Annotated in this window: 40 protein-coding genes, 1 tRNA gene and 1 pseudogene; 17 read left to right on the forward strand and 25 right to left on the reverse strand. The window is 72.0% G+C overall.

Annotated elements, in window-relative coordinates; genetic code table 11:
* Positions 1–371 precede the first annotated feature (371 nt).
* The 4 genes and pseudogenes from AB0L29_RS33540 (at position 372) to AB0L29_RS33555 (ending at position 3,917) form a co-directional block, all read left to right on the forward strand.
* A complete protein-coding gene (locus tag AB0L29_RS33540) occupies positions 372–1,370 on the forward strand; it encodes an inorganic phosphate transporter (protein ID WP_365832803.1) in 999 nt (332 codons plus the stop codon).
* Between the two features lie 20 nt (positions 1,371–1,390).
* Entirely contained in the window at positions 1,391–2,032 is a 642-nt protein-coding gene (locus tag AB0L29_RS33545; protein ID WP_365832805.1) for a hypothetical protein, read from the forward strand.
* Positions 2,029–2,655 (forward strand): annotated as a pseudogene (locus AB0L29_RS33550) (hypothetical protein); the annotation flags it as partial. The gene AB0L29_RS33545 and the pseudogene AB0L29_RS33550, both read left to right, overlap by 4 nt.
* A 479-nt stretch (positions 2,656–3,134) precedes the next feature.
* Positions 3,135–3,917 carry a phosphodiesterase gene (locus AB0L29_RS33555; RefSeq protein ID WP_365832807.1) on the forward strand — a complete coding sequence of 261 codons (783 nt, stop codon included), beginning with the start codon at positions 3,135–3,137 and terminating at the stop codon, positions 3,915–3,917.
* Positions 3,918–4,054: 137 nt separating this feature from the next.
* Here AB0L29_RS33555 and AB0L29_RS33560 read toward each other — a convergent pair whose 3' ends face one another.
* From AB0L29_RS33560 to AB0L29_RS33585, 6 genes are all read right to left on the reverse strand, one after another.
* Positions 4,055–4,537, reverse strand: a complete 483-nt coding sequence (locus tag AB0L29_RS33560) for an SPW repeat protein (protein ID WP_365832877.1) — start codon at positions 4,535–4,537, stop codon at positions 4,055–4,057.
* 112 nt (positions 4,538–4,649) lie between these two features.
* Positions 4,650–5,582, reverse strand: a complete 933-nt coding sequence (locus AB0L29_RS33565; RefSeq protein WP_365832879.1) for a Rieske (2Fe-2S) protein — start codon at positions 5,580–5,582, stop codon at positions 4,650–4,652.
* Between the two features lie 92 nt (positions 5,583–5,674).
* Positions 5,675–6,850 (reverse strand): zinc-dependent alcohol dehydrogenase, encoded by a 1,176-nt coding sequence (locus AB0L29_RS33570; protein ID WP_365832809.1) that lies wholly within the window; start codon positions 6,848–6,850, stop codon positions 5,675–5,677.
* A complete protein-coding gene (locus tag AB0L29_RS33575; protein ID WP_365832811.1) occupies positions 6,847–7,335 on the reverse strand; it encodes a hypothetical protein in 489 nt (162 codons plus the stop codon). Before AB0L29_RS33575 ends, AB0L29_RS33570 begins: the two co-directional genes overlap by 4 nt.
* Positions 7,336–7,341: 6 nt before the next feature.
* Complete coding sequence (locus AB0L29_RS33580) at positions 7,342–7,800, reverse strand: DUF4383 domain-containing protein (RefSeq protein ID WP_365832813.1); 459 nt, start codon at positions 7,798–7,800, stop codon at positions 7,342–7,344.
* A gap of 295 nt (positions 7,801–8,095) precedes the next feature.
* Positions 8,096–8,485 carry a DUF5994 family protein gene (locus AB0L29_RS33585; RefSeq protein ID WP_365832815.1) on the reverse strand — a complete coding sequence of 130 codons (390 nt, stop codon included), beginning with the start codon at positions 8,483–8,485 and terminating at the stop codon, positions 8,096–8,098.
* A gap of 516 nt (positions 8,486–9,001) precedes the next feature.
* Between AB0L29_RS33585 and AB0L29_RS33590 the strand changes: the two genes are divergently transcribed.
* From AB0L29_RS33590 to AB0L29_RS33605, 4 genes are all read left to right on the forward strand, one after another.
* Positions 9,002–9,676 carry a hypothetical protein gene (locus AB0L29_RS33590; RefSeq protein ID WP_365832817.1) on the forward strand — a complete coding sequence of 225 codons (675 nt, stop codon included), beginning with the start codon at positions 9,002–9,004 and terminating at the stop codon, positions 9,674–9,676.
* Between the two features lie 236 nt (positions 9,677–9,912).
* A complete protein-coding gene (locus tag AB0L29_RS33595; protein ID WP_365832819.1) occupies positions 9,913–10,299 on the forward strand; it encodes a MerR family transcriptional regulator in 387 nt (128 codons plus the stop codon).
* A gap of 229 nt (positions 10,300–10,528) precedes the next feature.
* Positions 10,529–10,732 carry a cold-shock protein gene (locus AB0L29_RS33600; RefSeq protein WP_365832821.1) on the forward strand — a complete coding sequence of 68 codons (204 nt, stop codon included), beginning with the start codon at positions 10,529–10,531 and terminating at the stop codon, positions 10,730–10,732.
* A gap of 132 nt (positions 10,733–10,864) precedes the next feature.
* On the forward strand, positions 10,865–11,281 hold the full coding sequence (locus tag AB0L29_RS33605) for a CBS domain-containing protein (RefSeq protein WP_365832823.1): 417 nt from the start codon (positions 10,865–10,867) through the stop codon (positions 11,279–11,281).
* Positions 11,282–11,417: 136 nt separating this feature from the next.
* On the opposite strand, the gene AB0L29_RS33610 is transcribed toward AB0L29_RS33605, so the two are convergent.
* From AB0L29_RS33610 to AB0L29_RS33640, 7 genes are all read right to left on the reverse strand, one after another.
* Positions 11,418–11,744, reverse strand: a complete 327-nt coding sequence (locus tag AB0L29_RS33610) for an SCO5918 family protein (protein ID WP_365832825.1) — start codon at positions 11,742–11,744, stop codon at positions 11,418–11,420.
* A gap of 180 nt (positions 11,745–11,924) precedes the next feature.
* Entirely contained in the window at positions 11,925–13,424 is a 1,500-nt protein-coding gene (locus tag AB0L29_RS33615; RefSeq protein ID WP_365832827.1) for a DEAD/DEAH box helicase, read from the reverse strand.
* A 144-nt stretch (positions 13,425–13,568) separates the two neighbouring features.
* Positions 13,569–13,772, reverse strand: a complete 204-nt coding sequence (locus AB0L29_RS33620) for a cold-shock protein (protein ID WP_359325161.1) — start codon at positions 13,770–13,772, stop codon at positions 13,569–13,571.
* Between the two features lie 426 nt (positions 13,773–14,198).
* Positions 14,199–15,128, reverse strand: coding sequence for a TauD/TfdA family dioxygenase (locus AB0L29_RS33625; RefSeq protein ID WP_365832830.1), 930 nt, complete (start codon positions 15,126–15,128; stop codon positions 14,199–14,201).
* A gap of 91 nt (positions 15,129–15,219) precedes the next feature.
* A complete protein-coding gene (locus tag AB0L29_RS33630; protein ID WP_365832832.1) occupies positions 15,220–16,038 on the reverse strand; it encodes an ABC transporter ATP-binding protein in 819 nt (272 codons plus the stop codon).
* Positions 16,025–17,077, reverse strand: a complete 1,053-nt coding sequence (locus tag AB0L29_RS33635) for an ABC transporter substrate-binding protein (RefSeq protein WP_365832834.1) — start codon at positions 17,075–17,077, stop codon at positions 16,025–16,027. The genes AB0L29_RS33630 and AB0L29_RS33635 overlap by 14 nt, the downstream gene beginning before the upstream one ends.
* Positions 17,078–17,118: 41 nt before the next feature.
* Positions 17,119–17,979, reverse strand: coding sequence for an ABC transporter permease (locus AB0L29_RS33640; protein ID WP_365832836.1), 861 nt, complete (start codon positions 17,977–17,979; stop codon positions 17,119–17,121).
* A gap of 1,214 nt (positions 17,980–19,193) precedes the next feature.
* On the opposite strand from AB0L29_RS33640, the gene AB0L29_RS33645 reads away from it, so the two are divergent.
* The gene (locus AB0L29_RS33645; protein ID WP_365832838.1) at positions 19,194–21,872 is read left to right on the forward strand and encodes an ABC transporter substrate-binding protein; all 2,679 of its coding nucleotides are present in this window, start codon (positions 19,194–19,196) and stop codon (positions 21,870–21,872) included.
* A gap of 624 nt (positions 21,873–22,496) precedes the next feature.
* On the opposite strand, the gene AB0L29_RS33650 is transcribed toward AB0L29_RS33645, so the two are convergent.
* The 5 genes from AB0L29_RS33650 to AB0L29_RS33670 form a co-directional block, all read right to left on the reverse strand.
* A complete protein-coding gene (locus AB0L29_RS33650) occupies positions 22,497–22,718 on the reverse strand; it encodes a hypothetical protein (RefSeq protein WP_365832840.1) in 222 nt (73 codons plus the stop codon).
* Positions 22,719–23,059: 341 nt separating this feature from the next.
* On the reverse strand, positions 23,060–23,932 hold the full coding sequence (locus tag AB0L29_RS33655) for an alpha/beta hydrolase (RefSeq protein ID WP_365832842.1): 873 nt from the start codon (positions 23,930–23,932) through the stop codon (positions 23,060–23,062).
* A 138-nt stretch (positions 23,933–24,070) separates the two neighbouring features.
* The gene (locus tag AB0L29_RS33660) at positions 24,071–24,508 is read right to left on the reverse strand and encodes a DUF4259 domain-containing protein (RefSeq protein WP_365832844.1); all 438 of its coding nucleotides are present in this window, start codon (positions 24,506–24,508) and stop codon (positions 24,071–24,073) included.
* Positions 24,509–25,249: 741 nt separating this feature from the next.
* A complete protein-coding gene (locus AB0L29_RS33665) occupies positions 25,250–25,672 on the reverse strand; it encodes a PIN domain nuclease (RefSeq protein WP_365832846.1) in 423 nt (140 codons plus the stop codon).
* Positions 25,669–25,884, reverse strand: a complete 216-nt coding sequence (locus AB0L29_RS33670; protein WP_365832848.1) for a type II toxin-antitoxin system VapB family antitoxin — start codon at positions 25,882–25,884, stop codon at positions 25,669–25,671. Before AB0L29_RS33670 ends, AB0L29_RS33665 begins: the two co-directional genes overlap by 4 nt.
* Positions 25,885–26,232: 348 nt before the next feature.
* Here AB0L29_RS33670 and AB0L29_RS33675 point away from each other — a divergent pair, with 348 nt between their 5' ends.
* The 3 genes from AB0L29_RS33675 to AB0L29_RS33685 all read left to right on the forward strand — a co-directional run bounded on the left by AB0L29_RS33675 (position 26,233) and on the right by AB0L29_RS33685 (position 31,806).
* Complete coding sequence (locus AB0L29_RS33675; RefSeq protein ID WP_365832850.1) at positions 26,233–28,638, forward strand: hypothetical protein; 2,406 nt, start codon at positions 26,233–26,235, stop codon at positions 28,636–28,638.
* A gap of 532 nt (positions 28,639–29,170) precedes the next feature.
* Positions 29,171–29,647 (forward strand): hypothetical protein, encoded by a 477-nt coding sequence (locus AB0L29_RS33680; protein ID WP_365832852.1) that lies wholly within the window; start codon positions 29,171–29,173, stop codon positions 29,645–29,647.
* 368 nt (positions 29,648–30,015) lie between these two features.
* Positions 30,016–31,806 carry a DUF262 domain-containing protein gene (locus tag AB0L29_RS33685; protein WP_365832854.1) on the forward strand — a complete coding sequence of 597 codons (1,791 nt, stop codon included), beginning with the start codon at positions 30,016–30,018 and terminating at the stop codon, positions 31,804–31,806.
* A gap of 349 nt (positions 31,807–32,155) precedes the next feature.
* Here AB0L29_RS33685 and AB0L29_RS33690 read toward each other — a convergent pair whose 3' ends face one another.
* Together AB0L29_RS33690 and AB0L29_RS33695 are read right to left on the reverse strand one after the other, a co-directional pair.
* Positions 32,156–32,569, reverse strand: coding sequence for a hypothetical protein (locus tag AB0L29_RS33690; RefSeq protein ID WP_365832856.1), 414 nt, complete (start codon positions 32,567–32,569; stop codon positions 32,156–32,158).
* Positions 32,570–32,709: 140 nt separating this feature from the next.
* Entirely contained in the window at positions 32,710–33,147 is a 438-nt protein-coding gene (locus AB0L29_RS33695; protein WP_365832858.1) for an ATP-binding protein, read from the reverse strand.
* A 185-nt stretch (positions 33,148–33,332) separates the two neighbouring features.
* Between AB0L29_RS33695 and AB0L29_RS33700 the strand changes: the two genes are divergently transcribed.
* Both AB0L29_RS33700 and AB0L29_RS33705 read left to right on the forward strand, forming a co-directional pair.
* Positions 33,333–34,604 carry a helix-turn-helix transcriptional regulator gene (locus AB0L29_RS33700; protein ID WP_365832860.1) on the forward strand — a complete coding sequence of 424 codons (1,272 nt, stop codon included), beginning with the start codon at positions 33,333–33,335 and terminating at the stop codon, positions 34,602–34,604.
* A gap of 14 nt (positions 34,605–34,618) precedes the next feature.
* Positions 34,619–35,155 carry a flavoprotein gene (locus AB0L29_RS33705; RefSeq protein WP_365832881.1) on the forward strand — a complete coding sequence of 179 codons (537 nt, stop codon included), beginning with the start codon at positions 34,619–34,621 and terminating at the stop codon, positions 35,153–35,155.
* A gap of 105 nt (positions 35,156–35,260) precedes the next feature.
* Here AB0L29_RS33705 and AB0L29_RS33710 read toward each other — a convergent pair.
* Positions 35,261–35,334 (reverse strand) — tRNA-Gly (locus tag AB0L29_RS33710).
* Positions 35,335–35,616: 282 nt separating this feature from the next.
* Here AB0L29_RS33710 and AB0L29_RS33715 point away from each other — a divergent pair.
* The 3 genes from AB0L29_RS33715 (at position 35,617) to AB0L29_RS33725 (ending at position 37,013) form a co-directional block, all read left to right on the forward strand.
* Complete coding sequence (locus tag AB0L29_RS33715; RefSeq protein ID WP_365832862.1) at positions 35,617–35,778, forward strand: hypothetical protein; 162 nt, start codon at positions 35,617–35,619, stop codon at positions 35,776–35,778.
* 146 nt (positions 35,779–35,924) lie between these two features.
* Positions 35,925–36,500, forward strand: coding sequence for a dCTP deaminase (gene dcd / locus AB0L29_RS33720; protein WP_365832864.1), 576 nt, complete (start codon positions 35,925–35,927; stop codon positions 36,498–36,500).
* 15 nt (positions 36,501–36,515) lie between these two features.
* On the forward strand, positions 36,516–37,013 hold the full coding sequence (locus AB0L29_RS33725; RefSeq protein ID WP_365832866.1) for a phosphoribosyltransferase: 498 nt from the start codon (positions 36,516–36,518) through the stop codon (positions 37,011–37,013).
* Positions 37,014–37,125: 112 nt separating this feature from the next.
* Here AB0L29_RS33725 and AB0L29_RS33730 read toward each other — a convergent pair whose 3' ends face one another.
* The 4 genes from AB0L29_RS33730 to AB0L29_RS33745 form a co-directional block, all read right to left on the reverse strand.
* The gene (locus AB0L29_RS33730) at positions 37,126–38,091 is read right to left on the reverse strand and encodes a Yip1 family protein (RefSeq protein WP_365832868.1); all 966 of its coding nucleotides are present in this window, start codon (positions 38,089–38,091) and stop codon (positions 37,126–37,128) included.
* Positions 38,092–38,180: 89 nt separating this feature from the next.
* Positions 38,181–38,426, reverse strand: a complete 246-nt coding sequence (locus tag AB0L29_RS33735) for a hypothetical protein (RefSeq protein WP_365832870.1) — start codon at positions 38,424–38,426, stop codon at positions 38,181–38,183.
* 19 nt (positions 38,427–38,445) lie between these two features.
* Positions 38,446–39,870 carry a hypothetical protein gene (locus AB0L29_RS33740; protein ID WP_365832873.1) on the reverse strand — a complete coding sequence of 475 codons (1,425 nt, stop codon included), beginning with the start codon at positions 39,868–39,870 and terminating at the stop codon, positions 38,446–38,448.
* Positions 39,871–39,922: 52 nt separating this feature from the next.
* The gene (locus AB0L29_RS33745; protein ID WP_365832875.1) at positions 39,923–40,075 is read right to left on the reverse strand and encodes a hypothetical protein; all 153 of its coding nucleotides are present in this window, start codon (positions 40,073–40,075) and stop codon (positions 39,923–39,925) included.
* Between the last annotated feature and the right edge of the window lie 458 nt (positions 40,076–40,533).

The following is a 40,533-nucleotide window of genomic DNA, read 5'->3' on the forward strand; positions in this document are numbered from 1 at the left end:
CGCCGCACCCGGCCCGGGCGGGGCCCCCGGCCCCCCCCCTCCCCCACGCCCGGCCCACGGGGCGCCCACGGCCCTCACCCCCCCCCGCGGCCACCGGCCCCGCCGCGCGCGCGGCGGGGCCGGACGCCGTTCGCGCCGGGACGCGCGTGCCCCGCGCCGTGCGGGTGCGGGCCGCGCCGTGCGGGCGTGCCCCGCGCCGTGCGCGCGTGCCCCGCGCCGTGCGGGCGTGGGCCGTACGGGTGCGACCGGTGCGCGGGCGCGGCCCCGGCCGGTGGTCCGCGGGAGGACGCGGACGCAGGATGGAGGCAGGGCGAGGGGCGCCCGCGGCCGTCCGTGCCGTGACCGTGTGCGTGGCGAGAGGCGATCCGGCCATGGAGCTCACCCTGGTGGTGCTGATCATCGTCGTCGGGCTGGTGTTCGACTTCACCAACGGCTTCCACGACGCCGCGAACGCCATCGCCACCTCCATCTCCACCCGAGCCCTCACGCCCCGCATCGCGCTGGCCATGGCCGCCGTGACGAACTTCGCCGGCGCCTTCCTCGGGACCGAGGTCGCCAAGACCGTCGGCAGCGGCATCATCGGCGCCCCCGAGGACCTGTCGGGCCTGCTGCTGGTGATGTGCGCCCTCCTCGGCGCGATCGGCTGGAACGTCTTCACCTGGTGGCGCGGGCTGCCGACCTCCTCCTCCCACGCCCTGATCGGGGGACTGGTCGGCGCCGCCCTGGCCGCCTCCGCCACCGTGCACTGGTCCGGCATCGTGGACAAGGTCCTGCTGCCCATGCTGCTGTCCCCCCTCGTCGGGGTGGCCCTCGGCTACACGCTGCACGCGGCCGTCCTGTGGACGTTCCGCCACACCGCTCCCCGCCCCCTCACCCGCCGCTTCCGCCTCGCGCAGACCTTCTCCGCCGCCGCCATGGGCCTCGGCCACGGGCTGCAGGACGCGCAGAAGACCATGGGCGTGATCGTGCTGGCACTGGTCACGGCGGGCTGGCAGGAGGACTTCTCCGTACCCGTCTGGGTGGTCGCGGCCGTGGCCGCGGCGATGGCCGCCGGCACCTACAGCGGCGGCCGGCGCATCATCACCACCCTCGGCCGGCGCATCGTCCACCTGGACCCGCCGCGCGGCTTCGCCGCCGAGACCGCCGCCGCGGCCGTCCTCTACACCACCGCGTTCGTCCTCAAGGCCCCGATCTCCACCACCCAGACGATCACCGCGGCCATCCTGGGCGCCGGCGCGACCCGGCGGATCTCGGCCGTGCGCTGGCAGGTGGCCCGCTCCATCGGCACGGCCTGGGTCCTGACCTTCCCCGGGGCCGGACTGCCCGCCGCGGCCCTGTACCTCGTCCTGCACGCCGTCACCGGCCTGTGACCCCAGCCCGGAGGCCCACCATGCCCACCCCGCCCCTCCCCCGGCCGGACCGGCACCCGCGCGCCCGGATCCCCGACGGGCTTCCCGCGCCGGGCCGCTTCGCCCACCTGCACCCCGACGACGGCGCCTGTCTGATGGAGGCCGCCGCCCTGCTGGCCACCGGCCGCTTCACCGACAGTCCGCCCGGCACCCACCCGGTGCTCGCCGCGCTGGCCCGCGCGGTCAACGACGCCGTCGGCGAACCCACCCGGCTCGCCCTGTGGCCGCTGGCCGCGGACCTCGCCGAGGCCGGCCCCGCCGACCGCGCCTACGGGCCGCGCCTGGTCGGCACGGTCGTGGACGCCGCCAGCCGGGTGCGGCCCGGCTCCCGGCGCCTGAGGCGGCGCGGTGCGGCCTGCCACGCCCGGGCCCGGCGCCTGGCCCGGGCCCGCACCCCGGCGGCACCGGCCCGCCTCGCCGACCTGCTGTGGTGGCGCGGCCCCGGCCACCACCACCTCGAACACGCCCTCGGCGTCCTGCTCACCGCGCCCGACGCCGACCGGCGCCTGGCCCTGCTCCTGCGCCGGGCCGTGGCCGAGGCCCGCGCCACCGCGCCGCCCGGGCCGGCCCGGGCGGACACGCCCGCCCGACCGGCCCGGTCCGCACGGGGAGGACCACCATGACCCGGACGCGCGGCGCACCCGGACGGCGCACCCGGCTGCGCTTCGACGGCTGGATCGCGGGCCTGGGCACCTCCTCCGGGACGCGGATCGTGCTGGGCCACTGGCCGCGCTCGCCGTTCGGGCCGTTCAGCGACGTGATGATCGAACGGGCCGACGGGCACCGGCTGCTGCTCGCCCCCACCCGCCGGACGGCGGACTTCGTGAGCGGCACCTACACCTTCGACACGGTGCACGTCGTGCCCGTCGAGGTGAGGGCCGCCGACGACACCTGGACCGTCTCCGCCGGGTCCCTCGCCCTGCGCTTCACCACCGGCCGGCGCGGACTCCTCGGGCTGGCGCTGCGGGCCGTGCCGGGCGCGGTCGCCGCCCGCCCGGCGTGGAGCGCGCTGACGGACCCGCCCGCCCGGCTGCTGCCGGGCGGCGTACGCACCCGCGGCAGCGCCGGCGGCGGACGCCGCGAGTGGTACGGCGCGCGGGACCTGCGGCCGCTCGGGACGGTGTCGGCGGTCCACGAGGGCCGGGACCTCGGGGGCCTGAGGCCGGTCGAGCCCCCCGTGCGCTTCGGGTTCGGCTCGGTGCCCCGCGCACCCGCGCTCGTACGGGTCACCACCACGGTGGAGCTGGAGCGCCGGCCCCCGTTTCCCCGCCGGACCGCCCGGGTACCCGGCGACCTCCCAGGAAGCGAAGGGGACGGACGGCCCATGCGCAGGACGAGAGATGTCGGACGGGCGGACGCGGTCGCGGTGGCGCACGGCGCGTTCAACGTCGTGGGCGGCCTGTGGCCGCTGCTGCATCTGCGCAGCTTCGAGTGGGTCTTCGGGCCCAAGCGCGACGAATGGCTGCAGAGGACGACGGGGGGACTGCTGGTCTCGGCCGGTCTCGCCCAGCTCGCGGCGGTCGCGGACCCGCGGGGCCCGGCCCAGGCCCGCCGCATCGGACTGGGCACCGCCCTCACCCTGCTGGCCGTCGACCTCGTCTACGTGCCCAAGGGCCGGATCCGGCCGACGTACCTCCTGGACGCCGCGATGGAGGCGGGGTGGATCACCGCCTGGCTGCGCGCCTCCCGCGGACCGGGCACGGGCGGGGCGAGGAGGGGCGGCCGGTGAGCGGCCGGCCGGTCCGGGCTCCGGGGCCCGGCGCGCCGCCGGCCGGCGCGGACCGCCGGGCGGCGCCGCGGTCGTGGCCGGCCACCGCGGTGGAGGCGGGGTTCCGTCTGCTGGCCCGCGCGCGCGGCGCCCCCGCCCTGCATCCGCACGGCCTGACCTGCGCCGCCGACCTGGAGGTCGTGGGCGGTGCGGACGGGTTCTCCTGGGGCGCGCCGTGGCTGGACACCCCCGGCCGGTACGCGGCCACGGTACGTCTCTCCCGGGGGGCCGGCCTGCCCCCGCGGCTGCCCGACGCCCTGGGGCTCGCCGTGCGCGTGACGCAGGCGGACGGCCCCGGCCGGCCCCTCGACCTGCTCCTGACCACCAGCGGCCGGGGCCGGATCACCCGCCGTCTGCCCCTGCTGCGCGCCGACGCGCTGGGCGGCCCCTACTCCAGCCTGCTCTCCTACCGGGTCGGCGGCCGCCCCCACCTCCTGGCCGCCTTCCCCCGTCCAGCCCCGCGGGGACCGGTGCACGGCGACCCGGCGAGCCTGGCCGGCGCCCTGGCGGCCGGCCCGCTCGTCCTCGACCTGCGCGCCGCGCCGGCCGGCCGGCCGTGGCGGACGTTCGCCGTGCTGACGGTACGGACCGTGCTGCCCCTGCCGCAGGACGAGAGCCTGGACTTCGACATCTACGCCCACAACCTCCCCGGCCTCGTCCCCGGCGGCACCCTGGCCGCCACCCGCCGCGCCGCCTACCGCGGCTCCCGCACGGGCCGCGGCGGCGCACGGAAGACGTGAGCCGCTGACGGGCGGGAGACGTGAGCCGCCGGCGAGCGGGAGCGGGAGGGCGCCCGGCAGGCCGGGCACGACGGAGGGGCCGCGGTGAGACCGGCGGCCCCTCGGGGTGAGCGGGTGCGTACGGGAGACGAACCGGCTCAAGGAGCCGGCATGCCGCGTCCGCGGCCGGCCGACCGGTTCGACCGGTTCGGCTGGTCCGACCGGTCCGAGCGGGCCGACCGTGCGGCGGCGCTGGCCGCCAGCCCCAGCAGCAGGGCGACGATACCGACGATGACGTTGTTGACGATGCTCCTCGTGGTGCTGACGTCACCCGAGACCACCCACGGGGAGACGATCGTCCACGCGCCCAGCGCGCACGCGGCCCACGCCATGCTGTGGGTCCGCTCGTAGGCGCGCCCGAAACCCCCGCTCATCAGCAGGGCGTACGCGATGCCGACGATCAGGTTGGTGACGGCCAGCGTCGTGAGGTTGTTGAATCCCGCGATCCACGGCGACGCCGCCAGGTAGAGGCCCGTCAGGAAGGCCAGGGTTTCCACGGCCTGGGCCCGGGGGGTGGTCGCCACGCGCTCGGCCGCCTCGTGGCGGGAGCGCATCTCGAGGATGTCGGGGTGGGTTTCCATGGACGGCTGGGAAGAAGTTGCCATTCCTGTCACCTCCGAGGTGAAAGGTCCCCGTGTGCGCAGCACCGAGTACCCACCCCACAGAGCCGAACCACACCAGGACGCACCGGCCTCAGGACCGCACCTGGGCCGCACCGGCCCCCGCCCCGGCGGTCTCCCGCCCGTCCGCATCCGGCCGCCCCGCGTCCTCCCGGCGCAGCCGCACCTCGACGTGGCCGTCGACGATCCGGGTGTCGAAGGCGGGCTGGGGCGCGGTGGCGGGACCGCGTACGTTCCAGCCGTCGGAGAGCCGGAAGACGCTGCCGTGCCAGGGGCACCGGACGCAGCCGTCGGCGACGGTGCCCTCGGACAGCGGCCCCGCGAGGTGGCTGCACCGCTCGGCCAGCGCGTGGATCGTCCCGCCGGATTCGCGGACCACCAGGACGGGCACGTCGTCCACGCTGCGCCGCACCGGCGTGCCGGCCGGGAACTCCTCCACGCCGCCGACCCGGTGCCAGCCCGGTGAGACGACGTGCGGGACCTCTTCGGCGTGGTTGGCGCCGGACGCCTGGCGGTAGGCCATGTGACCGCCCAGCGCCCCGCCCAGGCCGACCGCCGTCAGTCCCAGGAAGCCGTACGCCCGGCCCGCCGTCTCGCGTCCCCGGACGCGGCAGGCGAGCGAGGCGGCGTACAGGCCGACGGCCGCCGCGTTGCTCATGGCGTGCACCAGCCCGACGCGCATCTGCTGGCGGTGCAGCTCCGCCCAGTCCACGGCGCCCGCCAGGGCCGCGGGCGCGGCGGCGGCCAGCCCGAGGCCGACCAGCAGCCGTGCCTCGCGGGAGCGGCCGGGCCGCAGGTCCAGTGCCGCGGCGGACAGCCAGCTCCCGATCGGCACCTGCACCAGCAGCGGGTGCACCGGGTGCCCGAGCCACCTGCCGTGCAGGGCGTCCCGGCCGCGTCCCAGCGGCAGGGCCCGTACCCCCGCCCGGAGCGTTTCGATCACGGAGTCGGCCCGCGGGGTCCGTTCCAGCCGGTCCAGCAGCCACAGGGCCCGGTTCTGCCGCATCCGTCGACGAGGCGTAGTGGTCATGCGCCTCCGGGTCCCCATCCGCCCGGAAGGCAAACGGGGACCCGGAGGGAGGGCGGCGGGGCCGTGGCTCAGCCGCCCGGCCGGATGACCGCGCGGACGCAGCCGTCCGTCTTCTCCTTGAACATCTCGTAGGCCCGCGGCGCGTCCTCCAGGGGCACGTGGTGGGTCGCCAGGTGGGAGGTGCTGATCTCCCCGGCCGCCAGCCGCTCCAGCAGCATCGGGATGTAGCGCTGGCCGTGCTGCTGGGCGCCCCGCAGGGTCAGGCCCTTGTTGACCACCGCGCCGAGCGGGAACTTGTCGACGGCGCCGCCGAAGACGCCGAGGACGAAGACCGTGCCGCCCTTGCGGCAGGCGTGGATGGCCTGCCGTACGGCGGTGGGACGGTCCGTCTGGAGCCGCAGCTGCTGTTTGACCTGGTCGTACAGGTGTACAGGGCTGTCGCTGTGGGCTTCCATGCCGACCGCCTCGATGCACACGTCCGGGCCCCGGCCGCCGGTGCGTTCGCGCAGTTCCGCCCCGACGTCGGTGGCCGTGTAGTCGATGACCTCGCTGCCGATGTGCTGCTCGGTCATCCGCAGCCGCTCGGGGATGCGGTCGATGGAGATCACGCGTTCCGCGCCCAGCAGGATCGCGGCCCGGGCCGCCATCTGCCCCACCGCCCCGCAGCCCCACACGGCGACCACGTCACCGGGCTTGACCCCCGCCAGGTCGGCGCCCATCCAGCCCGTCGGCACCGAGTCGGACACGAACAGGGCGCTGGTGTCGTCGACGCCCTCCGGGACGGGGAAGGCGCCGTAGTCGGCGAAGGGCACGCGCACGTACTCGGCGTGGCTGCCGCGCAGCCCGCCCATGGCGTGCGAGTAGCCGAAGATGCCGCCGGTGTCGTAGCCGAACAGGGCCTGTCCGATGCCGGGGTTGGTGTTGGTGTTGTCGCACAGCGACCACAGGTCGTGGGTGCAGTACCAGCAGCGCCCGCAGCCGACGAACGAGGACACCACCACCCGGTCGCCCGCCTTGTGCCGGCGCACCGCGGCACCGACCTCGACGACCTCGCCGAGGAACTCGTGGCCGATGACGTCCCCGGACCGCATGAAGGGGATGTAGCCGCCGATGAGGTGCAGGTCGGAGCCGCAGGTGGTGCCCGCGATCAGCCGGACGATCACGTCCTGGTCGTTGCGCAGGACGGGATCGGGGACCTGCTCGACGGAGAGCTTGTTGACGCCTTCCCAGCACAGGGCCTTCACAGCACTCCCTCCCCGCCGGCGCGTCGGCCGAGCAGACCGATGAGCTTCCCGCCCGGGGTCTCGCGCGTGGTGGGCGGTGTGTCGGGCAGCATGACCTCGCCCGTCTCCAGCAGCGACTTCGCCGCGCGCAGGGCCCGGCGCAGATCCTGGCGCGGATCGTCACCGGCGAGCCGCGCGGACGGGGAGTACGCGGAGTCCGGCAGCGGCCCCCTCAGCCGTACCGCCAGCTCGGTGCCCCGGTCGCCGGGCGCGGGCCGGATGCGCGTCTCGATCCGGTCGCCGTACTCCCGCAGGGGCGAGGGCAGTTTCTCCGGCTGCACCTCCTCCGGTCCGAGGTTGACCGTCACCGTCAGCCACCGGTCACCGGCGGACGGGTCGGTGAGGCGCGCCGTCGAGCGCCGCGCGGCGACGACGGCCGCGGCGGCGAGCCCCGCGGCCGCCGCGGCCAGCGCCTTCCCGGATGTCATCGACTTCGGGGACGCCACCGGCGGTCACATCCTCCGGCCGGCGGGAGCGTGGCGGCGGGTCAGCAGCGCGCCGAGCGCGATCATGCCGATGCCGAGGAAGAAGTGCAGCCAGTCGTCGGCCGTGTTCACCGGGATGAAGTTGGCGTCGGTGTCGTGGCCGACGAGCAGGCCGTACAGCCACAGCACCAGGTAGATGGCGCCGCCGCCCAGCAGGAACGCGCGGGCGCCGGAGGCGGTGCGTGCCAGGGCGAGGCCCGCGATGCCGAACAGCAGGTGGACGATGTTGTGCAGGATCGACACCTGGAAGATGCCGAGGAGCTCGGCCCGGGAGTCGTGCGAGGCGAACTTCATGGTGTCGTAGTTCGTGGTGATCCCCGGGATGAATCCCAGGATTCCCACCAGCAGGAAGACCAGCCCCACCAGCAGCGCCGCCTGCTGGACGGGGGTCCGAGCCGTGCTCGGGGTGGGCGTGTGCGTCGTCATGGCGGCCGGCCCTTTCCTTTGTGTGGATCCGGTGAACGTCTGTGGGCGGCGAGTACCCCGGTTCGGCGGTGCAATCGGGGAACTTGCGGTCCGCGTTCCGCCGGAAGCCCCTGCCCGTCGGCCAGTTCGACGGATTCCGCCCCGTGGGGTACCGTCCGCGACCACCCCGCCAGGCCCTTCCCGGGCACGCCGCACGCCGTACGCCGTACGCCGCACGCAGCACGCAGCACGCCGCACGGCGTGACGGCGTCCGCGGCCGTCACGCCGTGCGGCGGCTGTCACCGTGCCGCGGCTGTCACCGTGCCGCGGCCGCCATGAGCCTCTCGGCGGCCTCCTCGGTCGTCCGGGGCGGTACGACCAGCAGGTCCCAGCGGCCCAGTCCGGGAGTGAGCAGGACGACGGTGTCCGGCGCGTGGACCGCGGTGGTCCTGTGCAGCTGCACCACCTGGTCGCCGACGAGCATCCGGTCCGGTCCGACGGGCCACGTCGTGCCGTTCACCAGGACGCTGACGATCTGGCCCCAGGCGCGCGGCAGACCGGAGAGCAGCTGCGGGAGTTCCTCCAGGAGGTCGTAGGAGCGGGGCCACCAGGCCCCGTCGATGTGGCGCGGCACGTCGCTGGGCGGCGCCAGGCGCAGCCGGGCGAGGGGGCGGGAGGGCGGCGGGGGCCGCAGGGTGGTGGTCATGGGACACCTGCCGGTTGCTGGTGGGGGCGGGAGGGCGGTCCGGGCGCCGTGCACGGGCGGTGCGCCGCGCGGCGGGGGCGGGTCCGCGGCCGCCCGCGTCGTCCGGCCCGTCACGGGCGGGTTCGTCACCGGGCGCGTTCACGCCGCGTTCCCTGTCCCGGGCCGCCGTGCGGCTGCCCGGTGCCGTGGTGCGCCGGGAACGGCGCCGACGCGGGAGGCGGCGTACGGGGAACTCCCGGTGCTCCCCACGGTACTCCGCCCGCACGGCCCCGGGGCACGGTCACGGACCGGCCGGGGCGGGCGGGGCCAGGCCCGGCTGCCGGGGACCGGACGGAGCTCCCGCGTCCGGCCCGCCCCGCGGCGGTCCCCGGTTCCCCGGCGGAAACCCCGCGCGGGGGCCAGGGGTACCGTGAGGGAGCCGGGGATCCCTCGCGCACCGGTTTCCGTACCGCTGCCGTCACCGGCGATCGACGACGCCGGGCCGGACGCGTCCGCGCCCGGGGCAGGGCTCGCCTCATGACCGTGCACGTGTCCGACCGGCCGACGACCGCCGCATCCGGGCGGAGCGCGGACTCTTCCCCGACGCACGCCGCGCGGCCGCGTCCGCCGCGGGAACAGAACCCGTCGCCGTGGCAGGCCGAGCACCTCCGCGCGCTCAACCGCCGTCAGCTGCAGGACCGGGTCCGGGACGTGGGCGACCTGTACACGCAGACCCGCGGCAGCGCGCCGTGGGAGCTGGACCGGGACCGCGGCGGCTTCCTGCGGCGGCTGGCGGCCGACGTGCGACGGCCGGGCTTCGCCCTGCTGGTCGCGCAGACCACAGTACTGACGGGGTGTGCCTACGGCTTCCCCGTGGGCGACCGCGGGCCCTGGTGGCGGGGCCTGGACGAGCACCTGCCCGGGGACCTGGCGCGGCTCGCGGCGGCCGGGCGGCTCTTCGCGGTCGCCGAGACGCTCGTCGAGCCCGGGGCGCGCGCCCGTCACGGGAACGGCGACTGGAACCTCGCCCGGCGCCTGCACACCCGCCTGCTCGCCGACCACGGCGCGGCCGCCGGCGTGACGCTGGTGAACCGCACCGACACCGGGACGCTCGCGGCCCTGCGCTCGTGGGGCTGGCGGCAGGCCGCCGCGGAGGTGCGGGACGCGCCCCTGCCCGCCTCGCCGTGGCACGCCCTGGTCCTCCGCCCCTGACCTCCGCCCCTGACCTCCGCCCCTGACCTCCGCCTCCGACCTCCGCGCCGGACGGCCGCGCGCACCACGGCCCCGCGGCCCCGCGGGGCCGGTGTCCCGGCGGATTCCCGGGACGGGCGACGGTTCCGGGATCTGTCACGGCCGTAGGAGGATTTCCGCGAGGGCGACTAGAGTTCCGTGCGGGGAACCCCTCCCCGCGGCGGGTCGTGCCCACAGCGGCCCGCGGAAAGGTGCGCATGCCCTCGGAGAGCCGGCCGGCCACCGGCCGCCGCCACCCCGACGAGGACCGCCCGGGCACCGGCGACCGGCTCGACGACGACCACTTCCCCGCCTACACCATGGGCGGGGCCGCGGAGCTGGTCGGCGCCACACCCGGTTTCCTCCGGGCCCTCGGTGAGGCCGGGCTGATCGTCCCGACCAGGTCGGAGGGCGGGCACCGGCGCTACTCGCGCCACCAGCTGCGGCTCGCCGCACGCGCCCGCGAGCTCGTCGACCAGGGAACGCCGGTCGAGGCCGCCTGCCGCATCATCGGCCTCGAGAACCGGCTGGAGGAGTCCCGGCGCGCCAACGAGGAACTGCGCCGCGCGGCCGGCGGCCCCGGCCCGGACGTCTCCGAAACCTGACATCGCCGGAGCAGTTATTCGCCTGTCTCCGGCAAAATCTTTCTCGGTATATTCCCCGGTGATTTATCCGCGCGCCTCCTCCTTGCATTCCGCGGGTTTTCTCGTGCTAGGCTTATCAGCAGTTGCAGGTGTGGTTGCCGTTTGTCATGGATTTCTCGGCAGTTGATCATCGCAGCGATACGGAGGCCCGCAAAGTGCGGGTCTTCAGCACTGCCTGAGAGGTATTGACATGGCTACTGGTACCGTGAAGTGGTTCAACGCGGAAAAGGGCTTCGGCTTCATCGAGCAGGACGGCGGCGGCCCCGACGTCTTCGCCCACTACTCGAACATCGCCACCCAGGGCTTCCGTGAGCTGCTGGAGGGCCAGAAGGTGACCTTCGACGTCACCCAGGGTCAGAAGGGCCCGCAGGCGGAGAACATCGTTCCCGCCTGACACCGGCGCGCACGAGCGAATCAGGGGCCCGCACCTCGGGGTGCGGGCCCCTTTCGCGTCCCCTCACGTCCGCCGTGCCCCCGTGTTTCCGCGCTTTCTCCACCGGTGGGAACCGGAGGGAAGAGGAGATCCATGCCGCCGAACCAGCCGCACCCCGTACGGCGCCCCGTCACGGAGACGACCGGCCGGGGGGACCGTACCGCTCGTGACGCCATGACCGCCGCGGGACCGCAGCTCCCCGACGACACGGAGATCGACGTGGCCCTGTCGGTGCTCGCCGGCGCCGGGGTGGACCACCTGCTCGTCCGGGACGACGACGGCATGTGCTCAGGACTCGTCACCCGGGCCGACCTCGCCGCCCACCGGGCCGGTTCGTGGTTCCGGGAGGAGACCCGCCTGCGGGACATCGTCCACGACCGGGGCCCGTTCACCGCCGCGGACACCGCGCTCGGCACCGCCGACGGCGCCATGCGCGACCGGATGCTCGGCGCGTCCCCCGTGGTCGACGCCCAGGGATACGCCCTCGGTGTCCTGACCCGCGCACGCTGACCGCGGCCGGCCCCGGAACCTCCGGCACGGCCGGCCCCCGACCGGGGGCGGCCTGCGCGCGGTCCCCGGTCACGACCCGCGCCGCGCCGCCCGGGGCCGTGCGCCGGGACGGCCCGGGCCGTCCCGGCTCCCCGCTTCACACGCCCGCTCGACCTGTGCCGCCGAGAAGGGCCGACGCGGTCTGGAACGCGGTGGCGCCGCTCGGCGGCGCGTCCACAGGAGCGTCCGCGGGCGCGGCGTGGCAGGTGAAACCGAGACGGGTCATGGCCCGGGTGACCTCGCCGCCGGTGAAGTCGCGGCGGTCCTGGCGGGTGATGACCTGGCCCACCTGCTTGACGGGGTAGCGGCGGCGGCCGATGGTGACGGACTCACCCGTGATCGGTTCGGGTGTGATGCCCTTCATCGAGGCCACCACCCCCTCCTTGGTCAGCTCGAACGGGTACCGGGCGATGACACAGCGCATGATGCCTCACAGGGAGAAAAGGGGAACGGGGCTGAGCGGGACCGGCGGGACACACCGGCGGGAGCGGACCACAGCAGGGGGGCCGTCCGGACCGGTGCCGGAAGTGCCCCCCTCGGCCCCGGAGGGCCCTGTGATCCATGATCGCTCCGGGCCGCCGAGCCGGCGGCCGGGCCGGCCGGGCTAGGCGGCCGGGTCGAAGGCGCGCTGCCGCTGTGCCCCGCGGCGCGCCGCCTCGCCGGCGGTCCGGCCCTGGCTCGCACGGCTCCGGCGGCCCCGGCGCGAGGACGACGAGCGGCGGGGCCGCTCCACGGCCGGCGCGGCGATGACGACCGGGACACCGGAAGGGGCCTGGGCGCCCGTGATGCGGCTCAGCTCCGCCTCCCCCGGACGCACCTGGGTGATCCGCGGGGTGATGCCGGCCGTGACCATGAGCCGGCTCATGTCGCGGCGCTGGTCCGGGGTCACCAGGGTGACGACGCTGCCGGACTCGCCGGCGCGGGCCGTACGGCCGCCGCGGTGCAGGTAGTCCTTGTGGTCGCCGGGCGGGTCCACGTTGACGACCAGGTCGAGGCTGTCGACGTGGATCCCGCGCGCCGCGACGTTGGTCGCCACCAGGACCGTCACGTCCCCGCTCTTGAACTGCGCGAGGGTGCGCGTGCGCTGCGGCTGGGACTTGCCGCCGTGCAGGGCCGCGGCGCGCACGCCGCTGTTCAGCAGGTGCTTGGTCAGCCGGTCCACGGCGTGCTTGGTGTCCAGGAACATGATCACCCGGCCGTCCCGCGCCGCGATCTCGGTCGTCGTCCGGTGCTTGTCCGCGTCGTGCACGTGCAGGACGTGGTGCTCCATCGTGGTGACCGCGCCCGCCGAGGGGTCGACGGAGTGGACCACGGCGTCGGTCAGGTAGCGGCGGACCAGCAGGTCGACGTTGCGGTCCAGGGTGGCCGAGAACAGCAGCCGCTGCCCCTCCGGGCGCACCTGGTCGAGCAGGGCGGTGACCTGCGGCATGAAGCCCATGTCGGCCATCTGGTCGGCCTCGTCGAGGACCGTGATCCCGACCTGGTCCAGCCGGCAGTCCCCCCGGTCGATGAGGTCCTTGAGCCGTCCGGGCGTGGCGACGACCACCTCCGCCCCGGCACGCAGCGCGGCGGCCTGCCTGCCGAGCGACGTCCCGCCGACGACGGTGGCCAGCCGCAGGCTCACGGCGCGGGCGTAGGGAGTGAGCGCGTCGGTGACCTGCTGGGCGAGCTCACGGGTGGGGACGAGGACCAGCGCGAGGGGCTGCCGCGGCTCGGCGCGCCGCCCCGCGGTGCGGGCCAGGACGGCGAGGCCGAAGGCGAGGGTCTTGCCCGAACCGGTACGGCCGCGGCCCAGTACGTCACGACCGGCCAGGGAGTTCGGCAGGGTCGCCGCCTGGATCGGGAACGGTACGGTCACGCCCTCGTGGCCGAGCTCGGCCAGCAGCCGCTCCGGCAGGGCGAGTTCGGCGAACGACTCGACGGCGGGCAGCGCGGGCGTGACCGTCTTCGGCAGTGCGAACTCGCCGGACGCGGCCTGCCGGTTTCCGCTCCCCTTGTTCCCCTTGTATCCCTTGTATCCCTGGGAACGGCGCGGAGCGCCGGAGCGTTGGCCGGCGCCCGCCTGGGAGCTGCCGTAGGTGCGGGTGGTGCGTGCGCGATTCATGCGGAACCTTCCTCGGTGCGGCACGTAGCAAGGAATTCCCGCAGCGAGAAGCGGCGCAGAGAATCGCGAGAACGAGCCAAAGAGAACTGGGGCCCGCACCCCAAGGTGCGGGCCCCAGTCATGAAGTGTGCGACGGTGTCCTCGTCAGGCGGGAACGATGTTCTCGGCCGTCGGGCCCTTCTGGCCCTGCGCGATGTCGAAGGTCACCTTCTGGCCCTCCAGCAGCTCGCGGAAGCCCTGGGTGGCGATGTTCGAGTAGTGGGCGAAGACGTCGGCGCCGCCGCCGTCCTGCTCGATGAAGCCGAAGCCCTTTTCCGCGTTGAACCACTTCACGGTACCGGTAGCCATTTTTTCTCCTTCGGAGGCGGTGTCGGGAATACGCCCTGTGCGTATTCCGTGTCGCCGTGATGATCACCCCGTAGGAAAATGAACCTTCTGGCAACCTCACCTGCAACTGAGATCGACAGTAGCACGGTGCGATCGGCCGTGTGCGGTCGATGATTTCGCACCGGACGGCGTCCCGGGAATACTGACCGGGCGCCGCACTTATTTCTCATCCCACCGGAACAGATATCCCCCCGCGCGGACGTGCCGTGCGAACCGGACCCGCGCGGGCCCGGCGCCATGACCTCCGACGATGCCGCCGTCGGCGCCGGACGCGGACGGCGGCGGCGGACGCGCCGGGGCGGCCCGGTCGCGACGAACGTCACATCTCACCCGGAGCCGGTTCCGGGGCCGGTTCCGGGGCCTGATCCGGGGCCCGGCACGCGGCGGTCACCCCTCTCCCGCCGGCGGGAGGGGCGCCTGCGCGCCGCCCCCCTCGGGGCGGGCGGTGGCAGGGCCCACGGGGACGTCCCCGCGCAGCGTGATGCGGTGCATGACGCGGTGCCGGTCGCCGTAGTCGCGGTTGGCGTAGTGGGCCGTGCTGCGGTTGTCCCACAGGGCGACGTCGCCCGGCTGCCAGCGGTGGCGCACGATGTGCTCGGGCTTGGTGAGGTGGGCGTAGAGGATGTCGAGGAGGCCCCGGCTCTCGTGCTCCGAGACACCGACGATGTGCGAGGTGAAACCGGGGTTGACGAACAGGCCCTTGCGGCCGCTCTCGGGGTGCACCCGCACCACCGGGTGCTCCACCGGCGTCAGCCGGGTGAACACCTCGCCCTCCCACAGGTTGCCGCGGCCCTGCCGGCGCTGGGCCAGGTAGTAGCCGAACTCGCGGGTGCCGTCGTGGACGGCGGTGAGCGTGTCGACGTACGCCCGCAGGCCCGGCGAGAGCGACTCGTAGGCGAGCTGGCTGTCGGCCCAGTTGGTGTCGCCGCCGTTGGGCGGCAGCACCACGGCCCGCAGGACGGAGATCGCGGGCGGCCGCCGGACGAACGTCACGTCCGTGTGCCACACGTCGGCGAACCCGTTGTCCTGGCTGTCCAGGGAGTACACCTCGGGGGCCACGTCACCGGAGTCGTGGACCGGGTGCCCGACGGTGACCTCGCCCAGCCGCCTGCCGAACTCGATCTGCGCGTCGTCGTCCAGGCCGTCCTGTCCGCGCACGAACAGCACCTTGTACCGCACGAGCGCCTCGCGGAGCGCGAGGACCTGGTCGTCGTCGAGGCGGCCGAGGTCGATGCCGCGGATCTCGGCACCGAAGTGCGGACCGAGCTCGGTGATCGGCAACCGCGCCACCGCGGGCCGGACGCTGAGGATGCTCATGTACTTGTCCTTTCCTTCGTTCTCTGTCGTTGTCCGCCGGCGTCCGCCTGCATCTGCTGTCGTCCGCCGGCGTCCGTCGCGGATACGGCGGTCAGGCCGCCGCGGCGCTCTTCACGGCATGGGAGACCCGCGCCCGCAACTCGGCGAACTCCCGCGACCCGCGCAGTTCTTCGGCGTCGACGTCGCCGCGCGGCAGGGGGATCGGCAGGTCAAGGGCCACGGTCCCGGGGCCCTTGGTCAGCACGACGATGCGCGAACCGAGGAACACCGCCTCGTCCGCCGAGTGCGTCACGAACACCGTGGTCCGCCCGGCCCGGGCGGTCACCCGGCGGACGTCCTCCTGGAGCCGTTCCCGGGTCAGTGCGTCCAGCGCCGCGAACGGCTCGTCCAGCAGCAGGAGCGGGTTCTCGGCGGCCAGCGCCCGGGCGATGGCGACGCGCTGCTGCTGGCCGCCGGAGATCTCCCAGGTGCGCCGCTTCTCGGTGCCCTCCAGGCCGACCCGCGCCAGCAACTCCGCCCGGCGCCGCGGCCACTGGGAACGGTCGACGCCCGCGTACCGCAGGGCCAGGTCCACGTTGCCCCGCACGGTCCGCCACGGGAACAGCCGCGGCGTCTGGAACACCACGCCGGCCGTCTCACCGGGCCGCGGCTCGGCGCCGGATACCCGCACCGAGCCGTGGGTGGGCCGCTCGAACCCGGCGATCAGCCGCAGCAGCGTGCTCTTGCCGCAGCCGGAGGCGCCCACCAGCACCAGGAACTCGCCGGCGGGGACGGTCAGATCGACGGGCCCCACGGCGGTGACGGTCTCGCCGCCCCGGCCGTACCGGTGGACGACGTGGTCTAGCCGGACGGAGCCCGCGCTCCCGGTGTCCGCGCTCCGGGCGGCCGTCGTGGTCTCACTTGAGGACATCGGGCAGCCCCTTGAGGTAGAAGGCCTTGCGGACGGCCTCCCGGGACGGCGCGGCGCCGATCTGCTTCTGGCCCGCCAGGAACCGCCCGGTGTCGGTGACGTAGGCCAGCAGCCTGCCCGGGTTGCCGTCGGTGCCCAGCCAGTCGGCGGAGACCACCTGTTCCGGGGTGAGGAAGACCCCCTGCGCGAGCTGGGCCCTGGCGTCCGCCGCACTGATGCCGAGCTCGGCCGCGACGGCCTTCACCGAGCCGTCGGGGTCGGACTTGAGCAGCCGCAGCGCCTCGGCCTGCACCTTCCGCCAGACGTCGATCGCCCGCGGGTCCCGGGCGATCAGGTCGTCCGACACGACGGCCAGGTCCAGGGTGGGTTTGCCGCCGGCGCCGATCTGCTTGCTGCTGGTGAGCTGGGTGCCGGTCCCGCGCAGCTCGTCCAGGGTGGGCAGCCACACGTACGCGGCGTCGATGTCCCCCCGCTGCCAGGCGGCGAGGATCGCCTGCGGCTGCAGGTCGACGAGCTTGACGTCGGAGGTCTTCAGACCGGCCTTCTCCAGTGCCGCCAGCAGGCTGTAGTGCGAGGTGGAGGCGAAGGGCGTGGCGACGGTCCTGCCCCGGAGGCCGGCGACGTCGGAGACACCGGTGGCCCTGCGCGCCACGAGCGCCTCGTTCTCGCCCGCCACGTCGAGGATCCACGCGACCTTGTACGGGATCGGCGAGGGCCCGGACACCCCCCGGGCGAACGGGCTCGACCCCAGGGCGGCTATGTCGAGGGACTTGCCGAGGAAGGCCTGGTTGACACTGGCACCGGAGTCGAACTTGATCCACGTGATCTCGTGGTCGGGCAGCGCCTTCTCCAGCAGCTTCCTGTTCTTCACGATCAGATCGCCGCTGGGGAAGGCGAAGTAGCCGATGCGCAGCCTCCTGGAGCCGCCGGACGAGGAGGCCTCGCTGTCGGAGGAGCAGCCGGTGACGGCCGCGGAGGCGGCGGCGAGGGCGCCGGCGAGCAGCAGGCGGCGGGAAGGGCCTTGCGGGACACGGGACATGGCGGAGCCGTTTCTGTGCGGGAGGGGGAGGGCGGGGCTCGTCACGCGCGACCGCGCCAGGGCACGACGGCGCGTTCCAGCCGCAGCAGGAGACCGTCGATGACCAGGCCGGAGACGCCGATGGCGATGATGCCGACGAGCACGACCGGGGTGTTGTTGTAGTTCGCGGCGTCCTTGACCATGCCGCCGATCCCGGGCAGCCCGTTGACCAGCTCGGCGGCCACCAGGGAGGAGTAGGCCACGCCGACGGCCAGCCGGACGCCGGTGAGGGTCTCCGGCAGGGCGGACGGGACGACGACGTCCCTGACGACGTCCCACCGCGAGGCGCCGAGGGCGCGGGCCGCCTCCACCAGGCCCTTCGGCACGGCGGCCACGGCGGTGGTGGTGGACACCGCCACCGGCGGGAACGCGGCCACGGCCAGCAGCGTGACCTTCGGCTCCTCGTTGATGCCCAGCCAGATGACGAGGAGGGAGAAGTACGCCAGCGGCGGCAGCGTCCGCAGGAAGGTGATCCAGGGCTCGAACAGGGAGCGCAGCGGGCCGACGGTGCCCATCAGCAGCCCGAGGACCACCCCGGCGGCGATGCCGGCCCCGGCCCCGAGCGCGATGCGCCGCAGGCTGATGCCGAGGTGTTCGACGAGGTAGGTGCCGTTGTAGCCCCGTACGCCGTCGTTCGTGGTGGACACGTCGACGAACGCCTCCCACACCTTGGCGGGCGGCGGGACCAGCGTCTGGCTCCACGCCCCGCTCGCCGCCAGCAGCTGCCACAGCAGGAGGAACAGCAGGAGCGAGCCGAACGGCAGGGCGGCACGGCGTACCCGCGCCGGGACGCGCGGGCGGCGCCGGGCCGGCTCCGCGCCGGGCGCGGGGCCGGCCTCTTCCGTACGTGTGGCCAAGGACATGGGGCGGCCTCCAGGGAACGCCGGAGCACGGGCAGCCGGTGCCGGCCGGCGGGGGCGGACAGCCCTGAGCGGGAGCGGGCAGGGCAGGGCAGGGCGGAAAAGGAAGGCGTGGAGGAAACGGCCCCGTCACCGAGCGCGGGGACCGTGCCTCACCGGCTCGGGCGACATCACCGGCCGGCGGGGAGCGTCAGGGACGCGGGTTCAGCGACAACACGCAGCCGGGCGTCGGCACAGGTCGATGACCAGGCGTCGCACCAAGGGCTCGTGATTCATGGGGCCCATTTCTACAGCAGCCGCGGTTTCGCACCAAGAGCCGGTCCACTTTCTGGAACGCACGGGTCCACCTGTTGGCGCGACCGCGGTGCGGCCGTGTCCCCCGCGCGGCCCCGGCCGGCCGTCGTGCGCCCGGGCCGCGGTGTGCTTCACGGACGCCGCCCGGCGGCCCCGGCGAACGCGTCGGCGCCGTCAGGCGGGCGCGCGTCGAGCCCGCTCCTGGGCCCGGTTCCGCTCCCGGGCCCGGTTCCGGTCCCGGTCCCGCTCCCGCTTCCGGTCCCGGAAGGCGTCGTGACGCCGGCCGGTACGGACTCCGCGGCCCGGCCCAGCGCCTCACCATCCGCCAACACCCTTACACGAAAAGGAGTTTCCCGGTCACCGGGGCGCAGGACGCAGGCGCGGATGCGTGCCTCGCCGGGGTCCTTCGGCGGCGGCCGCCCGTGCCCGGCGCCCCGGGCGGCGGGTGTGGCGCCGGGCCGGGCACACCCGCGGGCACGTCCGGTCCGGAGGCCGCCTTCCGGTTCGTCCACGGCCAGGTCGGGCGCCCGCGCGGCGGAACGCCCCCGCCACGTCCGACGCGACCCGCGCCGCCCGCCGCCCGCCGCCTCCGCCCCCTGCGGCACGATCGACAGCCCGGCAGCCCCGGGGCGGTGGTGCCCCGACCCGGTGGCCGGGCGATGAGGGCCGAGGAGACCGCCGAACGCGCGATCCAGGACGAAGGGGCGCATACGGAAGGAGCGGGGGCACATGTGAAGGCTGCCGGAGCGCTTCCGGCATCCCGTTGTGACCCCCGCCACACCGCGCTATCCTTCAACTTCCTTTTCTCGGCCTCCTTTTCCCAGCCGTCCTCTCTCGACCCCGCTCGCGGCGGGTCCGGTCGGCCAGGGACCGGCGCCGTCCGCCGGCGCGTGCTGAGCAGGTTGAACACGGGGGAGTTCCACATGACCACACCCACCGGCGATCCGAGATTCCCCAACGACCAGGCCATCGAGTTCGTACGGGAGTTCCGGGTCACCGTGGCCCCCGCGTACGAGAACCGGGCGAAGCTGCAGACCAGTCCGCCGCTGTTCGTCCTGCGCGTGCCGCGGGCGTCGTACCGGAGCGGCCTGGACCGGGTCGTCGCCGCCCTGATTGGAGCGCTGCGGCAGCGGGTGCCGTTCGCCCACCTGCCGGCCGGGACCGGAGAGGAAGCCGACGCCCGGCTGCTCTCCGTCGGCGCCGGGACGCAGCTGTACCGCAGTGCCCCGCAGCACATGACCCCCGACCGCTTCCCGCACTTCCACGTCATGTGCGACCTGGTGGAGTACATCAGGTCGAACCCGCAGGAGTGGGCGACGAACGCGAACCAGGAAGCGGAGCTGCGGACCCACGCCGGTGAGCTGCGGGCCCAGCGCGGCGGCCCGCTGGCCTTCACCAGGATGGAGGGCCCGGCCCTCGACGGGCTGGCCGGTTTCCTGGCCGGCCTCAGCTGGCTGTCGTTCGTCCAGCTGCTCCCGCGGTGGTTATGGGCCCGGCGCATCTCCCGCAAGGTGATGCGGGGCTGGCTCGGCGCGGAACCCGTGGCCCAGGGCAGCAACAACCTCTTCCGGGTGATGGACCGCGTGGCCGCCGAGCGCTCCGTCCAGCTCATGGACGACGCGGCCCACGAGGAGGCGCTCCAGGAACTCGACTGGCTCGTTCTGCGCGCCCTGCTGGAAGACCTGCGCCGGCCCGCGATCGGCCGGATCCTGCCCGGCCGGCGCCGTAGGACCAGCCGCCCGGTCCTGTTCGTGGAGCTGCCCCCGGCAGGAGAGCCGGGCGCCCGCGCCGCGGAGCGTTTCCTGCGTTCCCTGCGCCGGGCCCAGGCCACCGCCAGACCGCCGGGCCCGCTCGTCATCGCCGTGGGCGTGCCCTCCGACGCCCTGCTGCGGGAGCTGGGCGATCCGGTCGAGAGCACGTTCCCGGAAGCGAGCGTGCGCCTCGCCGACAACGGCGCCGCCGGCGAACCCCCGGTCCTGGTCACCGTCTCCGAAGCCGCCCTGGCGGCGCGCGGGGTGCCCGTACTGCCCGTCGGGCCGAGGACGTTCCGGTTCAGCCGGCACGTCCCGGCCGCGCTCGTGAGCGGGGTGGCCGTGCTCGCCCTGCTCACCGCTGGGCTGCTGCTCCCGCCCGTCCTCTTCCCCCCGCCGCGCGACTGCCTCGGCGGCACCGGATCCGTGGCGGAGTCCGCTCCCGCGAAGCCGGTGCCGGTGAAGGCCACCGCCTGGTACGAGGCGGCCCTGAAGACCATCGACGACCAGAACGCAGCCGTCGAGCAGGACGCCGGCCACGGTCATGCCGTACGGACGGTCGTCGCCTTCGTGTCCGACCCGCCCAGGACCGACGAGCAGACGCGCTTCGACGGGACGATCCCGGAGCTGCGCGGCATCGCGATGTGGCAGAAGGAGCTGAACGGCGCGGCCGTCGCCGACAACTCCCTGGTACGCCTGCGCGTGGACGTACGGGAGGCGGGAGTCGCCTTCCGCGAAGCGGAGAAGGAGGCGGAGAAGCTCGTCGAGGAGGTGAAGGACGAGAAGAGCGTCCCGGCGTCCCACCGGGTCGTCGGCGTTCTGGGCTTCGCGCAGAGCCGGAAGGAGACCCAGGCGGCCCTCCAGGTCCTCGGCGAGGCGGGCATCCCCACGATCGGCACCACCGCGACCGCCGACGACATGCTCACCGGCCGCGCCACGCGCACCTACTGGCCGTCCACGCCGTTCAATTCGCGCGAGGCCAGGATCGAGGCGGACTTCGCGGCCACGAAGAACATCGTGGCCGAGCCCGGATCCGAGGACCGCTGCACCCCAGCCGGGCACGCGATCGTGATCGAGAGCTCCGCGGACCTGTACAGCCACGACCTCGCCGAGCGGTTCGTGAGGGAGTTCGACGGCACGCACCAGGTGTTCAACTTCAACCAGGAGGGCGACTTCGGCTCCCCACCGCTGAGCGGTGCCGTCAACCAGCCCGACGCCGCTCTGCTGGCACAGGCGCTGTGCGACGAGCTGGAGGACCATCCGGACTCGGTGGTGTACTGGTCGGCACGGGCCAGGGACTTCACCGCGCTCATCAACTCCATGGACACCGCCGGGACGTGCACCGCGCGCGACGTGACGGTGCTCGGCGGCAACGAGCTGACCAACGTGGCGCAGACCGGCGCGTTCGCCCACAAGGACTGGCTGCGCCTGTACTACTCCGCGCACCGGCTGCCGTACGGCGATCCGGAGGTGAGCGAGAAGACCCGGGAGTTCGTGGACAAGTACGACGCCTATGTGAGGGACACCACCGAGGGCACGGACCCCTGGCGGCAGGACGGCCACTCCGCGGTCTCGTACGACGCCTTCCACACCCTGTCGGAGGCGGTGCGCAAGGCCGGGCAGGTCGACCCGGACATCGAACGCAAATCCGTCCGGCTGGTCCTCGGCGCCGGCATCTCCTTCGACGGAGCCACCGGACGCGTCTCCTACGACGGCGCCAACGCCCCGCCCCGTGACAAGACCCTCGTCCTGCTGCGCCAGTCGGGGAACCAGCCGGAGGCGGTCCTCGCCTGCGGCGCCTACGACCGGGACCAGTCGAGCGAGGCGCAGGGACCGCCCTGCGCGGGCTGACGCGCCCGCCGCCCCTGGCGCTCCCCGCCCGCACTTCCCGTGGCGGCCCCGCCCACCGGCCGGCGACGGCCGCCCCGGCGGTGTGCGGGGCGGGGCACCCGCGGGAGGTGCCCCGGAGGGCTCGCGTGAAGGCGCCGAGCCCTCGTGCCCTCCGCGTGCCCCACGCACGCGGGCTCAGCGGACCGGAAACCGGCTGAGGACCATCGGCGACGCATAAACCCCAGGCCACCGACCTGGGGTTTTTCTTCGGAGCGGGTGACGGGAAGCGAACTCGCGCCCTCGGCTCGGGGAGGCCGCGATCATGAGCGGACGGCCCGGTCGCCGACCCGGACGAACGCACGCCCCGCGCCCCTTCCGGGCCGGGCTGTCCTACGGCGACTCCCCGCTGTCCTCCGCTCGATCCGGTGCGGTGGTGGCCCACAGCTGCGGCGTGAACAGGAAGGTCTCGTCCTCCCCGAAGTCCGGGGCCTGGAAGGGGTCCGTCGTCGGAGGCGGGGACGCCGCGGTGGCATGGCGGTGCGCCCCTTCCGGAGCGGAGAACAACGAGGTCAGGTCGATGAGAGGTCTCCCATTCGGTACAGGGCCGGGAAGGCGCCTGGCGTGCCGTGACCGGGCACAGCGGTGCTACAGCTTGCTCATCTTGGCGTACGGACTCAGGATCCGCTCCTGCGTCGAACCGAAATCCACGAGTGCCGCGATTCCGTCCTCGACGCCGATGACCCGGCCGAGGCCGTACACGTCGTGGGTGACCTGGTCACCCACGGTGAACTGCTTCGGGGACGGCGTCACCGGGGCCTTGAAGGGGCTGGTGGGCAAATGACGCTTCGGTGCAGCTGGCTTTGTCATCGTCACCAGTATGCGCCCGCGTGCGCCGCTCGGTGCGGCCGTTCGCGTCCGTTGTTCGTCACAGCCCCCGGACGGCGAGAACCGCTTCGGGGCGGAGACCGGGGAGCCGTGCCGCCGGCATCGGACTCCGGTCCCCGGCGAGACGGAGGACGACTCGGCCGCAGGACACCCTCGTCGACCGTGCCTGGCCGCTTCGAAGGGCACACCGTGGGCACGACACCGCTGAGCGGCCGGCCGGTCCCCGCCGGCGGCAGGCGTCTCCGCCGGCGCTCACGACCTGGCCGCCGGCGACCTCATATCCACGCATGGCGTCATCGAGGCGCTGCTCGACTCCGCCGTCGTCACGGGAGGCGGGCCAGCAGGGCACGCAGGACGGCCTCGGCGTGTGTCCAGAGCAAGGATCCCCCGGCGGGAAGCAGGTGCCGGGTCGCCGTCGGGATCATCCGGCTGAGCGATTCACCCAGGTCCGGGGAGTGGACCGGGCTGGTGTCCCGCTGTCCGTACCAGAGGTCGACCGGGACGGCGATGCCGGCGGGGTCGAACGGCCAGCGGCCCATCGCCAGGACGGTGTCGCGGGCATAGCCCGCCGGGCCCTGGCTGAAGGCCTCGTCCATCGCGCGCCGGAAGGCGTGCTGGAAGACCGGGTCGGTGTAGACCGCGCGATCGGCCTCGGGGCTCGTCGTGATGATCAGATCCCACAGCGTGCCGGCGCTGCCGAAGCCGGCGAAGGAGGCCTCGGCGGCGCCGGGGTCGGCAGCGACGGCCTCCACCATCTCCCTCACCTGAGGGGTCAGGGAGCGGGCGAAGCGAGGATGGGCGAGTTCGTCGCTGCCGGAGACCACGGCCACCGCGTTCACCAGGCCGTCGGCCGCCAGGGCGAGGGCGAACGGTGCCCCCTGCGAGAACCCCACCGCCGACGGCGTTCGCAGGGCCCGCTCCTGGACGAGGTGCCGGATGTCGGTGGCCCAGCTGGCCAGGGTCCGGCCGGGGGCCGGGTCGGAGGCGCCCAGACCGGGCCGGTCCACGCTGATGAGCCGGATCCCGGCCGAGTCGACGACGCCACCGCCGAAACCGAGCCACCTGCTGGTGGCCGCCCCCGGGCAGAGCAGCACCGGGGCGCCGTCGGCCGGTCCCCATTCCGCCCAGCCCAGCACCCGGCCGTCCGGCAGCCGGGTCTCTCCGAGCCGCGCCGGCTCCCGCACGCCGTAGTCCATGATCCGTATTGTCCCCTGCCCGCATCCCCGGACGGCATCCCCCACCTGCCACGGCAGCCATGGGCCGGAAGAGCACTCGGCGCCGCCAAGCCCAGGCTCTTCCCCAACTCCTGCGATCGGTACCGTCGGGTTGTCCGGTCAGAGACCGGACGATGTGTCTTCCGGAGGCCGTGATTCGGGTGCGAGGACGGCGCGAAGGCGGCCGATGCTCCGCCGCCACTTCGGACCACTGGGTGTCTCGTCCCAGAGTTCGGCGAGTTCCGACTCCTCGGCGAGTACTCGGTCGAGGGCCTCGACGGCAAGCGGCCGGAGATCGTCGGCGAAGGCCGGAAGGGCTTTTTCGGGACCGAAGCTCGTACTGATCGGTTCACCGCCCGGACACTGTGCCGCGATGAGAGCGGCGGCTGCGACAGCCTCCGCGCCTTCCGGGCTCTCGAGGTAGTCCAGGGCTTGGACGGTGCGGATGAGCGTCGCCCGCACGAGACCCTCGCGCTTGTCCTGGGCCGTCTCGTCCAGGGTGTAGGCGAAGTCTGCGGCCATGTCGTTCTCGAAGGGGCCGATATCCCAAGTCCCCATGGTGTACTCCTCACGCTGACGTGCGGTGATCGTCGCATCGACCACCGACAGCGGCCGTCACGAGGAAAGCAGGGCGCGTTTCCGCAACAGGGCGAAGTCGGCGCGGCCGGACGTCTGTCGCTCGAGCATCCTGATCCGGCTGACATGGCCTTGTGCGACGTCCGAGTTCCGGGGCAGGGTCGGACCAGCGATGACGGCGTCGCGGTCGATGCGCCGGTGGCGAGGACGTGGGGACCGGGCAGGTCGTCCTGTCGGACGGAGTCGAGCCAGTCCGGCGGGTACTCGCCCCGGCGGGCGGTGAGCATGGCCGCGAAGGACCGGACGGGGCGGGTGAGGGCGTCGAGTTCGGGGCGGTGTGCCCGGACGGCCATGAGCTGGATCCGCTCGGATTCGGTGAGGGTGTCCGGGTGCCGGAGGGTCCGTCCGGCGACGGCGGCCGGGCTCGCTGCCTCCCGGTCCGGGAGGAGGTCGATCGGGCGGCGGGTCTCGACGTCCATCCCGGTCCGCCGGCACCACCCTCCAGGACACGATGGTCCGCGTCGGGCAGTCCTCGGAGAGGCCTCGTTGATCTGTCAGCACTCCGACGAGGGGCGGCAGGAAGAGGTCGCCGCCGGCTTCGACGCGACCGCGCGGAAGTCCCGCGCCGCGGCGGCCAGGAAGACGGCCGGCAAGCCTTCCGGCGGCGAAGTGCGCTCCTCCTGGACCGCCCCGCTCCAGGAACGGCCGTCGCCCGGCTCGTGCTTACTTGACGGCTTCCGGTCCGTACCACTGGAGTGCCTGTCCGGTGACGGCGGCGATGCACTCAAAGTCCCGGTCACGGTGCAGAAGAGTCAGCCCCTGCAACTCGGCCGTGGCGGCCACCACGAGGTCGACGGGCCCGGCGCCGCGGTGCTGTCCGCGCTGGGTGAGGATCTCCTGGACCTGCCAGGCCCGGTCGTAGGCGCGGTCGTCGACCGGCACCCAGCCGAAGAGCAGGCGCAGGTCCTCGATGCCTTGTGCACGGTCGGCGGCGGAGCGCGCGCTGTAGGAGAACTCCAGCTCGGTGATGGGGCAGGTGGCGATGAGCCCGGCTGCTGCTGCCTGGTCCCACCCGTACTGTTCGGCGTCGGCGCGCAGCAGGCGGGCGAGGGCGCTGGTGTCGATCAGGTACTGCGCGGCGTTCACCGGCGGTAGTTCTCCTTGGCCTCGAAGAGATCCAGGTCGAAAGCGCCCTCCTCGGCCGCGGCGCGAAGACGGGTCAGAGCCAGAGCGCGCCGCCGGTTCTCCAACACTTCCCGCAGGGCGGTGTTCACCGTCTCCTTCTTGGTGCGGGTACCGAGCGCTTTGGCCACGTCCGCCAGTAGCTGATCATCGAGGTCGATCACGGTCCGGCTCATTGGTTGTACCTCCATTGATATCTTTTGCACCGACAATGATATCTAGCTCGGTCAAGTGAAACGTGGCAGGCCGAGGCACCTTGGTGTACATGCCAATCAAGCTGGCGGTCTCCGTCACGTCCTCTAGAGTGAGCCGGTCGTCGCCTGCGACAGATGCGCCGGGGGCGGTCTCAGGGGAAATAGCCAGGGGGGCAATTGATGTCCGTTTTTCGCGCAGGGCGGGTTCGAAGACGCACCGCGGCGGGGCTCTGCGGAGCGGCACTGACCGCCTCGACGCTGCTTGCGCCCGAGGCGACGGCGTCGGACAGCGGGCCGGCCACGGTAGGGGCTGTTTCGTCGGCGAAGGACGTGGCGCTCCGCACCGGGAGCGCCGGGACGGGGCGCGTCGAGCTCATCGACGGACGTGACGTCCGGGTGACGGCGGACGCGCAGGGCGCGGCCCACGCACCCCGCTACTCCGTCGCGTCGGTGAACGGCACGGTGTCCGTGCGGCCGACCGGGAAGTCCGCGGCAGACCGCACCACCACGAAACTTCGATCGACGGCGCGAACCAAGGACACGCAGGGCGTTCCCACGACGACGAACGCCGCCGCGTCGACGTACTCGGTCAAGCTGACCATCACGCACGCCGACGTCCGGTTCAAGTCGTTCTATGTCTGGGACCGCCGCACCTGGACGTCGTACGCCGTCGACAGCGACACCGCCGGCGCCTCATCGACCGTGAAACTGCCGCCGGGTGACTACTTCTCGGTCGCGCTGCACCACGACTGGCAGGAGCCGAGCTACCTGCTCACCCGTACCTTCTCGGTCGGTTCGGCCGCCAAGACGGTCACCTTCGACCAGCGCGCGGCCAAGGAGACCGCGATCCGCACCGACGACACCACCGCCACCCGGGACGCGTCCGCCGTGTGGATCAGCGTCCCGGGCGGCGACCTGGCGGGCTTCGCCGGCTCGGGGGCCGACAAGGTGTACGTCACCCCGTTCTCGGTGAGCGGCGTCTCGCTGCGCCTGCACGAGGTGCTCGGCAGGAAGGGCGCCTCGGCGAGCGTGCCGAGCCCCTACCGCTACGACCTCACGCACAGCTTCACCACCACCGTGCCCGCCTCGCCCGTCGCGACGGTCCGTACGTCGGCCCTGGCGAAAACCGTCACGCATGTGGGCGCCCCGGGCACGCGGACGACGGCCTATCTGCAGAGCGTCCCGTCCTTCGGCGAGTGGACGGGCGTCTACATCGGCGCCGCAGTGCCCGTTGCCGGTTCGGTCACCGAGTACGCCACTCCGGGCATCACCTACGGCCGACTGCTGTCCTACGGAACCGGCGACCTGAGCCTGAACCTCCCGGACCGCACGTTGGCCGCCGGGACCAGCGCGGGCGAGACCCTGGGCGCGGCCCCGCTGCAGCCACTCCGCCGGGAGTGGGGTGGCTCGCAGCGGAACCTCGGGAAGATCTGGCTGTTCGAGCCGAACGCCTTCGGTGACACGAGCGGCCACGCGGGAACCGACGGCCGCGCGACGTACTCGTACAAACTCACCTCCTCCGACGGCGTCACCTACGCCCAGGCCGACGGCCTCGGCGCAGGCGACGCGCTGACGTCGTCCAGCCTGCCGTCGCTGCAGAGGACGTACACCCTCGACCAGACCGTGCACCGCCGTGTGCCGTACTCCCGGCTGTCCACGGACGTACGCAACGAGTGGACGTTCCGCTCGGACTACGCGGAAGGCCAGGAAATCCCGCTGATCGACGCCCGGTTGAGCGTTCCGGGGCTCGACGGGTTCGGCCGCGCGGCCGCCGGTCCGGTCCGGGTCCAGGCGAGCGCGAGCACCCGCAACACGGATGCGGCGGAGGCGAACACCCGGATCACCGGGCTCGCCTACTCCACGGACGACGGCACGACCTGGACGGATCTGGCCGTCGCGCCGGACGGCTCGGCGACTCTCGACGTTCCCGCCACCGCCTCCTTCGTCTCCCTGCGCGTCACCGCCGCCGACGACCAGGGGGGCAGCCTCCGCCGCACCATCACACGGGCGTTCGCAGGCCCGGCGCCGCAGGGCGACGAGACGGTGCGGGCGACCCGCATCTCGAACGTCGTGGTCAACGCGGGCAGGCCGGTGGAGCTGACCGATGAACCGCTGCAGGAGTTCAAGGCGAAGTTCACCGCCACCGACCCGTCGGGGATCGCGAGCGGAGACATGTACCTCTACAAGGGTTCGTACGACACCCCCGACGCCGTCCTCTACGGGACCTGGCCGGCGGCCTGCACCAAGGTCGACGCGACCACGTCCACCTGCGAGGCGCACTTCGCCTACATCCAGCCGCGCTGGGCCCTCGGCCGGAACTTCCTCGCCGGCACTTGGAAGTTGGCGGCCTGGGCCGAGTCCGCGAACGGTACGGGCCACGTCGACCTGCATACCGCCAAGTCGGCGCCCGTCCTGCGCGACGCGACGCTGACGGCCAACGCTGCCCCCGAGCCGGTGGCCAAGGGCAAGACCCTCACCATCACCGGCAAGCTTTCCCGCGCGGACTGGGAGACGCGCGGCGGCTACCACGGCTACGCCGGTCAGAAGGTGAAGCTGCAGTTCCGCAAGAAGGGGACGTCCACGTACACGACCGTGAAGACGGTCACCACCGACAGCTCCGGAAACCTGAGGACCACGGCGAAGGCGTCGACGGACGGCTACTGGCGGTACACCTTCGCCGCCTCGTCCACCACCGCACCCGCCACCGCCCCGGGCGACTACGCCGACGTCCGCTGACCCTGCTGCCCCGTTGACCCCGCCAGGTCCCGGCTCCACAGGCCGGGATCTGGCTGCAGCCCTCACCCGGGCGCGCGACGCCCGCCCATCCGTCTCCCCGAGGGGACGGCAGGTTGAGAGCCCACGGGCGTGACCAATGCGGTGGACGCAGCCAAACCACAGCTCGGCGGCGCCTTTCAGCACCAGGAGCGTTGAGCCTGCAGTGCAGTACCCGCCGAGAACTCGCGCCCTCCGCGTGCCCGACCTTCGTGCACCCGGCAAGCCGGATGCCGGAAAACCCCTGCCGATGCACAAGCCCTGGCTGCTGACCCGGGGCTTCGGGAAGAGCGGGTGACGAGAACCGAACTCGCCCTCTCGGCTTGGAAAGCTATGAGCATGCGCGGTCGGTTCGGGCACTGACCTGGGCGAACGGCTGGACTGTGGCTTCTTTGGATCGACTGTTTTTACCGTGGTTCCCCGCTGTTCCCCGGTCGGTCTGGTGCGGTTGTGGTGCAGGGCCGACACACGTCGTAGCAGTGGCTACGGTCGGTCTATGCAGTGGATCACCTTGATCAGCACCATAGTTGGCGCGGCGATCGCCACAGGATCCGCCATGCTTCTGGACCGTCAACGGTGGAAGCGGGAGCGCTTGGATCGCGAGACGCAAGCGCGTCGCACTCTGTATGGAGACTACCTGGCCAGCCTGTCTGAAGCCCGTCACGCCTGCGGCAACGTGGCTCGGGACCCGGACATGGAATCCTCGGCGCGCCGCACCAAGGCTCGCGAAGCGTTCGGGCCGTGCATCGGCCTGAGGTATCAGATGACCATCAGTGCGCCCAGTTGCGTCATAGAGGCTTCGGAGGATGCTTTCCGCCGTCTGCGCGACCTCCGGGATCGGGTGATGGAGGGGGTCCTGGCCACCGATCCCGTGTACTTGGAGGGGCGTCGAACTTATGACGATGCCCTTGCTGTGCTTCGGGCACGCATGCGAGAGGACCTGGATGTCAGTGAAGACGGCACTGCGCCCTGAGCTTGGGAAGCGTGGGTTGTCTGCGGCTGGTTACCGGGCTGACCTGTGGTCGAGCAGCTATGGCGCCCGACTGGCTGACGACCTGGTCCCCGCCGTTCCCCGTGGATCCTCGCACGATCTGGCAGGCGTCTTGCACGGGCGGGCGCGGCCGCCCGATCTGTGTATCTGCCGGGCCGCGCGCACCCGGCAGATGCAATGTGCGGCACAGGTCTGCCACAAGCTGAGGAGCTGCCGACCCTTGGCGAAGGCGAGTCCCCTGTTCGGTCGTCCTGGTAGCGTCCTCACACCAGAGTCACGAGGGCCTTCATCTGAACGAGCCATCTGCTCAGTGAAGGATCACGTCAAGACTACAACGTGCGGGGAATTCGATGGCCGAGTTGAGCAGTAACCTGATTGTCCGTGGCGAAAACATTCAGACACTGTACAACAGCTACGTAAACCAGTCGTTCGTCGTTAATAGGCGATACCAGCGCAAGCTGGTTTGGGCAATTCACGAAAAAGCGGCTTTCATTGATTCACTGCGCAAGCAGCTTCCTGTCCCTCTGGTACTAACGGCAGAACGCACTGCCGGAGGTGCTACAGCGCTCGAAATTATCGATGGCTTGCAGCGCCTGAATGCCATCTTCTCTTTCATTGAGAACCAATATCCACTTGACGGCTATTATTTTGACCTCGAAACCCTTGCTGAAACCAAGCTGAGGAGAGACGAGGGGAAGCTGCAGCAACGCCTTCCGGTACTTGATCGACGAGAGTGCGTAAGTATTGCCAACTATGTGCTCCCAATGTCGACCTACCGCGCACCAGACGAGGAAATTGTCGAGGAAGTGTTCCGGCGGATTAACTCTAACGGGCGATATCTTTCCCGGCAGGAAATCCGTCAAGCCGGAGCGATTTCGAACTTCGCGGATCTAGTGCGCGAGGTCTCTTCGTTTGTGAGGGGAGACACGTCAGTAAGGGATTTGGTCGCCCTCACTGGCATGCCGGCTATCAGTATCTCTAGCGATCGAAACGGGCCTGGGGTCTTCATTGAAGACGTTTTCTGGGTGCGCCACAAGATCCTTGAGAAGGATCAAGTTCGCGAATCGCGTGATGAAGAGATCGTTGCTGACCTCTTGGCGACAATGATTCTTGATGCTGTTCCTAGGTACGCTTCTGAGACGCTGGATGAGTACTATGGAATTAAGCCAGGAGATTCAAAGGAGCGCAGAAGGGACCGCATCGAATCGGCAGTTCAGCGAGAAGGTGCAGAGCTAATTAAGGGGCGTTTTGAACATGTTCACGGCGTCCTAGAGGATATTCTTAAAACGTCTGGGAAGAGTTTTTCTCAACTCGTATTCAAAACTCCTCGACAGCGAGTCCCGCGCTACTATGCGACCATCTTCTTGGCTCTCTACACCCTATTGATTCGAGAGAATCGATCAATCAGGGATGTTCGTGAGATGGTCAAGGCCCTTGACGGTATTGGCGATCGCATCCTCAATATCACGGCTGGAGGGGGCACCTGGTCTGCTGAGAATAAGAGGGATAATATTTCTGCGGTGGCAGGTGTTCTTCGAGACCTCACAGTGCCAGAGACTAGCCAGCGGGACGTTCTTTTCGAAGCGAACGAGGCTAGGATTCACCGACTTCTGCGCGCTGCCCTTGCTGAGCACAGTTTGTTTGAATTGAAGCAGGGCCTGCACTCTCTCGATGGTAGCGGGAACTTCGACTCGCGTGGCTTCGAGCGGATCATGAAAGCAATTTCTGCTATCGCCAATGATGGTGACGGCACCGTGGGGTACGTTGTCATTGGAATCGCCGATACGAAGAGCGACGCTGATAGGGTCCGAAACCTTTATGGGGCTCCGGCGGTTCAGGACGGTGACTTCTGGATCACCGGAGTGGAGCACGAGTTCTCGCGGCATGGTGGTTCACTGGACGGCTATATGAGTTTCTTCACGGAAAAGGTGAGAGCGTCCGGTCTGGAGTCTGACCTCAAGTCCCAAGTGCTTCGTGACATGCGTCCCGCTAATTACCATGGAAAGCCGGTACTGCTTCTCACGGTGAAGTCTGTGGGGCACCCGGTTCCCTACAATGACAGCTGGTACGAGCGTCAAGGGTCTAGCACCGTTGAAGTTGCCGCCCGCGACATCGGGAGGCTGTTCAAGCGGTTCCCGTAGTCATAAGCTCGGCGGAGCGGCTTTGGGCTGGAGCTGCTTTGGCACGAGTGATCATGGCCCCGTAAGCTTTCGGCGCGTCGAGCAGTCTGTGGACCTACCCGGTAAAGCACGACGTTGGGGCCATGATCTGCGAGGCTCGCGCCAAAGTGGCTGCCTTAAAGCCGTGGAACCGACCGCCTTAGCCACGACGTACCCCTTCTCTGGCATCAGGCAGCTGATTGCTGTGCGCGCGGCCCGGGCGCCGGCCGGGCTGAAGCGGGGTGGAGACAGGAGCGCAGGCCCGGCCGGGGGCCGGGCTGCGCGCGGCAGCGAATACGAGCCGCCTTGAACCAGTAGAGGAACTCGTAACTCAGTCTGCGGCGCCGGGCTTGAAGGCGTATGCGCACGGCGGGAGTTCGCCGTCCTGTCGATGCGCGAATGGTAGGAAAAGCACCGGCCGGATCGCCCATGTGATGCGGGTGTTGGCGTGCGTGATCGTCACCGAGCAGGGTTCGCCTCGCAGGAGGGCTCGGCGTGTTTCGATGCGGTCCTCGTACAGCCACGTCCACGCCTCGTCCGAGGCGTCCGCGTCGAGCACCGGTGAGATCGTGCGGAGTGCGACCGCGACCCATCGGTCGGCCTGAGCCGCCGAGCAGGCGCCGAAGGAGGCCAGGAGCACCGGTCCTCCCGTCCTGCCTGTGACGGCTTTGGTCCAGCACTCGCACCAGTAACCCCGTGGGATCCTGCCGGTGCCGGTTGGAGCGTCACTCGGCTCCACGGGCATTCCCGGGACTCCCGCAGAGGCCGACGACGGAGCGGTGGTCCCGAAACCTCCGGCTTCGCCGGTGTCGACGGGTGGTTGCCCGGTATGTACGGCACGCACCTCGGGAATCCGCGCCGGGCGAGGTGAGGCGGGTGGCATGGTCAATTCTTAAGCAGGGGCAGGGAAACGGGGGACTCCGTCGTCGACGGAGTGGACAGGAAGATCTCGGCCCAACACCGCTTGCCAGCGGCTGTCGGCCTGACGCCGTGCCGGTCGGCCAGAGCGGATACGAGGAGCAGGCCACGCCCGCTTTCGCTGTCGTCGTCCGGGAGGCCGGGCCGGGGAAGCGATGAGCTGGAGTCGCAGACCTCGATGCGCAGGACGATTCCAGTGAGCCGAACACTCAGGAGGATTCGGCCGGCGCCGGCATGTCGAACCGCATTCGTGAGCAGTTCACTGATTACCAAGGCCGCCGTGTGCACCACATCGTGGTCCAGTCCTGCATCCCAGCCCCGTATCCCGTCCACGGCCTGGTGCCGCGCGGCGGTGACCGCACTTGTCGCGGCCGGGACCGATAGGACGAGCCGGTGCGCTGCCATGTGTGACCTTCCTCGGGAGAGCGGCGTCGGTGGTGCCACTTCAAGGAACCAGCCGATTGCTGTGGCCGTTCGGGCCATGTGCTGTTGGCGCATGGGGTATGCAAGAGCTGCATCGAGGCGGAACCCGGCTGATTCAAGCGCCGTTGGGCAGGCAGGATCGGCGGTGGCGGAAGGGGCCGTGGCAGATGGCCGAAGCACGCAGCGAAGCGCGGCGGATCGGCGAAGTGATCCGCCGCGCAAGGGTGTTACAACAACGCTCGCAGAAGGACGTCGCTGCCGCACTCGGCTATCACCAGTCCAAGGTGAGCCGCCTGGAGAGCGGCCGTGGCACAGCGGACACCCGCGTTCTGCGGGCCGTCGCGCAAGAGCTTGGCATCCCTTTCGAGCAGTTGGGGCTCGCCGCCGCGTCCGACCTTTCCCCCACAGGGTCCAGAGCAGAGGACATGCGTCGTCGTACGTTCCTTGCCGCCGGCGTCGCGGCTTTCGTGCCCCCAGCCGGCTCAGCCGCCGCCCATGGCGAACTCGTCCACGCCCTCCTCCCCGGGCCGGTTCCGGCAGGAACCGCCGCCCCCCTCGATACGGCCGTCCTGCGCGAGCGGGTCGGCGCGGCCCGCAGGCTCTTCCACACCTGTGACTACACGGCGCTGGAACGCGTGCTCCCCGGCTTGATCGCCGACCTGCGGCAGGCCGCAGGTGACGCGAGAACCACGGATGCGCTGTCGCCGCTCCTGGCCACGGCGTACCAGACCGCGGTCAGCCTGCTGCTCAAGCAGCAGGATCAAGGGACCGCCTGGCTCGCCGTCGGTCGTGCGACGGCCGAGGCCGAACGCTCCGGCAATCCGCTGGTACTCGCCTCCAGCGTCCGCGTACAGGCGCACGTCCTCACCCGTGAGAAGCACACCGCCCAGGCCGTCGCACTCGTGCGCCACACCGCCGACCAGCTCACCGGCTCCTACGACCGCCGCTCCCCGGAGTACCTCGCGGCCGTCGGACTGCTGCTTCTGCGCGGCGTGACCGCGGCCAACGGTGGTGGTGACCGCGCCGCCACGGATGAATTCCTCTCCGAGGCCAAGGATGTGGCCCGGTACGTCTCCCTCGACCGGCCCGACGCCTGGGCCAACTTCGACTCCACCAACGTGGCTCTTCACGAGGTCAGCGCACTGGTGGCCCTCGGCGACCCCGGCCTCGCTCTTCAAGCGGCCCATCCGCTCATGCGCCGCCACATCCCCGTCCCGGAGCGCCGGGCCGCGCTGTGGCTGGAGGTGGCCCGGGCACACAGCCAGCAGGGCCGCCTTGCCGACGGCTACCGGGCCCTGCGTATCGCCGAGACGTGCGCCGCGCAGGACGTCCGCCGTCCCTCCGTCCGCGATCTGGTCGCGGACATGGCGGCTCGCGACCGCCGCCGTACGCTGCCCGGACTGCACCACTTCAGTCGCCGACTGGGAGTACCCGCGTGATCGATCCGACAGCGATGGGCAAGGAACCCTTTCTGTACGTCGTCGTCTGCGCGTGCGGCGTCGCCGCCGATGTCGGCAGGCTGATCGGAGCCGCGCAGCAACGGGGCTGGAACGTCGGCGTCGTCGCCACGCCTCAGGGACTGACCTTCCTTGACGCCGAGGCCCTCCAGGAGCAGACCGGCTACCCGATTCGCTCCGCCTGGCGTACACCCGGTGAGGCACGCCCCCTGCCTCCCGCCGACGCCATCGCCGTCGCCCCTGCCACCTTCAACACGATCAACAAATGGGCTGCAGGAATCTCCGACACCCTCGCTCTGGGCATCCTGTGCGAGGCGTACGGCATGGGCCTCCCCATCGCCGTTCTGCCTTATCTGAACGCCGCCCAGGCAGCCCATCCCGCCTATGCGCGGAGTCTGGAAACGCTGCGCGAGATGAACGTCCTGCTCGGTACCTACGAGCCCCACAGGCCGAAGGCCGGCGGCGGGGCGGACCGCTTCCGTTGGGAGGAGGCTCTGGACCTCCTGGAGCCGCAGCTCGGCCGGCTGCCATGACGCAGCCCGCTGAACGAGGTGGTGCGTATCTGGCGCGCTGCCGGCACGCGGGGACTGATCACTGCCCAAAACAACAAGGCCCAGGCTTCTGACCTGGGCCTTTCATGGAGCGGGTGACGAGAATCGAACTCGCGCTCTCAGCTTGGGAAGCTGATGTTCTACCATTAAACTACACCCGCGTAAGACGCCGATCCGTGGTATCCGGAGTCGGTGTCCGAACGCTCGCCCACTGTACCTCATGTCCGGCCCCAGGTGTTCAGGCCCTGGGGCCTGATGGCGTTTCAGAGGGGTGACCGGGCTGCGGGGGGCTGGAGTTGGGGCGTACGGTGGAGGGGTGGGAGAGGGGTCGGGCGGGCCGGAGTGCCGCCTGGAGGGTCGTCCCTTTGATCCCGTAATGTGGCTTTTGTCGTCAGGCGAGTAGCAGCCGGACGCGGCTCTTGGGGAAGGGACTCTAGGACTTGATGGAGCGCACCGTCGTCCTCCGCTGTGCCGAGGGGCACGTGTTCACCACCGCTTCGTTCCCGATGCAGAAGGCCGAGCGGCTCGGGCCCGGGCGGCTCGTCCGGTGTCCGCGCTGCGCGCGGCTGCGCAGCGCCGTGCCGGTGAGCCTCGGGAAGCAGTAGGGGCCGGAGAAACGGCAGGGACCACCGAGGCTGCACAGGCAGCGGCAGGGACCACAGAGGCTGCACAGGCAGCACAGGCGCAGGACCCGGGCGCGTGGAGTCGTCACGATTGTGGCTGCTCCGCGCGCCTTGCGTATCCTCGGGGCGTGCTTCTCTCAGACAAGGACATCCGGGCCGAGATCGACGCCGGTCGGGTGCGGATCGATCCGTACGACGAATCCATGGTGCAGCCGTCGAGCATCGACGTGCGTCTCGACCGCTTCTTCCGGGTGTTCGAGAATCACCGCTACCCCCACATCGACCCGGCCGTCGAGCAGCCGGATCTGACCCGGCTCGTGGAGCCGGAGGGGGACGAACCGTTCATCCTGCATCCCGGTGAGTTCGTCCTCGCCAGCACCTACGAGGTCATCACGCTGCCCGACGATCTCGCCTCGCGGCTGGAGGGGAAGAGCTCCCTGGGGCGGCTCGGGCTCGTGACCCACTCCACGGCCGGGTTCATCGACCCGGGGTTCTCCGGGCACGTGACGCTGGAGCTGTCCAACCTCGCGACCCTTCCGATCAAGCTGTGGCCCGGCATGAAGATCGGGCAGCTGTGCATGTTCCGGCTCAGCTCGCCCGCCGAGTCCCCCTACGGCAGCGAGCGGTACGGGTCCCGTTACCAGGGGCAGCGCGGGCCGACCGCGTCCCGGTCCTACCTCAACTTCCACCGGACCCAGGTCTGACAGGCGGCCCCTCCCATGAGTGACATACGAGAGAACCTCACCTACGAGCAGTTCGGCACCGCCGTGCGCGAGCTCGCGCAGACCATCGCCGACGACGGGTACGAGCCCGACATCGTGCTCAGCATCGCCCGTGGCGGCGTCTTCGTGGCGGGCGGGCTCGCCTACGCCCTGGACTGCAAGAACATCCACCTGGTGAACGTGGAGTTCTACACGGGTGTGGGGACCACCCTCGAGATGCCCGTCATGCTCGCGCCCGTTCCCAACGCCATCGACTTCTCCGACAAGAAGGTCCTGATCACCGACGACGTCGCCGACACCGGCAAGACGCTGAAGCTGGTGCGCGACTTCTGCCTCGACGCCGTCGCCGAGGTGCGCAGCGCGGTCATCTACGAGAAGTCCCACTCGCTGGTGAAGTGCGAGTACGTGTGGAAGCGGACCGACGAGTGGATCAACTTCCCGTGGTCCGTCGAACCCCCGGTCGTGAAGCGGGCGGGCCAGGTGCTCGACGCCTGACGGCGGCGCGGACGAGATATGCGGGAGGGGCTCCCGGCCACGGCCGGGAGCCCCTCTCCGTGTGTGCGTGCGCGTCTGCGGGACGCGTCCGTGCGTCCCGCGTCCCGCGTCCTCAGAACGTGCCGAGCTTCACGATCGACACCAGCGCGATCAGCTGGATCGCCGACGAGCCCAGCGCCTTCGGCCAGGGCAGGTCGTGGGAGCGGCTGACCATCAGGGTCAGCAGGGTGCCGGCCGCGACCCAGGTGGCCCAGCCGAGGATCTGGACGAAGGACGCGTCGCCGCCGAAGAACATCGCGAAGACCAGGCGGGGGGCGTCCGTGATCGACATGATCAGCATGGACAGGCCGACCGTGGGCTGCCAGGCGCCGTCGCCGCCGAGCTGGCGGGCCAGGGTGTGGGTGACCACGCCGAGGACGAACGCGCTCAGCACCATCGCCACGGCCGTCGTCAGCACGATCGGGATCGCGTTGGAGAGGGTCGCGTTGATCGCGTCCTCGCGGGCGCCGTCGAAGCCGAAGACCGCGAGCAGGCCGTAGAGGAAGGTCACGACGAGGGCCGGGCCCCACATCGTGTAGTCGCGCATCCGCAGGAACGTCCGGTCGGGGGAGAGGACGATCCCCTTCAGCAGGTCCTTCCAGGGCAGGCGCGGGCCGATCGGGCCGGGCGGCGGGGCCGAGCCGGCGCGGTAGGTGTCGCCCTGGTTGTAGGGGTCCTCGCCGATCGAGAAGGCCTGGGTGTGGCCCGGGTTGTTCGCCGCGTACGGGTCGTGCGGGCCCTGCGGGCCGGGCGGGTGCGTGCCGTCGCCGAAGTACTCCGGCTCGTCCGGGCCGTAGCCGCCGCCGGTGCCGTACCCAGGCTGCTGCGGGTACGGCTGCGGCGCCGGAGGGTAGCCGTACGACGGCCCCTGCGGCGTCTGCTGTCCGTACGGGGGTTGTTGCGGTCGCGCGTGAGGAGCGCCGTTGTCCCGGCCGCGTCCGATCCTGAATCCAGCCACGCCTTCGAACGTACCTGGTCCCGGGGAATGGTGTGCCGGGCCCGGGCGTCCGGGCCCGGCTTTGCTGCCGAGCTGTGACATCCCCTAGGGGGTGAACCGCCTTCTCTCCGTGGGCGGTCGGGGATGAGCCGTACGGGGGACACCCCGGTCCGCGGTGGCGGTGGCGGTGGTCACCTCAGCATGTTCTGGCCGAGCCTGAGGCAGCCGGGCGTCGGCAGGCCCAGTGAGCCCGGGCCGAGGCCGACGGCCTTCGCGGTGGTGATGCCCGCGGCCGAGCCGCGCAGGTGGCGGATGGCGCCGGCGGGGTGGTGCTCGCCGTCGAGGTCGGACAGGCCGGAGGGCGCCGGGGTGGCGGGCAGGGCGGTGGGCAGGCCGGTCGTCAGGGTGGCGGCCGGCCGGAGGGTGCGCTGGCGCATCGGGCGTTCCCGTTCCGGGTCAGGGGGCGAGGGCCGTGCCGTAGCCCGGGGCGCCGGCGGTGGACACGCCCGTGGTCGCCGGGCCGAAGCTCGTCGAGCCGGTGGCCGTGGGGCCGGTCGCCGTGGAGCGCAGGGACCAGACCGCGCCGTCGCCGGAGTTCTCACCCGGCGCGGAGACCGACAGGTCGGCGCGGCGGTCGCCGGTGTGGTCGGCGAGGACCACCCGGGCGCCGAAGCGGTCGCCCTGCTCGGAGGTGCCGGGCACGCCCGGGGTGTTCTGGGTGTACGACGTCGCGCCCTTGGTGGTCAGGCCGGACGCCGAGCCGTACAGGACGGTGACGGCACCGGCGGAGGAGTTCTCGCCCGCGGCGCCGACGGCCAGGTCGGCGTGGCCGTCGCCGTCGACGTCGCCGAGCGAGACGCCGCTGCCGAAGCGGTCGCCGGGCTCCGAGGCGCCGGGCACGCCGGCGGTGTCCTGGGTGAGGACGAGCGGGGCGCGGCCGGTGTCCGGGCCCTCGGGGCCGCCGTAGACGACGGTGACCTTGCCGCCGGGTCCGCCCGCCGGGTCGGCGGAGGTCTCGCGGTCGTTGCCGACGGCGATGTCGTCGTGGCCGTCGCCGTCGATGTCGCCGACGGCGGACACGTATCCGGCGGGCAGCTTCTGCAGCCAGTCGGTGTAGTTGCCGATCTTCATGTCGGCCAGGCCGGTGGCGGCGTCGTCGGAGTTCAGGGCGCGGCCGTGCAGGACCACCCGGGGGTGGCCGTCGCCGGTGACGTCGCCGGAGGAGAGGTGGGTGACGCCGTACGAGGACGCCCACCAGTCGTCGCGCGAGCCAGAACCGCCGTTGTGCGCGCCGGTCCTGGTGAGCGGCCCGTCGACGAGGGAGAGGGTGATCGGGCCGGTGGAGCCGACCGCGACGTCCGTGTCCCCGTCGGCGTCGAAGTCGCCGGCGGCCAGGGCCTGGCCGTAGCGGTCGTAGTCGGTGCTGAAGAAGCTGAACAGCGTGCGGGCGCCGGACAGCCCGGAGGCGGAGCCCCAGACGACGGTGACCGTGCCGTCGTTGGTGTCGCTGCCGTCCTCGCCGGGCGTGCCGACCAGCAGGTCGGCGTAGCCGTCGGTGTCCAGGTCCGCGGAGGCCAGGGCGGAGCCGAAGGCGTCGCCGGCCTCGGCGGTGCCGGGCAGGCCGGCGGTGTTCTGGGTGAGGAGGGTGCGCGTCGAGGTCTTGGGGCCGGTGGGGCTGCCGTAGACGACGGTCACGGCGCCCGCCTTCGCCTGCCCGGCGACCGTGGCGCCCGGTGCGCCGATCGCGAGGTCGGCGCGGCCGTCGCCGTTGAAGTCGTACGGGGCGGCGGCGGGCGCGGCGTGCGCGGCGGACGGGGTCAGGGCGAGGGCGGACGGGGCCAGGGCCGCGGCGAGGGCGGCGGCGGTGATACGGGACCGCATGGGAGTACGTGCCTCACAGGGGAGTCGTCGGTGCGTCACGGTGGGCGGTGCGTCACTGGGCGGGGACGGAGCCGAGGTCGGCGCCGGGGTCGGCACCGGTCTTGAGGGAGAGGCCCGCGGCGGCCAGGCCCTGGGCGCCGCGGGTGGCCGTCGCGGGGGCGGGCCGCGGGTGGGAGCGCCCTTGCGGGCGCTGGTGCTGGTGCATGCGGGGTGCTCCTGCGGCATGCGGGGATGCCTGACGGGCATCCGCAGTCGATGAGGCGCCGGGCCGTCCGGATCTGCCGGGAGTCGTCCGCGGGTTCACAGGCGGTTGGCGATCAGGAGACCCGCGACGGGACGCGAGGGTTGTACGTGAGTTCGGTTGTTTTCCGGGACGCGCCTGGCATGCCGGGGACGCCCGGCGGGCGGGCGTCCCCGACGCGCCCGGGGGCCGGGCCGCCGCCGGTGTCCGTCGCCGGGTGAGCCGGGTCCGGGACGCGACGCGGGCCGGTTTCCGCGGGGCGCGGACGGGGAGGGCCGGTGACCGGCCGCGCGGCCCGCACACGAACGGCGCCCCCGTGTCCGGGCGGGAGGAGCCCTTCCACCGCTACCTCGGGTACGTCTTCGCGGGCTTCACGCACCCGAACGAGTTCGGGCTCGCGCACGAGGGCGTCAGCTGGACCA

Origin of the sequence: Streptomyces sp. NPDC052701, from assembly GCF_040678355.1 — a bacterium.
In the GTDB taxonomy this organism is placed as follows: domain Bacteria; phylum Actinomycetota; class Actinomycetes; order Streptomycetales; family Streptomycetaceae; genus Streptomyces.

Bases quoted from the DNA above. Each gene is read 5' to 3' on its own strand.
- AB0L29_RS33640 (WP_365832836.1), bottom strand. From the start codon at position 17,979: ATGTCCTTGGCCACACGTACGGAAGAGGCCGGCCCCGCGCCCGGCGCG.
- AB0L29_RS33585 (WP_365832815.1), bottom strand. From the start codon at position 8,485: ATGACCACCACCCTGCGGCCCCCGCCGCCCTCCCGCCCCCTCGCCCGG.
- AB0L29_RS33590 (WP_365832817.1), top strand. From the start codon at position 9,002: ATGACCGTGCACGTGTCCGACCGGCCGACGACCGCCGCATCCGGGCGG.
- AB0L29_RS33620 (WP_359325161.1), bottom strand. From the start codon at position 13,772: ATGGCTACCGGTACCGTGAAGTGGTTCAACGCGGAAAAGGGCTTCGGC.
- AB0L29_RS33670 (WP_365832848.1), bottom strand. From the start codon at position 25,884: ATGAGCCGGACCGTGATCGACCTCGATGATCAGCTACTGGCGGACGTG.
- AB0L29_RS33680 (WP_365832852.1), top strand. From the start codon at position 29,171: ATGCAGTGGATCACCTTGATCAGCACCATAGTTGGCGCGGCGATCGCC.
- AB0L29_RS33595 (WP_365832819.1), top strand. From the start codon at position 9,913: ATGCCCTCGGAGAGCCGGCCGGCCACCGGCCGCCGCCACCCCGACGAG.
- AB0L29_RS33615 (WP_365832827.1), bottom strand. From the start codon at position 13,424: ATGAATCGCGCACGCACCACCCGCACCTACGGCAGCTCCCAGGCGGGC.
- AB0L29_RS33740 (WP_365832873.1), bottom strand. From the start codon at position 39,870: ATGCGGTCCCGTATCACCGCCGCCGCCCTCGCCGCGGCCCTGGCCCCG.
- AB0L29_RS33735 (WP_365832870.1), bottom strand. From the start codon at position 38,426: ATGCGCCAGCGCACCCTCCGGCCGGCCGCCACCCTGACGACCGGCCTG.
- AB0L29_RS33635 (WP_365832834.1), bottom strand. From the start codon at position 17,077: ATGTCCCGTGTCCCGCAAGGCCCTTCCCGCCGCCTGCTGCTCGCCGGC.
- AB0L29_RS33610 (WP_365832825.1), bottom strand. From the start codon at position 11,744: ATGCGCTGTGTCATCGCCCGGTACCCGTTCGAGCTGACCAAGGAGGGG.
- AB0L29_RS33690 (WP_365832856.1), bottom strand. From the start codon at position 32,569: ATGCCCGTGGAGCCGAGTGACGCTCCAACCGGCACCGGCAGGATCCCA.
- AB0L29_RS33645 (WP_365832838.1), top strand. From the start codon at position 19,194: ATGACCACACCCACCGGCGATCCGAGATTCCCCAACGACCAGGCCATC.
- AB0L29_RS33545 (WP_365832805.1), top strand. From the start codon at position 1,391: ATGCCCACCCCGCCCCTCCCCCGGCCGGACCGGCACCCGCGCGCCCGG.
- AB0L29_RS33605 (WP_365832823.1), top strand. From the start codon at position 10,865: ATGCCGCCGAACCAGCCGCACCCCGTACGGCGCCCCGTCACGGAGACG.
- AB0L29_RS33695 (WP_365832858.1), bottom strand. From the start codon at position 33,147: ATGGCAGCGCACCGGCTCGTCCTATCGGTCCCGGCCGCGACAAGTGCG.
- AB0L29_RS33580 (WP_365832813.1), bottom strand. From the start codon at position 7,800: ATGACGACGCACACGCCCACCCCGAGCACGGCTCGGACCCCCGTCCAG.
- AB0L29_RS33655 (WP_365832842.1), bottom strand. From the start codon at position 23,932: ATGGACTACGGCGTGCGGGAGCCGGCGCGGCTCGGAGAGACCCGGCTG.
- AB0L29_RS33745 (WP_365832875.1), bottom strand. From the start codon at position 40,075: ATGCACCAGCACCAGCGCCCGCAAGGGCGCTCCCACCCGCGGCCCGCC.
- AB0L29_RS33560 (WP_365832877.1), bottom strand. From the start codon at position 4,537: ATGGAAACCCACCCCGACATCCTCGAGATGCGCTCCCGCCACGAGGCG.
- AB0L29_RS33685 (WP_365832854.1), top strand. From the start codon at position 30,016: ATGGCCGAGTTGAGCAGTAACCTGATTGTCCGTGGCGAAAACATTCAG.
- AB0L29_RS33540 (WP_365832803.1), top strand. From the start codon at position 372: ATGGAGCTCACCCTGGTGGTGCTGATCATCGTCGTCGGGCTGGTGTTC.
- AB0L29_RS33630 (WP_365832832.1), bottom strand. From the start codon at position 16,038: ATGTCCTCAAGTGAGACCACGACGGCCGCCCGGAGCGCGGACACCGGG.
- AB0L29_RS33705 (WP_365832881.1), top strand. From the start codon at position 34,619: ATGGGCAAGGAACCCTTTCTGTACGTCGTCGTCTGCGCGTGCGGCGTC.
- AB0L29_RS33565 (WP_365832879.1), bottom strand. From the start codon at position 5,582: ATGCGGCAGAACCGGGCCCTGTGGCTGCTGGACCGGCTGGAACGGACC.
- AB0L29_RS33725 (WP_365832866.1), top strand. From the start codon at position 36,516: ATGAGTGACATACGAGAGAACCTCACCTACGAGCAGTTCGGCACCGCC.
- AB0L29_RS33730 (WP_365832868.1), bottom strand. From the start codon at position 38,091: ATGTCACAGCTCGGCAGCAAAGCCGGGCCCGGACGCCCGGGCCCGGCA.
- AB0L29_RS33660 (WP_365832844.1), bottom strand. From the start codon at position 24,508: ATGGGGACTTGGGATATCGGCCCCTTCGAGAACGACATGGCCGCAGAC.
- AB0L29_RS33715 (WP_365832862.1), top strand. From the start codon at position 35,617: ATGGAGCGCACCGTCGTCCTCCGCTGTGCCGAGGGGCACGTGTTCACC.
- AB0L29_RS33700 (WP_365832860.1), top strand. From the start codon at position 33,333: ATGGCCGAAGCACGCAGCGAAGCGCGGCGGATCGGCGAAGTGATCCGC.
- AB0L29_RS33625 (WP_365832830.1), bottom strand. From the start codon at position 15,128: ATGAGCATCCTCAGCGTCCGGCCCGCGGTGGCGCGGTTGCCGATCACC.
- AB0L29_RS33650 (WP_365832840.1), bottom strand. From the start codon at position 22,718: ATGACAAAGCCAGCTGCACCGAAGCGTCATTTGCCCACCAGCCCCTTC.
- AB0L29_RS33600 (WP_365832821.1), top strand. From the start codon at position 10,529: ATGGCTACTGGTACCGTGAAGTGGTTCAACGCGGAAAAGGGCTTCGGC.